Raw genomic sequence first — 57297 nt, 5'->3', positions numbered from 1 at the left:
TAAACATCGTTCGATTGCTGGTTTTTTAGCAGGCGTATTTTCTTCACTATGTGCGTATCAACTTTGCCAAAAGAATAAGCCTAAAATTCATGTGATTAAATCTTTGGCTTATCCGTAACTGGGGTTAATGTAATTCCTAATCTTAGCCTTGATCATTTCTAAGTGACTTAGGCAACAATCCACAATCAAAATACCTAAGCAATAACTTGATTGATAAAAAAACGGAACCGAAGTTCCGTTTTCTATCTTAGATCATCTACAAGTTTTAAGCGGCTTGCACAGGCACACCACTATGAAAACGGAACAGATCATCTGGACTTAAAATAAGATTCTTTTCCACTTCACGTATATGCTGAATTCGCCCCTGAATATCTTCTTCAGGGTTTTTCAGTTTTGCTGTTTTTGCTACATCCAAAGCCAGTGCCAAATAATCTTCATAATGCCGTGATTCTGATTTCAGTAAATAACGGTAATACTTACCTAATTCTTCATCTACCAATGGCGCAAGCGCATAAAACCGCTCGCATGAACGTGCTTCTACAAAGGCACCTATCACCAAAACATCAATTAGTGCTTCAGGTTCATAGGTACGGATTTCTTTACGTAAACCGCCTGCATAACGCCCTGCACTTAAACCCTGCCACATTTGCCCACGCTTTGCCATGAACTCTAGCACCTGCTCATAATGCAGCATTTCTTCGCGTACCAACTGTGCCAGTTTGACCTGCAAATCGGTAAAAAAGCTGTAACGAAACATCAGATTCATGGCTGTGCCTGCTGCTTTTTTCTCACAGTTAGCATGATCTTGCATCAAAATATCTAAATTATTTAATGCTTCGTTCAACCATTCTTTGGGTGTTTCGCAGCCTAAAAATGCTATCACAGGCTGCATCAATTCATCATAATTTATGCTGGACATAACGTTTCAAATTTTATCTTTCAATTTTAAATATGCAGATTAACGCGCTGCATCAATCGCAGCTTTCATGCGTTTAACAGCCTGTTCCAAGCCGACAAATACAGCATCACCAATTAAAGCATGACCAATATTTAACTCATGGATGTGTTGAATAGCGGCAATTGCACCTACATTGTCCAAGTTCAAGCCATGCCCTGCATTAATCACTAAGCCACGGCTAGCTGCATATTCTACGCCCTGAACAATACGGGTCAATTCGGCTTGCTGTGCAGCTTCATTTTCTGCATTGGCATACGCGCCTGTATGAATTTCAATGGTCGGTGCACCACATGCAACGGCCGCATCAATTTGTGCAAGATCTGCATCAATAAACAGTGACACATCACAGCCAATTGCTGTTAATTCCTGAGTAGCGGCCTTAACTGCTGCAAAATTGCCTACTACATCCAAACCACCTTCAGTGGTTACTTCTTCACGGCGCTCAGGTACCAAACATACATGCTGTGGACGAATTTCTTTGGCAAACTCGATCATTTCTTCAGTAACTGCCATTTCCAAATTCATACGAGTTTTTAGCAACGGACGCATACGACGCACATCATCATCCTGAATATGACGACGGTCTTCACGCAAATGCAAAGTAATCCCCTCTGCACCCGCCTGTTCACAAACTACTGCGGCCTTCACAGGGTCTGGATAGTTCGTGCCACGCGCTTGTCTTAAAGTTGCCACATGGTCAATATTGACACCGAGTAAAGCCATAATAGGTTCCTACATTACGCTTGGGTTTGAGAATTCTGAATCCACAATTGGCGACTTTTTAAAGGTCGATCACCCAACAGTGAACTAATCATTTGTCGATACAGCCGAGACAGTAATTGTAACTGCTCTGGGTTAAAATCCCTACCTTTTTCATAGTCGCACATACTGAGGATCTGTGTACCGACTAAGTTAGCCCGTGATGCTTGTGCGGTAGGGATAAAACCATCATTCAGTTGAAAATGATAATGTAGATTGGGCTGAATTGGCTCTTGGTTCGCATCGACTGAAAAATCAATCGCATAGCCTAATTCTTCCAATAATGCATGTTCAAACTGACGTAAAATTTGTCTTAAGAATAGATTGGGATTTTCCTGACTAGATAAGTGTTGTAAATGCGCCAAAGTCTGGTGATATTGCACAAAAGTTTCTGGCATTTCCACTTCGGCAGAACATAAGCGCAGCACGATTTCATTTAAATAAAAGCCTGAAAAAAATGCATCACCAAAGAAGAAAACCGGTTGATTGACAATTTCCAGCTTGGTGAAATTTTTAAGGTCTGATTTTCCCGAAGCTTGTATGCGAATCGGTTGATATTGTGGCGGTGGCATTTGTCTTAAAATACCATCAACCCGCCCATGTTCGCGGGTAAACAAGTGCACAATATGGCTACGTTCGCGGTATTTTCGATGATGGATTAAATAACCATGCAAGATTTCATTACGCATGATAGCGTCAATTAATCCTGTTCTTTAGAGGATTCTTGTTTGGATTTTTCTTCGTCATCACCATCTGGAATGACAGCACCAACTACAGCAGCAGTGCCTTTCACCACACCCTTTGTAGTTTTGTAGGCAACTTTTACGGGAACTGTCACAACTTTGTGAATACAACCTTGCAAGACAAACATACATGCCACAATGGCCAACACTTTCATCATCACAGTTCCCTTTTCGTCAAACTTAGATATCGCTATATCCTAAGCTTTTTAATGCACGTTCATCATCAGACCAACCACCTTTGACTTTCACCCAAAGCGTCAGCATGATTTTTTGCTCGAACATTTTTTCCATGTCGACCCGTGCATCCATACCAATTTTTTTCAGCTTCGCGCCTTTTTCACCAATCACAATGGCTTTTTGACCAGAGCGATCTACAAAAATAGTGGCATCAATATAGGTACATGGTGCTTTCATACGACCCGTTTTTTCATTTAAAACCGCATCTTCAGTTTTAAATGATTCGATTTGCACGGTTAAATCGTAAGGCAGTTCTTCGCCCAATTGGCGCATGATCTTTTCACGGATAATTTCAGATGCCAAGAAACGTTCTGAACGGTCTGTGATTTGATCTAGCGAATACAACGGTGGCTGGAATGGCAAATAGCGTTCAATCGTGTCACGCAAATGATCTAGGTTCGCGCCGCGCAATGCCGATACAGGTACAATTTCGGCAAAGTTCATTAACTTGGCACGTTCTTGAATAATCGGCAAAGCCTGATTTTTATTCTCAAAAGTGTCGAGTTTGTTAATCACCAGAATCACTGGCATTTCTGCATTTTTCAGCTTTTCTAGGACTAACTCATCATTTTGCGTCCATTTTTGTGCATCCACCACAAACAAAACCAAATTCACATCGCGCAAAGCAGACGATGCAGCACGGTTCATCATTTTGTTGATGGCACGGACTTCTTTTTTATGCATCCCTGGTGTGTCTACAAACACAGCCTGAGATTTTTCACGTGAATCAATTCCCACAATTTTGTGACGTGTGGTTTGTGGCTTACGTGAAGTAATGGATAGTTTTTGACCTAACAAATGGTTCATGAGGGTTGATTTACCCACATTCGGGCGACCAACAATCGCAACAAAACCACTGCGGAAATCAGATGGAATTTCAGTTCCCTGACCGCTAAAGAATTGGTTAATTAGGTCATTGGCGTCGTTATTCGACTCGTGATCAGCATCTACGTGATCGGAATGGATGGTCATTCAGACTTTTGCTCCAAGAATTTTAAAATATCTGCCGCAACTGCCTGCTCGGCAAAGCGACGGCTTGAACCTTCACCCTTCATTACAGGCAAACTATCGACTCGGCATTCCACAATGAAATGCTGATTCGGTGCATCGCCCTGAATATCTACAACCTCGTAAACCGGGAGAGGTTTTTTACGTGCTTGTAAATACTCTTGTAAGCGTGATTTAGGGTCTTTGAGTTGATCGGTTGGCTCAATATGATCTAAATAAGGGCTGTACCATTTTAGCACAATCGTTTGCAGCAAATTCAAATCACCGCTATCGACATAAATAGCGCCAATAATCGCTTCTACGGTATCTGCCAGTATAGACTCACGATGATGACCGCCAGATTTCAATTCACCTGTACTGAGAATTAAATTTTGGCTGAGCTTTAAATCATTGGCGATTTTGCCTAAGGCTTCCTGACGTACCAGTGTTGCCCGCATGCGCGTTAAACGCCCTTCATTTTCATGTGGATAAGCCACATATAAATAATTGGCAACAATCATTCCCAACAACGAATCGCCTAGAAATTCCAGACGTTCGTAATTGTGTTTATGACTCACCGAGCGGTGAGTCAAAGCCAATTTAAGCAATTCAGGTTGCTTAAACTGATAACCGATTCGGCTGGCTAGACGGGTCTCATTTAGCTTGGACTGAGCTTTGATCAAAACTTTTCTCGAACTTCATTACAATATCAATATTCAATAAGAAAGGTTTTCTTATTTCATATTCTTTTTTCACTTCTAAACCATCGACGTTAGTCACTTGAGCCACATCTGCAAATTTAATATCGCGAATGTTGTTCATGCTTAAACGCTTGTCCATTTCACCAATAAACTGTTGTGGTGATAGATTTTTTGGCCCATTTAACAATTGTTCTTCAATTTGATTGTCCAACATTCGATCATCGAAATATGGTCCCCAAACCGCAATTGCCACTTTTGCCATAAATGCAAAACCAATAATTGCAATTAAAATTGCAATATAGGATGCCCCTTGTTGATGACGCATTTTTTATTTTCCTAATCTGCTGTATTAATCAATTTTGCCGTTACGACTAAATGACGGCAAATTAAACCCAGGCTCTTTATGCATCCACACATAGAATGCACGACCTGTTAGGTTTTCCTCTGGTACAAAACCCCAAAAACGACTGTCAGCACTTTGATCGCGGTTATCCCCCATCGCGAAGTAATGACCTTCAGGTACTTTGACTTCCCAATATAAACCATTTTCTGCTGAATATTTACCATTGTCTACATAGTTCAGGAATGGTGCCTGACGCGCCACGTTTACACCTTCAAGCTCGCGCATGGTAAATGTATGCGCCCCTAAAGTTTCCTGATGGTAAATTGAAGTAGGTGTATCTAGACTGTCTTTTTCACGGCTAAACTGGATTGGAGTTTTCGTTACTTTCTCGCCATTAATGCTCAGCTGACCATGATCATAAACAATATGATCGCCTGGTAAACCGACAATACGCTTAATATAACTAATGCTTGGTTGTGGTGGATAACGGAACACCGCAACTTCGCCACGCTCAGGCGAACCCACATCTATAATTTTGCTGTTAATAATTGGCAAACGCACGCCATATTCAAACTTGTTCACCAAAATAAAATCGCCCGTTTCTAAGGTTGGCACCATAGAATCTGACGGAATATTAAATGGTTCATACAGGAATGAACGCAGTACCATCACCACTGCCAAAACAGGCCAAAAATCATAAGCCCATGTGATAATGAAGTTTTCATTGCCTCGCCCTTTCGTTGCTCTTTGCTTAAATACAAATTTATCGAGCAGCCACACCGCAATAAAAAATAATGTGGCAGGAACGAGAATCAAATTAAAATCAAAATCCATGGGTTTATTATCCTTATAATTTTAGCGTTCGACTTTAAGTACAGCTAAGAAAGCTTCTTGCGGGATTTCAACACTTCCCACTTGCTTCATACGTTTCTTACCTTCTTTTTGCTTGGCAAGTAGTTTCTTTTTACGAGAAACGTCACCGCCATAACACTTCGCAAGTACGTTTTTACGCATCGCTTTCACGGTTGAACGCGCAATAATTTGCGCACCAATCGCAGCCTGAATAGCCACATCAAACATTTGACGCGGAATCAAGTCTTTCATTTTTTCAACCAAGGCAATACCACGGTGACGTGCATCTTGACGGTGGCAAATCATAGCTAAGGCATCGACTTTTTCACCGTTAATCAGTACATCGACTTTAACCAAAGATGAGCTTTCAAAACGGACAAAGTTATAATCTAACGATGCAAAACCACGTGAACATGACTTCAATTTATCAAAGAAGTCCATCACGACTTCTGCCATCGGAATTTCAAAAGTAATGGACACTTGGTTACCCAAGAATTTCATGTCTTTTTGCACACCACGACGCTCAATACATAGGGTCATGACGTTACCCAAGTATTCTTGCGGCACTAAAATATGACATTCCGCAATCGGTTCACGTAAATCTTCTACAGTTGAACCATCAGGCATTTTAGATGGACTGTCGATATACACCGTTTCGCCATTTTTCATCACGGCTTCATAAATAACCGTTGGTGCCGATGAAATTAGGTCTAAATCGTACTCACGCTCTAAACGCTCTTGTACGATTTCCATGTGCAACATGCCCAAGAAACCACAACGGAAACCAAAGCCTAAAGCATCTGAACTTTCAGGTTCAAAGAACAAAGCTGAGTCGTTAATTTGTAGTTTGTGCAAGGCTTCACGGAACGGTTCAAAGTCGCTGGCATCAATTGGGAATAAACCTGCATAAACCTGCGGCTTAACTTTTTTAAAGCCTGGTAAGGTTTCTACTTCTGGTGTAGTTGCGAGTGTGATGGTATCACCCACTGGCGCACCAAAAATATCTTTAATACCCGCAATAACAAAGCCAACTTCACCTGCTTCCAAAATACCTGTTTCGGTATGTTTTGGATTAAAAATACCAACTGAGGTAATAATGTGCGTTTGACCTGTCGATTTCATCAACATTTTATCGCCTTTACGCACGCGACCTTGCTTGATACGTACCAGCGACACAACACCCAAATAGTTATCAAACCATGAGTCAATAATTAAGGCTTGCAATGGCGCATCACGATCACCTTGTGGTGCAGGAATGACATTCACCAAGGTTTCTAATACATTGTCGATGCCTAAACCTGTTTTAGCCGAACAGGTGGGTGCATCTTGCGCTTCGATACCAATAATTTCTTCAATTTCATGAATCACGCGCTCAGGTTCTGCCTGCGGTAAATCAATTTTATTCAGTACAGGTAAAACTTCTAAGCCTTGCTCAATTGCGGTATAGCAGTTTGCAACTGATTGCGCTTCTACCCCTTGTGCCGCATCGACTACCAATAGCGCACCTTCACAAGCTGCCAAAGAACGTGATACTTCATAGGAAAAGTCAACGTGTCCTGGGGTGTCAATGAAGTTTAACTGGTATTCCTGACCATTTGGATGGTTGTAGTATAAAGTCACTGAGGTGGCTTTAATGGTAATCCCACGCTCACGCTCAAGCTCCATAGAATCCAACACCTGAGCTTGCATCTCACGATCTTGTAAACCACCACAGGTTTGAATGAAACGATCTGCTAGAGTCGATTTACCATGGTCAATATGGGCAATGATCGAAAAGTTACGGATGTTTTTAATATCAACAGTTTTTTTAGCTTGCGCCATGGGTTACCTTGAAAAATAACACGCTCTGCACCTCAAAATTCATGCAGAGCAAAAGCCGAATAGAAATTGCGAAGGATTATAGCAGATGGATTTTTCAATGTATCCATAATAATGACTTCCTTTTGCAGCCTCACGCGTTTTTCTTTTTATTCGAGAGTTTCAGGCTTTTTATGCAGAGATGTGTGTCGTAATTAAAGTGAAAATTGAAAGCCACATCATGCTGTTTGAAACGGGCAAACACCCTCTTTGACAACATCTAGAGCAATAACATGCGGCAACTTTCAATGACGCTACACTTGGTGCTTCAATTCCTCTTAATTAATCATACTCACTAAAATCCAACGGATTCACATCAGCAGCAAGGGGTTGATAGGCTTGCGTAAATGTCGGTGACATGCGTTTTGGACGACCTGTAGCAATTTCCACACAAGCCCATTGTGTATTGCCCATAAACAGCAGACTTTTATCTTGAGGGCGATAAAACGCATATTGGCGGAATGAATACAACGCATTCAAATCACTTAACCATGTACGCAAAATCAGCTCCTCACCTTCGAGTGCCGCTTTACGATATTGCACATGATGTTCCACCGCCACCATCGCATGTTTTAGTTTTAAGTATTCCTGCACACCTAAGCCTAATGTTTTGATATGTGCCGATGCTACATCCTGCATCCACTGCACATACACCACATTATTGACATGCCCTAAAATATCAATATGTTCTGGCTGTACGGTGATTTTTAAATCAAATATGCTGCTCATGTCATCCTTTTAACTAAAACGGCGATGTCGGTCTAGTCTAACAAAAATACCGAGTTACATAAAAAAAGTCGCTCCAGTTCAAGAGCGACTTTCTTAAAATAAGTGACTATCTAAAGTTTAGCAATATGCTAAATTTAGTTAGATTTACGATTTTATGCCACTTCAACTTATTGAATACGCATGCCAATAATCGCACGTTGCCCTTGGCGAATAATCACCACACGCGCAATTGTACCTTGTTTCAAGGTAGATACTGTTTCAACAAATTGGTTGGCATTTTGGATGGTGGTGTTATTCAGTTGCACAATCACATCACCTGGCATAATACGTGCCTGAGCTGCCGAACCACCACGACGCACTTCCTGAATCAGCACACCGCCTTTAATATCTAATTGGCGTTGTTCTGCAACGCTTAAATCACGAATCGACACCCCTAAAACAGGGCCTTTGGCTGCGGTATCAGGGTTGTTTTTGGCAGGCGTGTCGTCAGGTGCTGTGCTCACCGTAGCGGTAATATTACGGCGTTTATCATCGCGTAATACTTCAAGCTGAATACTTTGATTTGGCACTGAACGGTTTAAATAGTTCAACAATTCAGACGTTCTGGAAATAGGTGTGCCGTTGTATTTAAGAATCACATCGCCCGCGCGCAAACCTGCACGTGCCGCAGGTGAGTTTGGTGCAACTTGAGTAATTAATGAACCTTCAGGCTTACTGAGTTTATAAGATTCTGCCAAATTGCGGTCAATATCTTGCAAACTCACCCCTAAATAAGAACGAGTCACTTTACCGTTACGCTTTAACTGATCGGCAACATCCATGGCAACATCAATAGGAATGGAGAATGACAAGCCCATATAACCACCCGTACCACTAAAAATACGGGAGTTCACACCAACCACTTCACCGCGCTGGTTAAATAACGGCCCGCCTGAGTTACCCGGGTTAAGCGCCACATCGGTCTGAATAAATGGCACTGAAGTTTCACCCATCATATTACGCATTTTGGCACTCACGATTCCTGCCGATGCAGAATAGTCAAAGCCAAATGGTGAACCAATCGCAAGTACAGGCTCACCTACACGTAATTGATCGACATTGCCTGTACGCAGTTCTGGATAACTGCTGCCCTGCACTTTTAATAACGCGACATCGGTACGTTCATCACTACCCACGACAGTTGCATCAAGTTCACGGCGGTCATTCAGTACAATGGTAACTTTAGAAGCATCTTCAACAACGTGGTGATTGGTTAAAAGGTATCCATCTTTACTGATAAAAAAGGCACTGCCGTAACCTGTTTTTTCTTGTGGAATTTGCTGTTGAGGAATAATCACTTGATTGCCAAAAAAACGGCGTAAAATTTCTGGAACTTGTTGTTGTAAGAGTTCTTCCTGACTCATTTTTTTGACAACATTGACACTCACCACCGCAGGACTAACCTGCTCAACCAAATTAGAAAAGTCTACTGGTGGTGCTGCTTGAGTCTGCACAGTTGCCATAGTAAAAACAGCCGCATATAAACCTTTTTTTAAGTTGCGATTTTTCATAAATAGCATTCACTCAATAATAATTATGACTTTGAACTCACCTTGTTTAGCACAAAATAATAGGCTTTTGGGTAATAAAATGTTGAATCTTTTTCAATTACGGTTTGGCAGGCACTGTGGAGGATAGCTGAGATAGTATCTCGTATTTACCCCATCAAAAATTACGCATCAAAGTGCTATAAATGAAATGAAAAGCGTGGAATCGAATCACAATAAAAGTGGGATATTCCATAAAAGTTGCCAGTTTATTCTTTTTTTTCATTATTCAAATCCACTTCGCACTTGCCTTTTTCTGTAAAAAGGGGTGTCATTATCCAACTTTTTTCAAATTAGCTGATGGACATGCCTAATTTAAACACAACACATCAATTTGATGTGATTATTGTGGGAAGTGGTGGTGCAGGTTTGAGTTTAGCGCTCTCATTACCCCAGCATTTCAATATTGCCGTTTTGGCGAAATCTACCCTCACTGAAGCCAGCACCTTCTATGCGCAAGGCGGTGTCGCGGCAGTGCTTGATGAAACAGATTCAATTGAACAACACATAGATGACACTATGATTGCAGGTGCGCATTTATGTGAAATGGATGCCGTCAAGCAAACCGTAGAAGGCGGCAAACCTTCGGTAGATTTTCTGCTGAAACAAGGTGTGCAATTTACTTTAGATGAACAAGAACAGTTGCACTTAACCCGTGAAGGCGGTCACTCACAGCGACGTATCATTCACGCTGCCGATGCAACGGGACGCGCAATTTCGACCACTTTGGTACAACGTGCCCAAGAACAGCAAAACATCACCATTTTTGAAAATTATATTGCGATTGACCTAATTACCTCGCAAAAATTAGGTTTAAATGAAAGCAATCGCACTTTAGGCTTATATGCACTAGATGAAAAAACACAAAAAGTGCATAGCTTCCTTGCACCATTTACCGCACTTGCCTGCGGTGGTGCAATGAAAGCCTATCTGTATACATCTAACCCAGACATTGCCACAGGTGATGGTATGGCGATGGCATACCGTGCGGGTTGCCGTGTGGCAAATATGGAATTTAACCAATTCCATCCGACCTGTTTGTATCATCCTCAAGCACGTTCGTTTTTAATTACTGAAGCCATGCGTGGTGAAGGTGCATATTTGCGTTTACCCGATGGTGAGCGTTTTATGCTGCGTTTTGATGAGCGTGCAGAATTGGCGCCACGCGACATTGTAGCACGTGCGATTGACTATGAAATCAAACGCTTAGGTATTCGTCATGTGTGGTTAGACATCACCCATAAACCTGCAGAATTTGTGAAAGAACACTTCCCAACGCTGTATGCACGTTTACTGGAATTGGGCATTGATATCACTACCGATATGATTCCTGTTGTACCTGCTGCCCACTACACTTGTGGCGGAGTAATGGTGGATGAACATAGCCAAACCGATATTGCTGGTTTATATGCGATTGGTGAAACTTCTTATACAGGTTTACATGGTGCTAACCGTATGGCAAGTAACTCTCTTTTAGAATGTTTTGTCTATGGAATGGCTGCCGCCAAACATATTGAAGCCCATTACACTGCAGATTATAGCTCGCCTGAAGTTCCTGCTTGGGATGATTCGCAAGTGACGAATCCTGACGAAGATGTGGTGATTTTACAAAACTGGGATGAGCTACGTGCAACCATGTGGAACTATGTCGGCATTGTACGCACCACCAAGCGTTTAGAGCGTGCCTTGCACCGCATTGAAATGCTGAAACGTGAAATCACCGAGTATTATCAGGACTATCAAGTCAGTAAAAACTTAATTGAACTGCGTAATTTGGTTTTAGTTTCGGAAATGATTGTGCGCTGTGCCATGCAACGTAAGGAATCACGCGGTTTACACTTCACGCTAGATTATCCTGAACTTGCGCCTGAATTGCGTAAAACTGTGCTTATTCCACCAAACTTCCAAGTGGAAACCCCATTGGTGAATGAATAAAGTCGGTTGAATAGCGGTGATTGAAAGTTTGATATTTTCAATCATCGTTATTTTTATTTTGCAGTTATCTATTTCGTTTTACTTCTCTTTTTTGACCATCATTTCTACAAAAGTTTCCTGAACATCCCCTGCACTTTTATAAAAATAATATCTCGTTGATCATTTTTAAGCTGCCAAATATTAGTTTTGCTTAGGCTATTTTTCAATTCAATGGCATGGATGAAAACGATCAATGACAAAATAAGAATAAAAGATCAACCAAATTTACTTAGGCGATTGAACTGTAAACTTTAAGCGAAATGTTGATCTATTATTTTTCATATTGTAGCTTTAAACACTTACACTTGTGGAATCGAATACGTCCCTGTGACATGCGCCACGGCATCATCTACACCTTCGGAATATACCCAAACCTCACCGACCACGAGGTTTTTCCCTACTTTCATTAAGCGACATTCACCACGTAAATTACGCCCTGCTGCGGGCTTGCGTAAAAAGTTGATGTTTAAATTACTGGTCACCGCCAAAGCCACCAAACCCAACTCCCCTAAAATGGCGATATAAAGTGCATAGTCTGCAACAGTCATCATAGTCGGCCCTGATACCGTACCACCTGGGCGTAAATCACGTTCATCGATGTGATAATTCACCAATGCCCCACGTGGGGTGATGGACACAATTTCACATTTTTCCAAACTTTGCGGAAACTCAACTTTTAAAAATTCAATAATTTCGTCTTTGGTCATATTTACTATTCGCTATTATTTAAATAAAAAAATCTTCTAAAGCATTTCCACTATAGAAGATTTTTCCATTCAATCAAATGCATAACCATGACCCATTGGCTTGTTATACCTTTGTTTGTTATGCCTTAGCTTGCAAATAGTGCATCGCCTGTGCAAATACTTGATCGGGGCTTTGTGTTGCATCTAAGCGCTTCACTCGCTCAGGGTATCGCTCCCACAAAGTTTGATAGCCACCTCTTACCTTCTCAAAGAAAGTTGCTTTCTCTTGTTCAAAACGATCAAGTTCACCACGTGCCCGTGCACGGGTCATACCCAGTTCAATCGGTGCATCGAGCCAAAAAGTTAAGTCAGGCATACGTGCGACAAAGTTATTATTTAAAGTCATCAACTTGCTTTCACTTAAACCACGTCCCGCACATTGATAAGCAAAACTGGCATCGCTAAAACGGTCACATAGTACAGTTTTTCCTGCAGCCATTGCTGGTAAAATCACCTGATCTAAATGCTGAGCACGCGCTGCATACATCAACAATAACTCAGTGTCTGAACACATTTTTTCTTCATGGTTGACCGCGAGTAACAAAGCACGAATTTGCTCTGCCATAGGGGTTCCACCTGGCTCACGGGTTAAAACCACCTCTTGACCTTGTGCAGTAAAATAATCATGAATACGGCGAATGAGTGTCGTTTTGCCTACCCCTTCGGTGCCTTCAAAACTGATAAACATGCTTATTCCCCTGATTTTTTCGCGCGCAGTACATTTAAATATTCCTGCACGGCACGGTTATGATCTTGCAAATTGGTGCTAAATTTATGTCCACCATTACCTGTCGCGACAAAATAAATGTTGTCAGATTGGTCTGGATGCATCGCCGCTTCAATGGCTTTTTGACTTGGCAAGGCAATTGGTGTTGGCGTTAAGCCACTCATGGTATAGGTATTGTATGGCGTTGGCGTGCGTAAATCCTGACGGGTAATATTGCCCTGATATTTATCGCCCATTCCATAAATAACAGTTGGATCGGTTTGTAAACGCATGCCTAGTTTTAAACGGCGTACAAATACCCCAGACACTTGCTGCAACTCAGCATCGACATTGGTTTCTTTTTCAATAATTGAGGCCATAATCAAGGCTTCATATTTATTTTTATAAGGTAAATCTGCTGCTCGATTATTCCAAGCATCATCTAATGCTTTCATTTGACGCTGATATAAATCGGTTAATATTTTACGGTCAGTTTCACCTTTGGCAAAGAAATAAGTATTCGGCGCAAATAAACCTTCGGGATGTGTAAAAGGAATATTTAAAGCTTTTAGCATTTGATCATATGGCAAATGCGACACTTCTTTGGTGACCAACTCATCTTTCTTTAACGCATCAATCAATTGTTTAAAAGTCGTGCCTTCGATCACCAAAATACGGTTCATTTGTGCATTTTCAGCATTGGCGATCATTTCCATAACCTGACGTACACTCATACCCTGACGAACTTCATACACGCCTTTTTTCATGCTGTCGTGAATCATCACCCGTTGATAGAGTTTTAAAACAATTGGAAAATTCACATGATCTTGTTCTGCCAAACGATCAATAAAACGTGAGTAAGTATCACCATCATTAATTGCCAATAATTGTTTTTTGCCTTCAATAGGATAATCTTTAAATAAGCTTGACCATAAGATCATGCCAATGACCAAAAACAGTCCGAGTACAAAAATAAGCGCACCCTGAATAGCACGCTTAGACCATATAGGTTTGGTTTTCTTTTTAGATTTTAATGGACGCTTAGACATAAGAATGAATCTGATTCAGTTGAAGTTGCTTAAATAGTTCCACACACGGCTGCACATCTAAAACCTGCTGCCCTAAATGGCTGACAATTTTCATGGGCGTTAAGGCATTACAGAAAAACAGACTTTGAATCTGCGCAATTTCCGAAACATGAACATCACGCTGTTCACAATGCAAATTCTGTTGTTGCATGCGCGATAAAATTTCTGCCCGCATGACACCGTGCACGCCATTATAACCAAGTTGCGGGGTAATCCATGTATTGTTTATACGAATGAAACAATTACTACTCACACCTTCAACCACACTGCCCTGTACATCAGTAACCAAAGCTTCTGTCCAGCCTTTTTGATCGGCTTCTTGTTTGAGCAATACCTGTTCAAGTCGGTTTAGACTTTTCAGCCCAACTAAATTCGGCATGCTTAGTCCAATCGCTTGTGCCAAGATGCCACTTTGAATGATGTCATAATGATATGCCGTATCTAAAGCCGCTTGTACTTGTGGATAGAAAAACACCCAAACATCGGCAGGATGATCAGGCAAGCTGTAGCCACGCTGCCCCACACCACGACTTAAAACAATCTTCAAAGTACCATTTAACTCGCCATGCGCCTGCTTTAAAATTGTCAGCGTTTCAGTGATTAACTCAAGATTGGCATTTAAAGAAAGTTGGCGATTGGCATATTGCAAACGCGCCAAATGGCGGTCAAATAATTCAATTTGATTTTGGCGAAAACGTGCAGTGCTAAAGCATCCATCACCATAATGAAACGCGCGATCTAACACATGAATCTGCTCGGTAGGCTTGGCATTTTTATAACACTGCATAGAAAAGTACTCGTTATTTATCTCTAAACATAGAAAACAATGAAGAAATTTATATTTATCATTTACTGATATTCACCGCATTTTAAATTATTTTTTCAGCAAATAGACTACAGATATGCTTGCCTCATTCAACAACATATTTAATACCTGAGGTCAAACATGAACTTTACAAAACTGAAAATTGGACTACTGGCGGCAGTACTTTCGGCAACAACCTTGAGCGTTTCTGCAAAAGACTTTCTGAATGTTTCCTACGATCCAACCCGTGAATTATACGATAACTTTAACAAAGATTTTGGTACGTACTGGAAAAAAGCCACGGGGCAAAACATTAACTTTAAACAATCACATGGCGGTTCGGGCAAACAGGCGCGTGCGGTGATTGATGGTCTAGGTGCCGATGTCGTGACTTTGGCACTGGCTGCCGATATTGATGAAATTGCCAAACGCGGTCTATTACCTAAAGACTGGCAAAAGAAATTTCCGCACAACTCGACCCCTTATACATCCACAATTGTATTTTTAGTGCGTAAAGGCAACCCGAAAGGTATTCGAGATTGGGGCGATTTGGTCAAACCTGGTGTGGAAATCATTACTCCAAATCCAAAAACATCTGGCGGTGCACGCTGGAACTATTTGGCAGCGTGGGCATGGGCAAAACATCAACCTGCGGGCAATGATGCTAAAGCGCAAGAGTTTGTTCGCCAAATTTATAAACAAACCAAAGTATTGGATTCAGGCGCACGTGGCTCAACCACCACTTTTGCAGAACGTGGCATTGGTGATGTTTTGTTAGCTTGGGAAAATGAAGCCTATTTAGCCGTGCGTGAACAACCGGGTAAATTTGAGATCATCACGCCTTCTCTATCTATTTTGGCTGAACCGCCTGTGGCGATTGTAGAGAAAAATGTGCAAAAAGATGGCAATCAACACTTAGCCAAAGCCTATTTAAACTATCTCTATTCGCCTGCGGGTCAAAACATTGCTGCGAAGAATTATTACCGACCACGTAATGCTACGGTGTTGGCACAATATAAGTCGCAATTTAAACCATTGAAGTTGGTGACTATTGATCAAGAGTTTGGTGGATGGAGCAAAGTTCAGAAGCAACACTTTGAAAATGATGGAATTTTCGATCAGATTGTCAAAGCCAACCAAACCAAATAATACTCCGAAAGGTAAATCATACCAAAGCTCTAGCTGAAAACACCCAAATTGAAAAATGCGGGTGTTTTCACAAACGCATTTTTACCTGATTCACATATATCTCTTTTATTCATATAAAATTCATTTTTAATTATTTTTTTTGCATAGAAACTCTAGTTATCCTTGTTGCAGATTATTTAAAACATGAATTTTACAGCATTATCTTACTGAGTTTTGAATCCAAGTGATTACATCCATAACTGGAACAGGATGGCTTCAATTCACAGTTAAGCGTTATTCAGATCATCATTTTTAGTTTGAAATATGCGAAGGAGCATCGACATGATTCATACCGTAATTGTTCCAGGTGTAGGTGGCAGTGAATATGCACACTGGCAATCTTGGTTACAACGACAAATCATGTCTTGCTCGCGTGTAGAACAGTCAGACTGGAATAGCCCCATTTTACAGAACTGGGTTACCGAGTTTGTCAAAATGGTAGCCTCAATTCAGGACGATATTCAAATTGTGGCACACAGTTTTGGTTGTCTAACCACGTTAGCGGCATTAGCACAGCACACTGAGCTTCAGGCGAAAATTAAAAATGTGGTTTTGGTTGCGCCTGCCAACCCTGCCCGTTTTGGTGAGTCTGGTTTTGCAGAACACAGTCAAAGCAATTATTCGGCATATTTTCAGCAACTTAAATTGGCTGTACCAACACGCTTACTGATTAGTGAAAATGACCCGTGGCTAAGTTTTGCAGATGCACAGGCACTTGCCCAAGCATGGCAATTAACACCGATTAATTTAGGACAAGTGGGTCATATTAATGTTGCATCAGGCTTTGGGGCATTTCCTGAAATTTATGATTATTTGATTGCAGAAAATATGCAATCACATATCAGTATTTCTGATAACAACAAGTATTTATTCAAATTTGCAATTTAATCTTCGCAAATTATGCTTGTGCCGAATTTATCTTTTACTTTTATCTGTTTGTTTTCAAAAACTCATTCTCTCTTTTGAGGAGTCATCATGTCGCAGCGATCCAAAGTGCTGCCAGGATTTGGTCTTTCTCTAGGCTTTACCCTAGCGTATTTATCCTTAATTGTTCTTATTCCCTTATCGGCTGTATTTATTAAATCGCTGGGTATCGGTTGGGATGGTTTATGGGAAATTTTAAGTTCAGAACGTATCCAAAAATCTTTGCAACTCAGTTTTAGCGCTGCGCTCATTGCAGCCTTTATTAATGTCGTCTTCGGCTTATTATTGGCATGGTGTTTGGTACGATACAGCTTTCCGGGCAAACGTATTATAGATTCTTTGGTCGATTTACCTTTTGCATTGCCTACTGCAGTTGCGGGTATTGCCCTGACTTCTTTATACGCACCGACTGGCTGGATTGGACAATATTTAGAACCATTAGGCATTAAAGTCGCGTATACCCCTATCGGGATTACCCTTGCCCTGATTTTTATTGGTATTCCATTTGTTGTGCGTACCGTGCAACCCGTACTCAGTGACTTAGAAACCGAGTTGGAAGAAGCTGCATCTGCGCTAGGGGCTAACCGCTTTCAAATTGTCACCAAAGTGATTTTCCCTATTTTATTGCCTGCACTGATTACAGGTTTTGCCCTCGCATTTGCGCGTGGCGTGGGTGAATATGGCTCGGTGATTTTCATTGCAGGTAACCAACCATTTAAAACTGAAATTGCACCCTTAATGATTATTTCTCGTTTAGAAGAATATGACTACGCAGGTGCAACCACAATTGCTGTGGTGATGTTGCTGATTTCTTTTGTCATGCTGTTCTTAATTAACTTATTACAAGCATGGGCAAGTCGTCGCACAGGGAGAGCTGCACGATGAGTTTAAATACCAACAGCAATGCTTTGGCTGAAAAACTACAATCACGCGATGCAACACGTGAACCGACTTGGGTACGCTATACCCTGATTGCAATTGCCTTCATTTTCTTCTTAAGCTGTCTGATTTTGCCGCTGATTTTGGTTTTTGTAGAAGCCTTTAAACAAGGCATTGGTGTCTATGCACAAGCATTGGTGCATCCTGACACTTTATCGGCAGTGAAATTAACCTTACTCACTGCAGCCATTGCCGTACCTTTAAACGTGGTATTTGGTATTGCCGCAGCGTGGTCAGTGGCGAAATTCAATTTCCGTGGTAAGTCGATTCTCACCACCTTAATTGATATGCCTTTTTCAGTTTCTCCTGTCATTGCAGGTTTAATGCTAGTCCTGATTTTTGGTACACAAGGTTGGATGGGCGGCTGGTTGATGGAACACGACATCAAAGTTTTATATGCCGTACCTGCAATTGTGATTGCCACCATCTTCATTACTGTACCTTTTGTGGCGCGTGAATTGATTCCTTTAATGGAAGCGCAAGGCACAGAGGAAGAAGAAGCTGCGATTGTATTAGGTGCATCGGGTTGGCAGACCTTCTGGAAAGTCACTTTGCCAAATATAAAATGGGGTTTAATTTACGGCGTGATTCTGTGTAATGCCCGCGCAATGGGTGAGTTTGGCGCGGTATCTGTGGTATCGGGGCATATTCGCGGAGAAACCAACACCCTACCGCTGCACGTCGAAATTCTCTATAACGAATATACCTTTAGTGCTGCGTTTGCGGTGTCCTCTCTCTTGGCACTTCTCGCGATTGTGACCCTGATTTTAAAAACTTGGGTTGAAATTCGCCAAGAAAAGCAAAACCAACGCAATGAAGATTCAACTGTTTCTTAAGGAATGACCGCATGAGTATTCAAGTTAAAAATATTGAAAAAAATTTTGGTGCATTCCATGCACTTAAAGACATCTCCCTCGATTTTCCAGATGGCCAACTGGTGGCGCTGCTTGGGCCTTCAGGCTGTGGTAAAACCACCTTGTTGCGTATTATTGCAGGATTAGAGTCGGCTGATCGTGGGCAAGTGATATTAGAGGGTCAGGATGCAACCGATGTGCATGTGCGCGAACGTCAAGTTGGATTCGTTTTCCAACACTATGCCCTATTCCGCCACATGACCGTATTTGACAATATCGCATTTGGTTTACGGGTACGTCCACGTGCAACCCGACCTTCAGAAGCCGAGATTAAAAAGCGTGTTATGCGTTTACTCGACTTGGTACAGTTAAGCTTTTTAGCAGACCGTTATCCTGCGCAGTTATCGGGTGGACAACGTCAACGTATTGCTTTGGCACGTGCCTTAGCGGTAGAACCACGCGTATTGTTATTGGATGAACCTTTTGGTGCGCTTGATGCCAAAGTGCGTAAAGAATTACGTCGTTGGTTAAGAACTTTGCATGATGAATTACACATCACTTCAATTTTCGTGACCCACGATCAGGAAGAAGCACTCGAAGTTGCCGATCAAATTATTGTCATGAACAAAGGTAATGTCGAACAAATTGGTTCACCGCGTGAAGTGTATGAACAGCCTGCAACTCCGTTTGTATTTGACTTCTTAGGTCAAGCCAACCGTTTTGAAGGACAACATCATCAAGGGATTGTGCAAATTGGTGAAGATCGCGTACAACTTCTCAATCAACCAAATGCACCACAAGGCAAAGTGATTGCATTTGCGCGTCCAGATGAGTTGCATATTCATGCCCAACCACAGGAAAATACCATTCAAGCGACCTTCTTACGTGAGGTTTGGATTGCTGGTAAAGTAGTTGCAGAATTGCAAGATCGTCAAGGGAATTTGATTGAAATTGCACTCACTGCAGATGAAGCGAAACTGCACCAATTCCGCCCAAATCAAACGGTTTGGTTAAGTGTAACCACTTTACATTTATTTGAAAATCAAGTCGCATAAGGACATCAAGATGGAGCCTAACCCGCTCCATCCTTTTTAGGGTTGCACCACTATGAACTTCCAACAACTTAGAATTATTAGAGAAACCGTTCGTCAAAACTTTAATTTAACCGAAGCGTCTGCGGCACTATACACTTCTCAATCGGGCGTGAGTAAGCACATTAAAGACCTTGAAGATGAACTTGGTGTGCAGCTTTTTGTGCGCAAAGGCAAACGTCTATTAGGTTTAACCGAGCCAGGACAAGCGTTGCTAAGTATTGTCGAACGCATGTTGGTTGATGCAGATAACATTAAACGCCTTGCTGATGACTTTAATAAAGTAGATGAAGGCACGCTCACCATTGCGACTACACATACCCAAGCGCGTTATGTGCTGCCGCCTATTGTGAATTTGTTTAAAAAAGAATTCCCTAAAGTACATTTGATTTTGCAACAAGCCAGCCCTGTAGAAATTGCCGAAATGCTGCTGCAAGGTGAAGCCGATATTGGTATTGCAACTGAATCTCTAACCACTGAAGAGAACTTAGCAAGTGTGCCTTATTATGACTGGTGTCACAGCATTATTACCCCACAAGATCATCCTTTAGCCAGTAAAACTGAGATCAGCCTGACCGATTTGGCAGAATATCCAATCATCACTTATCACGGCGGCTTTACGGGACGTTCTAAAATTGACAAAGCATTTACCGATGCAGGAATTGATGTCAATATCGTCATGTCTGCACTTGATGCAGATGTCATTAAAACCTATGTTGAATTGGGCATGGGCGTAGGTGTGGTGAACAATGTGGCATACGATGCAGAACGTGATTACCGCCTAAAACAAATCCAGACTGATATTTTTGGGGTAAACACCACGTGGATTGCGGTTCGCAAAGGACACTTACTACGTGGTTACGGCTATGAGTTTATTTCTTTATGTGCACCGAATGCCGATATTAAAGCTTTAAAACGTATCGCCTATCCTGAAGAATAAAACAATAATGCATAAGAGAGCCTAGGCTCTCTTTTAGTTCTCTGGCAAAATTCTTGCTGATCTAAATGCCTAGAAATAATCAAAATAATGATTTTAATTTATCAGAAACATGAATAAAATATAATCAACAATAAAAAACGTAATTTGATTTTAAACACAATTGTATAATTTAGACCAAGGACGTAACATGAAATTTCACATTTTTGTTGGATTGCTGTGTGTCCTGCCGCTAGGTTATGCCTCTGCTGCCGCTTTAGAACGCAGCGGTCAATCGGTACATGCATTATTTGAAAAAGGAAATTATGCGGAAGTCGCTTTGCTACACGTGGATACCAATATTTCAGGTCAGGTACAGCATCAACAAAATATTGCCGAATTAGGCGTTCAAGATTTTTCAACAGGCAATTTAGTCAATAATCAACACTTCATCCAAGCTGCATTAAAATTACAACCACATCCACAAATTTCTGTGGCGTTATTATTTGACCAACCTTTTTTTACGGATGTGGATTATCAGTTCAAAACGACTCACCCCTCTTCAGAAATTGCAGACGTTGAATTCGATTCAAACAACATGACTGCACTGGTTGGCTATCAACCAAATGCAAACTGGAATCTGTTTACGGGTGTGAGCTACCAATCCTTTTCAGGGAATCTCAGAATTGGTACACACGTCGAAAATTATTATTTTGATTATGATGTGCACTTCCCTAAAGATCACGCATGGGGCTGGCTGGCAGGTATCAGCTATCAACTTTCTGAATATGCATTTAATACTGCAATTACCTACCGCTCTAAAATTAAGCACCATACCAATGCTAGTGAAAGTTTTTGGGGGTTTCCTCTAGAGATTGCACCACAGCATACGACTACTATTCAGACACCAGAATCGATTAATCTAGATTTTCAAACAGGTTTACCTGCCCAAAATTTTCTCTATGCATCCTTAAGATGGGTGAATTGGCAAGATTTTGAAATTCAGCCCATACAATATGCTGCAATGCTACAGCAAGTATCCAATATGAATTTAAACCTGATTGATTACCAAAAGAATCAATGGTCGACCCGTTTGGGGGTTGCCCATCAATGGTCATCCAAATGGATCACTGCGGTGGAAGGATTGTGGGATTCTGGTGCGGGTAATCCTGCCTCAAGCTTAAACCCTGTAGACGGCTATGTTGGTGTGGGTACGGGCGCGGTTTATCACTTTAACCCTAAAACGTTTATGATTGCGGGTCTGCATTATTTGTACTTTACCAAACCAGAAAAGACACAACCACAGTCGTTAATCACCCAAATCTCAAGTTTTTCTTCACTCGAACAACGTGATGCTTGGGTTTATCATTTGAAATTGGCACACCGCTTTTAAGACACAAAAAACGAGCCGAAGCTCGTTTTTTGAGGTTTAGCTAAAGCCAATGGATATTACCAGTGGTAACTTACACCTAGTTTCGCTACTGGCAACCATTTATATTTATCTTTTTCTGAAATATCATTTTCTTGAGTACTCAGAGCTGCACCAAGAGTACGGCCATCACTTCCGATCAACCCAGGATTACTAGAATTTAGATTTACGTCTGGATTACCAGTGTAATAAGCACCGACTTCACCAAACACTCCCCAGTTTTCATTGATTTTTGGCGCCAAACCTAAACCGACATAAGGAGCAAATTGGTTATCGTAACTTAATTTACCATCAATGTTAACACCGTTTGCACCACCATTGAAGCGGCTACCGTCTACTTCTACCGATGCATTTGTACCCACGCGCTTAGTTAAATCATACTGATTATCAACGTAGCCCACACCTGCTGCAACGTACATCCCCTGTGCCCAACGGTTAGTACTTTCACCCCATGGACGAATCTCAGCATTTAAATAAGCCAATTTGTTATCCATATCCATGTCATATTTAGTGCCATTAATAGACAAATCATCTGACCATGAAATGTCACCACCGTTGTAACCCAGCGCTAAACCAACGTATGGGTTTGCAGTCCAAAGTAAGGCACCGCCATAACCTGTTGTACCTACTTCAGCACGCACACCTGTTGGAATTAATTGGTTACGATCAAACGCATAGCCATCTTTTACCACAGCTGTATCTGCCATTGCAGAACCTGCAACTGCTGCCAATACCGAAGCGGCTAAAATTGTATGTAAAGTTTTCATTGTGTTTCTCCTCAAACTAAAACTTTTTGAATTTTCATTCGTTTTGTCATGAGAAAACTATAGAGCATGTTGCGGTCAGCTTTTATGCAAAATTTACCCCGTTTTTGTTATTTTTTGATACAAATTTATTCTTATTGTTTATTGCAAAAGCATTTATTTTCAAAACTTCAACAATTTAGCGCGCAACTTAACTTGTTTATCTTACTAAGGATAAATTCCAATCTGTTCCAATTTTTATCTATTCCTCACTCAATATAGTGTAAAATCTTTGGAAAATTTTTTTCTGGTAAGAACATCGATGTCTCAGCTTTCAACAATCATTGAACAAGCATTTGAAGACCGCGCTAATTTCAGCGCTGCAGATTGTCCCGCTGAAATTCGTCAGGCAGTTGAACAAGCAATTGCAGGTTTAGATAACGGCACATTACGCGTTGCTGAAAAAATTAATGGTGAGTGGATCGTTCACCAATGGTTAAAAAAGGCAGTTTTGTTATCTTTTAAACTCAATGATAACAAGCCAATTGAATCTTGCGATTTGCGTTTCTACGACAAAGTAGACACGAAATTTACAGGTTGGACTGACGAGCAATTCAAACAAGCAGGTGTGCGTGTTGTACCGCCAGCAGTTGCACGTAAAGGTTCATTCCAAGCCAAAAATGTGGTGTTAATGCCATCTTATGTCAATATTGGCGCTTATGTAGATGAAGGCACCATGGTTGATACATGGGCAACTGTAGGTTCATGTGCACAAATTGGTAAAAACGTGCATTTATCGGGTGGTGTAGGTATTGGTGGTGTACTTGAGCCACTTCAAGCAAACCCAACTATTATTGAAGACAACTGCTTCATTGGCGCACGTTCTGAAATTGTTGAAGGCGTGATTGTGGAAGAAGGTTCTGTCATTTCTATGGGCGTTTATATTGGTCAATCGACTAAAATTTATGACCGTGAAACTGGCGAAATCCATTATGGTCGTGTACCTGCAGGTTCGGTGGTAGTTTCTGGCAACCTGCCTTCTAAATGTGGCACTTATAGCTTGTATGCTGCTATCATTGTGAAGAAAGTAGATGCGAAAACCCGTGCAAAAACCAGTTTGAACGACTTATTACGCGAAGACTAAACTTTTTTTAGTTTTCTCCATCTCTACGGCCAGCAATGACCGTAGGGATTTTTGTTTTTTTACATACTGTGATGAATTTTATGAATACCCTCCGATCTTCCGCTATTCCTGTTTCTGATCCGTCTGCGGGTTTACGCATTACGGAGATTTTCTATTCGTTGCAGGGCGAAGCCAATACATCAGGCTTGCCAACCGTGTTTATTCGTTTAACGGGTTGTCCATTGCGTTGCCATTACTGTGATACCACTTATTCTTTTGAAGGTGGCGAACGTCAATCTTTAGATGACATCATCCAAACCACGCTAGAATTTAAAACACCGTATGTATGTGTGACGGGCGGTGAACCTCTGGCTCAACCGAATGCACTGCCACTCATGCAACGCTTGGCAGATTTAGGTTGTGAAGTGTCTTTGGAAACCAGTGGAGCTTTAGATATTTCTAAAGTGGATAACCGTGTGTCGAAGGTGCTGGATTTAAAAACCCCTGCATCGGGTGAAATGTCACGCAACTTATTATCAAATTTAGATTTTTTAAACCCACATGATCAAATCAAATTTGTGATTTGCAATCATGACGATTATCTTTGGGCGAAGCAGCAAGTTGAGCAATATCAGTTGCATAAAAAAGTCGATACAGTGTGGTTCTCCCCTGCATTTGCTGTCGAAAAAGGTGCAGTCGCCTTGCCACAACTTGCACGTGATTTGGCACAGTGGATTTTAGCCGACCATCTCCCTGTTCGTTTCCAATTGCAATTACATAAATTGCTTTGGAATGATGAAACAGGTCGTTAATCTCCTCACGAATCCCCATTCGTATTGACGTCAATCTTCACACTTTTGCTCAAGTTCTATCGCTATATTTTAAAATTTGGAGTTCAATTATGCGCCCTCGTGCCATTGTATTGTTATCTGGTGGATTAGACTCAACCACGTGTTTGGCATGGGCACAAGCGCGTTATGAATGTATTGCACTTAGTTTTATGTATGGTCAACGCTCGACTACAGAGCTAGATGCTGCACGTGCCTTGACTAAAAATGCAGGCATTGAGCATCGTGTGATTAATATTGATTTAGGCAACTTGGGCGGTTCTGCCCTGACCGATCACAGCATTGAAGTACCTGATCATGAGCAAGAAGGTATTCCTGTGACTTATGTGCCTGCGCGTAATACCATCTTCCTGTCTTATGCTTTGGCAGCTGCCGAAGTTTTTGATGCAGAAGCAATTGTGATTGGTATTAATGCGGTAGATTATTCGGGCTATCCTGACTGTCGTCCTGAATTTATTGATGCTTTTGCCAATATGGCACGCTTGGCAACCAAAGTTGGTGTAGAAGGCAAACCGTTAAAATTTGAGACACCTTTGTTACATTTATCCAAAGCAAATATTATTCGCTTAGGTATTGAACATGGCGTAGACTATAGTCAAACGGTTTCTTGCTACCAAGCAGATGACCAAGGACGTGCTTGTGGTAAATGTGACAGCTGTCGCTTACGCAAACAAGGTTTTGCCGATGCCGGTGTTGCAGACCCAACGCGTTATATACCGTCATAACAAGGTAAAGTGTATGAAAAATTTAAAATCAAACATTATAGTTTCTGCGATTATGTCTGTTGCTGCATTATTCGCAACAACGACACACGCAAATAATGACAAGTTGCAACAAGCATATAAAAGCACCAATGTAAAAGCAGCTTTAATTAATGTTTGTAAAGAAGAAACTGCAAAAGGCAAAAAACTGACTACAGCTGAAGTAAGCAAATATTGTACTTGTGCAGTAGAAGCAGATGGTAAATTAACCAACGCTCAAAAATGGGAAATTCAAAGCGCAATTAACCAGAAAAAGAGCCCTGCGACTTTAGCTTTTGTACAAAAGCAAAATAAAGATTTGCAAACTTGTTTTGGTCCTCAGCTTACAGGTAAATTAAAAACCTTAACTGAAGAAGCAATGAAAGCGGCTGAGAAAAAATAATTTTTCTTAACAATTTCAACTAGCCACTTTATGTGGCTAGTTTTTTATGTGCATGATTTTGGAGAAAAATATGAGCACGACAATTCAATTACCAAATCAAGCTTTTCCTGCAACCACAGGCGAAGTCAATTTAACCGAACTTGGTACAGATTGGTTAGTGGTGTATTTTTACCCGAAAGATTCTACCCCAGGCTGCACCACACAAGCTGTCGATTTTACTGCGCTAAAGCCACAATTTGATGCGCTTAATACCACCATCATTGGCATTTCGCGCGACTCAGTCAAAGCCCATCAAAACTTTACCGAAAAACAATCTTTAGGCATCAACTTGATTAGCGATAAAGAAGAAGTATTGTGTCAGTTGTTTGATGTGATTAAAGAAAAAAATATGTATGGCAAAAAAGTTATGGGCATTGAACGCTCTACTTTTATTTTCCATCAAGGTCAATTACTGAAAGAATATCGTAAAGTCAAAGCTGCAGGACATGCCGAGCAAGTGCTTGCGGATTTAACCGCTTTACAGGCTTAATTTTCAGCCTCTAAAAAAACACAATGTTCTGGATGATTGAAAGCTTTTTCAATCATCCTTTTTCATTTAAAAACTGGATTACTCCGTCAAATTACTGCTGTCCTGCTGCTGGTATTTGTCTTGTAATTGACGATAAATTTCCGTGTTTTGAAATGCGGTTAAGAAATCAATTGTGCCTTGCGGGAAAAAATTAGGCTGTATTTCCCCACGATAATAAGCCTCACGTGCAGGCGTAGCAGACATGGCATCTTGCAAGCTGTCTAATTCTACCATCTCCCATTCAGGGAAAAACTTTAAATAATAAGACGAGTCATCTTTAAAATGCCCAATTAAACCAACACGATCTTGCGGTTGAATCAATTCACCGACTAAAGATTTGACTAGTTTTTGCCATTTTTCATCATTGTAGACATCTACGACATGCACAAACTTAATCCGTTCTTGCATCTCAGGTGAAAAGTTAGACAAAATCATCTGCTCACGTTCTTTGGCTAAAAACGGATTTTTTAAATTGCGCTCATTTTGTGCAGAACCTAATGCCAAAATCACATAATGACTACGTGCTAACGCAATTTGAATGGTTTGCAAATGCGCCAAATGAAATGGCTGAAAGCGGCCAATGAAAACCAAATAATCAAACGTATATTGCATAATAAATACGCCAATCCTAATTTTGATAACAACATGATGCTATCTGATACGCGGAAATGTCATCCACAACCTGCGTGGTATCAACTCATTATTGTTTTTGCAAGATAATAAATCAAAAACAATAATTGGGCAGGTTTCGTGGATGACAAATGGTTTTGCCTACTTTTGCCAAAACAAAAGTAGGTCGAACCGAAGGTTAATCCTAAAATAGAATTAATAGAGGTTAAGATTCCGCCTTGCTTATTCATTTTTTAAATGAACAACCCCAAATTCTAAATAAATTTCACATTGAATTAGGAACGCAAATCTCATCATTCACTAACTTTTTATGAACTCATGAGTTGTGCCAGCGCTGCGAATTTGCGACATAATGAGCCATAAATTCAAACCAATCAAAGCAAGGATAGTACGATGACACTGAGCTGTATTCAACAACCTCACCCACATTTGAATGCGAATTTAGACAATGGCGTACTGACTTTAGCCATCAACCGACCAGAAGCAAAAAACGCGCTGTATGGTGAATTATATTTGTGGATTGCACAAGCCTTAGATGAAGCAGATCAGTCCAACGCAGTACGTTGTGTAATTTTACGTGGCACAGATGCAGATTTTAGTGCTGGCAATGACATGCAAGACTTTATGAAGTCTGCTGCACTTAAAGGACAACTACCTGCTGCCGAAGGCCCTCCATTCATCTTATTAAAATCTGCAGCTAAGTTTTCTAAACCGCTGATTGCAGCTGTACGTGGGGTGGCAATTGGCATTGGTGTCACAATTCTATTACATGCAGATTTGGTATATAGCGACAATACTGCCCTATTCCAAATTCCATTTGTGAGCTTGGGCTTATCGCCTGAAGGTGCATCAAGCAAACTTCTAGTAGAACAAGCAGGCTATCACAAAGCGGCTGAACTGTTGCTAACTGCACAAAAATTCAATAGCGAAACGGCATTATCGGCAAATTTAGTTAATAGCATTGAAACCGATGTCTATGCAACGGCGCAACAAAAAGCAGCACAATTGGCAGCTTTACCATTGGCATCACTTAAACAATCTAAAGCCCTCATGAAACATAATGTCAATGAAATTGTGGCGTGGATTGACCATGAAGCAGAGATTTTTATGCAACGTGTCGGCTCAGCAGAAATGATGGAAGCGGTGCAGGCCTTTATGCAAAAACGTAAACCTGATTTCAGCCAATTTAATTAAACGTTGTTTAACTGAAATGCGATTAAACTCATTTCAAGTAAACTAGACGTTTTAAACCACATTCATCTTGGCTGAATGTGGTTTTTTCTTTATTCGCCCCCATATTCTGCAATGAGCTGTCAATCATTAAAAAATTGAGGAAAATTGTAATGTCTAATCCAAATCCAGCCGATGTTAAAGCTGAAAAAAAAGAACGTTATTTTGAACCTGCACCACAAGATATTGATGTAGAAAACTTTAAAAAAGTCATTCAAAGCCGTCGTTCGGTGCGTAAATTTACCGACAAAGCCATTCCTGTTGAAGTGTTGGATGATTGTTTAGATATGGCTTTATTGGCACCGAACTCATCTAATTTACAACCGTGGACTTTTGTCGTGGTGCAAAACCCTGCCAAGAAGAAACAACTGGTTAAAGCCTGCTTAGGACAGCTTGCTGCTCGCACTGCAGCAGAGCTAATTGTGTGTATTGCACGCACAGACCGTGTTGATGAAATGGCAAAAAAGAACATCAGCGAGTTTCCTTTTCCTGAAGCACCTGCAGCAGTCAAAAAATATTACAAGTTTATTCCTTATAACTACATGACTGGCTACTTAAACGCAGTAGGTAACTTTAAGAAAGTCGCTTTCAAAATTGCACGTAGTTTAGATAAACAATTACCTGTAACTGTATTTAACCCTGCCGATGCCAAACTTTGGGCGAGTAAAACCACTGCACTCGCTTGTGAAAATATGGTCTTGGCCCTTCGCGCACACGGTTTTGATAGCTGTATGATGGAAGGTTTTGATGAGCCGATGGTACGCAAACTCTTAAAACTGAATGAACAACAATTTCCAGTGATGGTGATTGCTGCAGGTGAACGTGCCGAAGATGGTGTCTTTTTCCCGCAATACCGTTTTGACCGTGACCTGTTTATTCAGAAAGTCTAGGGGCTGTTAACATTTCATAAATGGCTTGCGCTGTAGGCTAAAACTGAGCAGATTAGGCATGAAACGCAAGGAATAACGAGACTATTGCCAAGTTTCATAACGTAATCTGAGAAAGTTTTAGCCACATGAGCAAGAACAAAGCGCTGCTTTGTTTGCTGCGCAAGGGGACGAGCATATTTTTTGCTGCTATTGCGTTATGAGTCAGTCATTTAGAATAACTAAATTTCCTGCCCCATGCCTTATATCAGCTAAAAAACCTTGCGAGATATATCTCTCACGTCGCAAACATAGATGAAGTGTCAACAGACCCTAATATTTCAACTGTATTTTTAAAACCTAGCCACATTTTGACTCGTGATAAGGCGACAAGGATGTCGCCCGTTAGACTGTGGTACAGGACGTACCATCAGTCTAACAGAGGGCTTTTGTTACTTTTCGCCCGTGAAAAGTAAAATCTATCTACGCAACTTATATTTGCCCCAATCCATATATGAGTGATCGTACAATTCTATTTTTCTTTAAAAATTGGTATTTAAGTCTTTAAAAATTAATATCTAAAAGTTGCATAAACTCAAAGGCAGGCTCTTCGTAAGGATGGCTTGCCTTGAGCGCTTTTGCGACTGCCTGAGCATTTTGCTCAGGTACAATGGTTTCCACGCGCCATTCGGCAACGTGTTCCAAAGCATCTAACTCACCAATAAACGGATTTGCTCCTTTGACAGGCTTAAATTGCCCTGTGCCTAAAACCTGCCATGCACAATGTTCATAATTGCCAATTCCACCTGCACCCGCTGCAAAAACCGCCAGTTTAGTTTCTTCAAGATGAGATTCAGGCACATAGTAAATCAGTTTGAGCATATTTAAACTTCGCTATCCATTTCACAATTAATTAGAAATTAGCATAAAAATTTGAGCATTGTTGCTATTTTGGCAACCTATACGCATCATCCAATCCTCAATTTATACAGTTCCCCAAAAAAACTTTAAAGTACGCTTCGCCACAAACTTATCCCCCATTTTGTATGAATTTAGATTTAAAAAGACAAGCCATGTCGCACGCCCCTAGAGCTTTTGTCATTTTTTTGGCATGATGCAAAACAAGCACATAGTGAATAATGATAAATGACTCAAATGCGTTGGTTAGAACTGCTTTCCACAGTTCGAATTGGTAGTAAAAAACAAAGTACAGAACAGGCGCGCAGCCCTTTTCATAAAGATTATGACCGTATTATTTTTTCGCAAAGTTTTAGACAACTAAACCGTAAAACCCAAGTCCATCCACTGACTCAACACGATGGTATTCACACTCGCCTGACCCATTCTTTAGAAGTGTCTTGTATTGGACGTTCATTAGGGATGCTGGCTGCAGAAAAAATCAAAGACCATTTGCCTATGTGGATTTCCCCTGCCGATGTCGGTGCGATTATTCAAGCCGCTTGCTTGGCACATGATATTGGTAATCCACCTTTCGGACATGCAGGCGAATATGCCATTCGTGAATGGTTTGACGATGCTTCACACGGCAATTTTCTCGCCAAACTTAGTGATGAGGAAGAAGCCGACGTACGTCAATTTGAAGGCAATGCGCAAGGTTTACGTCTACTCACCAAAATTGACTATCATCCAAATGATGGCGGCATGCGTTTAACCTATGCCACTTTAGGCGCTTATTTAAAATATCCGTGGCTCTCCAAAACCATTGCCGAACAAGGCAACCGCCCTGCCAATCAACGTGATAAATTTGGTTGTTACCAAGCTGAAAAAGAAATTCTCAAACAAATTGCAGAACAACTTGGACTGATTCAATTGGGCGATTATCACTATTGTCGTCATCCACTGACATATTTATTGGAGGCAGCGGATGATATTTGCTATGCCTTAATTGATTTGGAAGATGGCATTATTTTAAACATGCTCAGCTATGAAGAAGTTGAACCGATCTTTTTAAACTTGATTGGTGACTACGGTATTCCAGCAGAACTGGCGATGGCACGTACCACATGGCAACAAAAAATTGCCGCTTTGCGTGGTCGGGTCATGAAGCGTTTAGTCGATGAAGTCACCACAGCGTTTGCCAAACACCATTTTGAAATCCTAATGGGACAACTTAAAGGCAGCCTTTTACAGTATTGCTCAGCAGATATTGAAATTGGTATTAATCGCGCCAAAGACTTAGCGCGTGAGAAAATTTTCGAGCATCCGCAAAAAGCTGGATTGGAAATTATTGCGCATCAAAGTTTACAAAATATTTTGGATGCGTTTATTCCGCTCACCACACCCCATAAAACCCTAAGTTTTAAAGAACAGCGTTTAATGTCCATCTTGCAACGCTCAGGGGCAGATTTTGCGCATAATCACTATGACAATATTATGCAAGTCTTGGATATTATCTCCAAGTTTTCAGATCACCAAGCCTATAATTTATCGCAAGAATTACAAGGCAATAAGGTTGGTCTGCTATGACGAATCACATGTATATCAATAACTTATATAAGATTGACGTAGAATTTAAGCACGAATTTTGCCTTTTGTGAAAATGCGCTCTACTATGCGAACAGCAACTTATTTTAAATCAATCAGTGAATCACAAATATGATCGGATGTCTTATTGGCGAAGTATTGGCTTTAGAAGCACCAACCGTGTTACTGAACGTGAATGGTGTGGGCTATGAAATTGACACGCCACTCACCACATTTTGCCAATTACAAAAAGGGCATAAAATTACCCTGTGGACGCATTTAGCTGTGCGTGAAGATGCTCAATTGTTATATGGCTTTTTAGAAGCCCAAGAAAAAACCATTTTCCGTACCTTACTCAAAGTCAATGGTGTCGGCCCGAAAATGGCACTGGGTATTTTATCGACCTTGAGTGTCGAGTTACTGATTCACACCGTAGAACATGAAGATATTAACACCCTGATTAAAGTGCCAGGTGTGGGCAAAAAAACTGCTGAACGTTTAATGATTGAATTACGTGATCGCTTTAAAGCCATGTCCAACGAAGTGAGCAGCAGCAATTCCACAATGACTCAAATCCAGTTTACAGGCAATTCTGCTGTTGCCGAAGCCGAAGCCGCTTTACAATCTTTAGGTTATAAACCTGCCGAAGCACAAAAACTGATTAATGCAGTCAAGGGCGATTTTACTGAAGCCAGTGATATTATCCGTGCAGCATTAAAGTCGATGAATAAATAAAAGATGCCAACAAACCTAGCGTAAGTTCATCTTTCCAATATTGGATACATGACTGGCGACATGGATGTCGCCCGTTGAGTTGGGGTATAGGGATATACCCTCAACTCAACATAAGATTTTTGTTACTTTTGATCTTTCAAAAGTAAAATCATGCCTTCGCAAAGGCATTTAAACGCAACTCATACTTTGAGGCTGTGCATGCAGCATCAAAATGCCCAGCTCAAGAGATTAGTTAACACGATATGCAAGACCGTCTAATCAGTGGTTCTGAAAAACCCGAAGATCAAATTGATCGCGCCATTCGCCCCACCTCACTCGATGACTATATTGGGCAACCTGTAGTGCGTGAACAAATGGAAATTTTCATTGGTGCAGCCCGTGGACGCGCAGAAGCATTGGACCACACCCTGATTTTTGGACCACCAGGTTTAGGTAAAACCACACTCGCCAATATTATTGCCCGTGAAATGGGCGGCAATCTTAAATCTACTTCAGGGCCTGTCTTAGAGCGCGCAGGCGATTTAGCCGCCATGCTGACCAATCTTGAAGAAGGCGATGTGTTATTTATTGATGAAATTCACCGTCTTTCACCTGTGATTGAAGAAATTTTGTATCCAGCGATGGAAGATTATCAACTGGACATCATGATTGGTGAAGGGCCTGCAGCACGCTCCATTAAACTGGACTTGCCACCATTTACCCTTGTCGCCGCCACCACACGCGCAGGTTTACTCACCTCACCGTTGCGTGACCGTTTTGGTATTGTGCAGCGTTTGGAATTTTACTCGGTTGAAGATTTGACCCATATTGTCAAACGTTCGGCAAGTCTAATGGATGTGCCAATGACCGATGCAGGAGCCAATGAAGTCGCTCGTCGTTCGCGCGGTACACCACGTATTGCCAACCGATTATTGCGTCGCGTTCGTGACTATGCGCAGGTCAAAGGCACAGGTGAAGTCACGCAAGAGATGGCACAACGTGCGCTAGATATGCTGAATGTCGATAAAGATGGTTTAGATACCTTAGACCGTCGTTATTTATCAATGTTATTAGAGCGTTTTGATGGTGGGCCTGCAGGTGTGGAAGCTTTGGCCGCTGCTATGGCTGAAGACTCTGGCACTTTGGAAGATGTAATTGAACCATACCTAATTCAACAAGGTTATGTAATGCGAACCGCTCGCGGGCGTATTGCCACCAATATGGCGTATTTACAATTTGGGATGACACCGCCAGAGCCAAAAGAAAAATAGCTCAAAGGAAAAAATAGCTTAAAGGGAGCTATCTCCCTTTAAGCTATTAAATATTTAGGTCAATTGGGTCTGTAGATAGACCCTAATTTTCAATAATACGCACATCTTCAACAAGCATTAATTCACACGCGCCCGCCCCTGTATCATGACGGCTTAAAGAACTGCGCCACTGCCACCCATCTGCGGCAGTAACTTCAACCAATTTACCTTTCAAATAAATCAAATCATCTTCATCAATCTGTTTTAACTGTGTCGCAATCGCGGGTGTGGCAGGAATTAAATGCGTATTAGCGCTCAAACTTGCAATCTCTTGCACAGGAATCGGTGGTGCTTGTTCATAACGCCAATGATACCAACGGTTGCTTTGACGAATAGACAACTGTTTATACACTTCAGGCTTGGCCATTTCGCCCCATCCCAAAGCAAAATCGACAGGGCTAAGTTCGGCTTCACGTCCAAAATTATAATTTTCACGTGACAATACCCGAAACTCACCTTCATAGGTTTCCAAAGCTTGAATGGTATAGTCTTTAAATTGATGCACTTGCTGCGATGACTGATAGGTTGTGCTATCCGCAATTCCTCCATCTGGCTGGAACAGCGTCATCCACAACAAATACAATATGGCAATTACCACAAAAAATTTAACTAAACGGCTCATGTGCTGCTCATTGGGGTGGATCATCTGCATGTATCAGGCAGGCAGCTAATTTTAACTTAAAAGCATGTTTGAAATCTTGTGCCATTGGACGAAGCGTTGAGAATGATAAACTGCCACGCTATACACAGCTTGACTTATAGCCCCGATTCACGTCAATTTCACAGACACGGCGTAAGCTATAAGTATTGCTTATCAAACAACTTTGCAACATTGAAGCGGAACATCATCATGGCGAATAAATTTGAATTTAAAATTCGTATCTATATGGAAGATACTGATGCAGGCGGCATTGTTTACCACGCCAACCATATTCGCTTTATGGAACGTACCCGTACCGAATGGCTTCGTGCATCGGGTGTTGATCATTATTGGCATCAACAAGATTACAACTTTGTCGTGCATAAAATTAACGTGAAATATTCACGTCCAATCTTAATGGATGACCTAATTACTGTTACAGCAAGTGTAGTTTCGTGTAAAGCGTCATCATTTGTATTGCAACAAAATATTTATCGTGGTGAAATCATGCTTGCATCTGGCGAGGTTGAATTGGCCTGTCTTGGTTCAGATATGAAACCACGTCGTCTGCCAGATGAAATTCGTAGCCTTATTCTGAAAGAATTAGGACAAGATTAAAAAAATGAATTGGCACATGTAGTAACTATGGCAACACAACTCGAATCATCTCTTCAAGTATCAGATCTTATTTTACAAGCAAGTCCTGTTGTTCAGCTGGTAATGCTCTCGCTGCTTTTAGCATCATTATACAGTTGGTATCTGATTGCCAAGTTACACATGTGCTATAAAAAAGCACAGGCAGATGATCAGCATTTCCAAAAAATCTTCTGGTCTGGTGCAGAATTAAATACGCTTTACAACAACGCACAGCTCAATTCAAAACGTGTCGGTTTGGAAGATATTTTCTATCAAGGCTTAGGTGAGTTTTTAAAACTCAAAAAGCGCCAAGCGCCTGCAACACAAACCATTGAAGGCACAGAACGTATTTTACGTGTCGGTTTAAGCCGCGACCAAGCTCAACTTGAACAAGGCTTAGGTGCATTAGCCAGCATTGGTTCGGTTGCGCCATACGTTGGTTTATTTGGTACCGTCTGGGGCATTATGAATGCCTTTATTGGACTGGCAGATGTCGATCAAGTCACATTGGCAACAGTCGCACCAGGGATTGCCGAAGCCCTCATTGCCACAGCCATTGGTTTATTTGCCGCCATTCCTGCGGTACTTGCCTTTAACCATTACACCGCCAAAGGCGAAGCGATTTATTCTGATCGTGCTTTATTTGCCGAAGAAATGGTGGCTTTATTACAACGTCAATCTTTAGGCAATACTAAGGATCACGACTAATGGCCATTCAACGCTCAGGACGCTTCGAGCGCATTAAGAAACCACTCAAAAGTGACATGAATGTAGTGCCCTATATTGATGTCATGTTGGTGTTATTGGTGATTTTTATGGTTACTGCACCGATGATTACCAGTGGGATTCAAGTCGATTTACCTCAAACCAATGGCAACCCAATTGAATCGAAAGATGCCCCTGCTTTGGTAACTTTAGATAAAGATGGACGATACTCGTTAAAATATAAAGATGTTGGTTCTAACCAACCTATTTCACTTGAAGAACTTACAACAATACTCACTCAAGCTCAGGAACAGGCTAAGACTGAAAATAAAGAGTTTAGAGTAATTATTGAAGGCGACAAATCACGCTCTTATGGTGAAGTTATGTCACTGATGAACACACTTCAAAACACAGGTTTAACCCAAGTTGGATTGCTGACCGAGCCTTTAAAGTAATTTATGAAAGATTTTAAAAAGCCACCTTTTCAACAAAAAGCTATCGCGATTGGGTTCACTGTAGGTGTCCACCTTGTCGCAGTGGTTGGCTTGCTTTATTTGGGCATGAGTAAAGCACCCGAGCCGCCTAAACCCATTAAAACGGTATTAATAAAACCAGAAGATTTAAAACCCTTATTAGAAACTGAATCTGCTGAAACCACACATGAAAATGTAGCAGAGCAAATTACTCAAACAGCCGAGCCTGCTCTTGAACCTGCCCCTGTCATTCCAACACCTGCAGCGGCTCCTACGCCACCCGCTCCTCAAGTTGATACACAAAAAACTGCACAAGCAGCAGAGGCTCAAGCACGTGCAGAACGACAAGCTGCTGAAGCCAAACAAATTGCAGAGCGACAAAAACTAGAAGCTGAACGCTTAAAAGCTCAACAAGCACGCGCCGAAGAACGTGCTCAACGAGAAGCTGACGCCAAAGCAAAAGCTCAAGCCGATGCCAAAGCACGTGCTGAAGCAGATGCTGTACGTCGTAAAGAAGCCGAAGCCCTGAAAAAAGCAGAAGCGGCAGAAAGACGTCAACTCGAAGCCAATGCAGCAGCAAAACGCAAAGCTGAAGCAGATGCAAAAGCCAAAGCAGATGCCGATGCAAAACGTAAAGCTGCAGCAGATGCAAAAGCCAAAGCTGATGCCGACGCAAAACGTAAAGCTGCTGCAGATGCAAAAGCCAAAGCTGATGCCGACGCAAAACGTAAAGCTGCTGCAGATGCAAAAGCCAAAGCTGATGCCGAAGCAAAACGTAAGGCTGACGCAGATGCAAAAGCCAAAGCTGATGCCGAAGCGAAGGCACGTGCCGATACTGAAGCCAAAGCCTCAGCTGCCAAACAAGCTGCAGAAGAAGCTGCTCAGAAAAAGGCTGAAGTACGACGCATTGCATCCACTGCTAAACGCGATTTCGAAAATAAAATCAGACGAGCGTGGGATACTCCAGCTGGTTCTTCGGGTCAACGTGCAACTGCCCGCGTGACTTTAAGTGACAGTGGCGCAGTTCAGTCTGTCGTGGTTAATTCTAGCGACCCTGACATGAAAGCCAGTGTAGAAGCTGCTGTTCGTGCTGCCGCACCTTATCCGATGCCATCAGACCCAGATGCACGACGCGAAGCACGTAGCTTCACCTCTACCTTTACAGCGCAATAAGTTACCAGTTAGCCGAATAACATCTATCTGGCTAACTCCTTCTCAAAATATTTACGAGTATAAATAAATTTAAATTTTCACAGTGTTATAACAGTTTTATTATAAATTCATGCTTTCATTCCTACCAAAGCATGCCATTATGTACCACAATTACATCCAAAAAAGTTATGTTGATTTGAGAAAATAGCGAATGATGGAAACAACGCGTAAACACCTACTTTGTCTTGCTATTTTAACTGCGCTTAGCCCAGTTTTAAGCACACAATCTTTTGCACAACTGCATTTAGAAATTGCCAAAGCACCAGAAGAAGCACCTAAAATTGCGATTGTGCCGTTTGGCAATGATCAAAGTATTTATCCTATTGTAGAAAACGATTTAAACCGTTCAGGCAAATTCACCAGTTCATCTAAAAACCTTGCTGCAACTGCAAGCATGAACAATCCAAATGCAGCTGCATGGCAAGCCGCAGGTGTACCTTATGTGGTGACGGGAAATGTCAAAGCCACTGCAGAAGGCGGTTATGAAGTTCATTACCAACTTTATGATGTGCAAAAACAGCAATACTTATTGAATGAATTATTAAGCGTGCCTGCGTCACGCGTACGTTCTGCTGCACACATGATCAGTGATGCCATTTATGAAGCACTCACGGGCATTAAGGGTGACTTTAGCGGACGCATTGCTTATGTACTGCGCAACCCTGCAACACCTGAACAACGCTATACCCTGCAAATTGCCGATACTGATGGTGAACAACCTAAAACCATTTTGACTTCGCGTGATCCAATTTTATCGCCTGCATGGACACCAGATGCCAAAAAAATTGCCTATGTGTCGTTTGAAACCAAACGTCCTGCTATTTATGTGCAAGATTTGGCTACAGGTCAGCGTGAAAAATTAGCCAGTTTCCGTGGTTTAAATGGTGCACCTAGCTTCTCACCAGATGGGCAAAGTATGTTGTTTACCGCATCCATGCATGGCAATCCAGAAATTTATCAAATGAATTTAAGCACCCGTGAACTGCGACGCATGACCAATGACAGTGCGATTGATACCGAAGCACGTTATGCGCCAGATGGTAAATCATTTATTTACACTTCAGATCGTGGTGGTTCCGCACAAATTTATCGTTATGACTTTGCCACAGGCAGCAGCAAACGCCTAACCTTCCGCGGTGCATTTAACGCACGTGGTACGCTCAGTGCCGATGGTCGTAAACTGGCATTGGTGCATCGCCCAAGTGGCAGTAATTACAAAGTCGCAATTCAAGACATCAACACCAATATCACCAATATTTTAACCCCAACCAGTTTGGATGAGTCGCCAAGCTTCTCACCAAATGGGCAAATGGTGGTGTATGCAACGCGCGAAGGCGCACGTGGCTTATTGTCAATTATGTCTTTAGACGGTCGCTTCCGCATGAACTTACCTAGTGAACAAGGTGAAGTGCGTGAACCTGCGTGGGCACCAAAATAATGAGTACCCGCAAGGTAAACACTTTTCAGTTCTGTTTTAAAACCAAAAATCAAGCTTCATGGAGATGAGGATGAACGCAGTTAAATTATTGGTACTCCCTGTTTTGGCATCGGCTTTAGTGATGACAGGTTGTGCAAACCGCAAACCAACGACTGACTCACAAGCAGGTCAAACACCAAGTGGTGCAACTACAGTCAACACCCAAGGTTTGAGTGAAGATGCAGCTTTAAATGCACAAAACCTTGCAGGTGCATCTGCCAAAGGAGTAACCGAAGCCAACAAAGCTTTCTTGGCAAAGCGCGTGGTGCATTTTGACTACGACAGCAGCGAATTATCTAATGATGATTACCAGACCCTACAAGCACATGCACAGTTTCTAATGGCGAATGCCAACTCTAAAGTAGCGCTTACAGGTCATACCGATGAACGCGGTACACGCGAATACAACATGGCTTTAGGCGAGCGTCGTGCCAAAGCGGTTGAGAGCTTCTTAATCACCAGCGGCGTTAACGCAGGTCAGCTTGAAGCAGTGAGCTATGGTAAAGAAATGCCAGTCAACCCTGGACATGATGAAAATGCATGGAAAGAAAACCGTCGCGTAGAAATTAACTACGAAGCTGTTCCACCATTATTGAAATAATAATTTGCTGTTTGGGAAAAACTCGTTTAGAACGTGTTTCCCCAATACGAAAAAAGCGCTCTTTATTACAAGGGCGCTTTTTTATGACATAAAAAACTGGGCAAACGAATATTTTAAAAACTAACAGATAAGTGCAGAAATACAGCTTTGCTTCAGTTATTCCGACTCGGCATCAGCTTTTGCAGTTTGCATAGATTCAATCAAATCATGCTTGTTAAACTTTTTATATTCAGGTTTAGACTCGTAATCTTTCCAAGCGGCTTTCATCTTGTCCTCAGAAATATCGTCTAAACTAATCCCTTCGCTTGGCGTTGGAGTCGCATCAAACTTTAACGTTGTCATATCTGTGCTCCTATCTCAAATTAAATCCTTCACATCAACATAGCACTTTCTGCAGGACTTGCAAGGGTAAAATCACAGCAAATAGTCGAGTTTAATTTTTCTTTTAACGCGTTCTCATCTAAACTATTGCAGCATATTGTTATCCTCATTTTTGCAGTCATTCGGAGTTTTCCAGTCATGTCATACCGCACCCTTTCCCAATTTCTACAACAACAAACTGGAAATTTAACACCCGAACTTGCTCAAGTGATTGAAACTATAGCCAATACTTGTAAAACAATTGACCAAACATTACAAAAAGGTGCATTGGCGGGCGTATTAGGCAGTGCACAAAATGAAAACGTACAAGGCGAAGAACAAAAGAAATTAGATGTTATTTCAAATGATTATTTAATTGAAGCGTTACAAAAACATCCTAATGTGGGTGGTTTGGCGTCGGAAGAATTAGACGAATTCACTCCTGCTCAGGAAAATGGTCAATATTTAGTGTTATTTGACCCACTGGATGGTTCAAGCAACATCGACATCAATATGTGTGTGGGTACCATTTTCTCAATTTTACCTGCAAAAAATGCCGTGACCCAAGCTGCAGACTTTATGCAAGCAGGTACACAACAAGTTGCTGCAGGTTATGTCCTGTATGGCCCATCTACCATGATGGCGCTCACTGTTGGTGCAGGCGTGGTATTCTTTACCTTTGACCCAGAAAGCCAAGAGTTTTTGGTGACTGCAGACAACATTCAAGTTGCTGCCGATACAAAAGAATACGCGATCAATGCTTCAAACCAACGCCATTGGGAAGCACCTGTAAAACGCTATATTGATGAACTTTTGGCTGGTAAAACTGGGCCACGCGAAAAAGACTTTAACATGCGTTGGGTTGCATGTATGGTGGGCGATATTCACCGTATCCTTTGCCGTAGCGGGGTTTTCATGTATCCATACGACTTAAAAGACCCGAAAAAAGCAGGTCGTTTACGTTTAATGTATGAAGCCAATCCAATGAGTATGCTCATGGAACAAGCAGGCGGTGCGGCAACCACAGGTCGTGTGCGTATTTTAGACATCCAACCCACAGACCTACATCAACGTGTGCCTGTCATCATTGGCTCAAAAAATGAAGTCGATTTGGTCAGCAGCTACCATCAATAATTTTTAACAACAGCAGTCGGCCATTCGCTGACTGCTGTGGATTTTATCGCATGCCTACGATTTTTTTAGAATCAAAAGATAACCCGAAAATTAAACACTTACGTGGTTTAATTGAACAAAATAACTATCGCAAAAAACAGGGACAAACGGTACTTGAAGGTACACATTTGTGTCTGGCGTGGTTACATGAAAATAAAAAAATCAATTCGATTTTTACCACCGAACATGCACTAAGCCATCCTGACTATGAGCGTATTTTGGCTAAATACACAGGCGTGGTCTTTGTCATTGGCGAATCTTTATATAAAGATTTAAGCACTTTAGGCACTTCCCTTGCCTGTTTAGCCATTGTCGACGTGCCAAGTTCAAGCCAAGCTTTAGACTTTAAAGCAGACACACTGATTTTAGAAAATGTGCAAGATCCGGGTAATGTCGGCACCTTATTGCGCTCTGCAGCAGCAGCAGGTATTGAACAAATTATTTGTACCAAAGGTTCTGCCTCACTTTGGTCGCCACGGGTGTTACGTGCAGGCATGGGCGCACACTTTAGCTTGCATACCTTTGAAAATATTGAACTCGAAGATGTCTTAGCACAATTTCATATTCCTGTATATGTGACCAGTTCACACCATGCAGAAAGTCTCTATTCCAAAAATCTGCGTAAGGCTTGCGTCTGGATTCTAGGCAATGAAGGTCAAGGTGTGTCCGATTATGCCTTACAGCATGCAGAAGCGGTAAGTATTCCACAACCAGGTGGACAGGAATCTTTGAATGTGGCAATTGCAGGCTCAATCTGTTTCTTTGAAATGGTACGCCAACGTCTGTAAATGGTTAATTTATTTTAAAAAGACTAGCCCTGCAAAAAAAATAGATTAGACTGAAAATAATAACTTGCAATGTCAACCAAACCATTGTTTTTAGCGTTATAAAAATATGATGTTAAAAATAATGGTGGGTATCCAATGACAGGATTTTCCATCTCTATGGATTTAAACCCGAAGTCGTCACACTCGGAAAATTTGAGTGCTCTTAAGAGTACGGCTGAGCAACGTCTGAAGAATTTCATGCAAGACGTAACGGGGCGTGCCTTAGTGATGATGGAAAGTGCAACGCAAGGACAGCACGGCATTGCTATGGATTTAGTGCAAGAAGCCTTTATTTCCTTGCATAAATCTTATGCTGACAAAGCCACAGAGGAATGGTATCCCCTGTTTTACACCATTTTAAATAACAAATTACAAGATTGGCGTCGTAAAGAAGCTCGCCGCGCTCAACCGTTTTCATGGTTCAAAAAAATCAGTTTAGATGATGACGATGTTGAACAACTTGATATTGTCGATGAGCAAGCACTCAATCCTGCAGAGTTTTTAGATCAAGCTGTGACTGTAGAAGAAATTCAGGCAGCAATTGCGGGGCTTCCTGTGCGGCAACAACAAGCTTTTATGTTACGTGCTTGGGAAGGTTTTGATACGCAAACCACCGCACAAATTATGAACTGCACTGAAGGCAGTGTAAAAACGCATTATCACCGTGCTATTCAAGCTTTACGCAACAGTTTGGCACATATGAATCCGTATCTGGGAGGATCATCAGAATGAAACAAGATGATTTCTTAAAACAAGTGACATCTAAACTTGATGGATTGGCTCGCCACCATCAAGACAAAGCCGCGGTCATGAATCATGTCTTGGACAATATTCAAGACAAGAAAACATCGCGCTATGGGCTTTGGAAAATGTCAGGTTTTGCATTGGCTGCGGCAATTGCAGGTTTTGTGGTCTTGCCAAATTCAATGGAAATGACCACACAGCCGCAGAATCAAGCTGTATCTGTTCCTAAACTTTCTCCACAAATGGTGGAAGATTTAGAAATGTTAATGGTGTTGGGTGAGGACAAAGTTCCACATGGCAGCTAAACGAATTGTGATTGCGTGTTGTGCGCTCAGTTTTTTACAAACCAGTTTTGCAGGGTTTGAGCGTTTTTGGATTTTCTCCAAAGATGCAGATACGCAAATTTCAGAAACCTGGGAAACTCTTTCTGAAGAAGAACAATTGGCCTTAATTAAGCGCTATCAAAACTTAAAAGAAATTCCTGCAGAAAAAAGCGTAGCTTTACAGCAGCGGATGGATTGGTTTACTCAACTGCCTGATAGCGAAAAACAAAAAATGCGTGAAACTTGGCAAAAAATGAGCACGCAAGAACGTCGTGAATTAGGACAACGCTTGCAACAAGCAACACCTGAACAACGACCTTTAATTCGTCAGGAATACATTCTTAAATATCAGCAGCCTGCAATGAGTCACTAATTTTATCTGTTCATGGATAATAGAAAGTACTTGAAGTCACCAATAACAAAAGCCTCATCGTGTAAAACAGATGAGGCTTTTGCAATAAAGAGTCGGTAGATTACGATTTTCTTGGACGTTGACGATAGAACGCCAATCCGATTAAACCAAACATACCCCAGAAACCTAAGCTTCCCCCGCCACCACCACTGGCTTCATAATTGGTATTTTTCGCTGTATTTTCTAAAGTAATGGTCGCTTCAGGCGATAATTCCAGTTCATGATCGAAAATCGTGTATTTCAGCTCATAATCAAATGGGCTAAAGCTATTTCGTACTTGAACCTGAATATTGCCACCATAACAAATTTCACGTGCATAATCCCCAGGACAAGGTGCTTGACGATCTGCCGTAAGTACCACACCTGAAGGTACTTGTGTAAAACGAATTGCCAGTTCTTGTCCTGTACTATCTTTATAGAATGCAGGCTTATTGGTATTTTCTTTCAAAGTGCTGATAGAACCATCGCCTGCATCGCTATCATTCAGCAATGGATTAAAACTCACTTTGAGGTCTGTACCATATTCAAGTCGTACACGATCATCTTTTGCAATTGGGGCAATATTGCTAAATTTACCTTCAAGTAAGCCCGAAGAATGCAAATTACTGTCCAATTTTGAGGTAATGGTGTATTTACAATACGCTGAATCGGTTGCTTCTGTGACTTTATCATTCAGTCGATACATCACAATCCGTTGCAACTGTGCATCCCATTCACATTTGAATAGTGGATCTTGGGTCAATTTATCGGTACTAAATGTGGTACCTGAACCCGAAATTGCACCAATCCCCAATACTTCAGTGCTAATGCTAAAGTTGTCAGAATTAAGCTGTCTTAACTGAACAAATTTCCCATCTGCAGTTGGTTCATCTTGCTTTAATGCCATCGCAAATGGATCAACATAAATGGCACGATATTGCTGCTTAGCTTTGGTATTCGCCAACAAATCCTGCATCGTTTTCAAATCAGTACGCGATTGAGAAACGACCGAAGATGCAGCATCTTTACTTTGATCTATCGCAGACTGAATACGGTCAATTTGTTGCTGATAATTGGCAAATAAACTTTCATAAGAGACATTACGCAAGCTTTGAATATCGGCTGCATTTAAGCGCATCACTTCTACAGAGCCAATTTCACAGGTATTTTTTGCATCAGGATTTAAAGTTAAAGTTGCATTACTCACCCGCGCTAAACCACGTTGTTCATAATCACTACACCCCATGCTGTTTACATCAATCAAATCTTTCGCAGGGTCTGAACCAAGTTTTGGATAATACAACGGCAGGAATAAATTATAAGCAGATGGTTCTTGCAAGGGCTGCAATACTTGATCAAAGCTAAGCCCTGTCAAATCCAAATTTTTAGCACCATCATAAGAACTATTTGCTGTTTCAGGCAAATCACACTCGCCTTGCTCTGTCGCTGATCCCATTGCGAATAAGGCATTGCGAATTGTGTTGATGTTGCGCGCCTGCTCTAAGCTCGCAGGGAATGCATAACGACAAGATTTACCTTGGTTAAAGGCCAACATATTAAAAGAGAGGACAATACGTGGATAATTGTCATAAAACAAAGTACTCAATGCTTTATTTTCAACAATGGTATTACTTTGCAAATACACCTGTGACAAAGTGCTAAGCGGATGATTTTCTGCATTACTTAAGTTAAAGATATGACCTTTGCTGGTATCAGCTTGGTTTTGTGCAATCGTACTGGCAGTCAACGCAAGATCTGGTTGGCCGCAAAGATCAAAAGTACTAAGACTATTTGCAGCACCATTTTTCACAATACTGCTGCGGTCAATTTTCACCATAGAGCGTGTATTGACCAAGTTGGCACTACAATCCATTGCCAACACACTACCTACTTTGGCTTGGTTCGCATGGATATAAGCATTTTCTAAATTGACTTGACGCTCCGCTTGATGAGCAACAACGTAAATTGCACCACCTTGTTCTGCATGCGAATTTTGAATTTCGACATTGTTCGCAGCTAATGGGCCTGCCACAAATAATGCACCACCCTTGCCTGCATCTGCAGGGTTTGCATTAGCACCACCATGGGCATTCCCATTTTTTAGAATGACATCGTATAGCGCCACGCTGGCTTGGGTATCTGAAGTATTGATAATGCGGCTATTGCCATGTGCATTAATAGTGGTTTTTAACGGTGCAATTGAAGGATAACGATGTGTAATTGGATCTACTTGGTTATAGTCGACCGCTGTCGCCCCATAAATACGCACCATAGATTGCGGGCGTAATTCTGAGTTTAAGATATATTCCCCAGCCTGCAACTGAATCATATCGGTTGCACCACGGTTGGTATTGCCTGCGCTACATCCACCGAACGCAATATTCTGCTTGGCCGCAACTAACGCTTCACGTAATGAACATTTGCTTAAGTCTTCACCATTTTGATCTTCAAAGGTCGTGACCTGAATCACACGATTATCTGCTGCCATAAGCGACATAGCAGACAGCACCATTATCCCTAATAGTGTTTTTTTATTATTTTTCATATTCATCCTTTATGCTTTTCTACGGCGTAAACCCAACAAGCCCAATAAAGCCAATAATCCGTAAGCGCTCCATGCACCGCCAGAAACTTTTATTTTATCGCTTTCCATACGATTTTCATGTTCTTGAATAACTTGGACTTTCACTTCCATATAAGGTGTTGTGCTGTTAAAACGTGTGGTACTGGTGACTAATTTAATTTTAAAAACATCTGCACCATGCCAAGCAGAATCTGGGGTATATACCAAATTCCCCAACTCATCTACGGTCAATTTTCCTTTAGAACGTGTATCGAGTTGCTCAATTTGCACACAACCTGCTTGCCATGCTTGGCCTGTCGGATTGTTTGGATAGACTTGATCACAAAATTCTTTAGGCACCAAATCACTATCACCCAACAAATCACTCACCGACATTTTAGCAATTTGACCCGCCAAAATATCTTGACCTATAAGCCCCATAGTTTCAGGAACCATCACCTCTATTGCACCACGGTCACATAAGGTAATATCTGACTGACGGTTTTTACCGCGCTGATCTGAAGCAGCACAACCGACTACCGTATTATCCCCCAGTTGTAATTGCCCCTGATTCAACACCACAGAATCTTTCAGGCTGTTATAATTGAGCAATACGCGTGGGCGCATAAAGCCCAAGAATGAGTTTTCAGGAACTTGATATGGACAAAAGAGTGCCGTTTTATCTTGACTGAGGGTTTGGCATGCACCTTCAAGCAGATTACCTGCAAGCACCGAATTTGCAGTCCATAGCGTATTTGGATAGTTGCTATCGCCTGCTCCACAGCCTGCGCCGACTAAATTATTTTGCAATCTTGTTGCATCTGAACCTGCTTGCACACAGTTTGCTGCAGTATTCACACTCACAGGATGTGGATTACCCAAAATCACACTATTGGCAATATAGGCTTTACCCAAAGGTGCGTTGAGATACACACCACGGCTGTTACCAATCAAGCTAATGTTATTGACACCAATATCATCCAGCACATTCATGACATAGCCTTCATTTGCAGTAAAAGTACTGCTCACGATCATATTCCCCATACTAGGAAAGGCTTTGATTTCTTCATCTGCCAAACTTGCTGCAGAATAGAGATTGGCTGAAGCAACTGATATGGTTTTGTTGCCTTTAAATACTGAAGTTGTAATCACAAAGCGTGGGAATTGCGTATAAATGACGCCACCTTCCTGCGCTTGGTTAGCTTCAAGCAAGCTATTTTTGATCTCAATAAAACCTGCAGGGATCTTCTCGTCAGTCATTTGTGCGAGGTTATAAATTGCCCCACCTTGATTGGCTACACCCTGACTCAGTTTCACATAGTCTAAAATTAAATGTTCATTATTATAAATCAGACCACCTTGTTGCTGACGACAGCGTTCCTCACCGCAGCCCTGTAAAGTTAATTCTTTTAAAGAAACTTTTAAGAAACGATCCTTGCTATCTTCAATGTGGAAAATTCGCTCATTGCCGCGCATCTGAATCGTGGCATTATTCAAACCTGGGGCAGTTTTATCATTCAGACTACTGTCATAGGTGGTTTTAATTTCAAGGTTTTCTGTAATTTTAAGTTGAGTATCAATTTGATAGACGGCTTTCTTTTCTAATAAAATCACACTTGAGGCATTTTTGCCGCCACAGCCCAAATAGCCTTCTTCGGGCATGCCTAAATTAATATACTCAATGGCTTCACGCAAAGAACATTGTTGATCATCTGCTTTGGTGTCAGCAGTGGTGGTGACAATGATATTACTACTATATGCATGACCTGCGATAAACAGCATACCAATGCCGATGCTCTGCTTGAGCATAAGCGTACTCCTTGTAATTTTCTTTGTTTTTTTTCTTCTTTAGTTGCAAATTCCCTGCAACTTCGAATTATTTTCCGAATAATTTGGCATAGCTTGCGCAAATTCTCAAGTAATTTTAATTTTTACCGATATTCGTCAATTAAAGCATAAATCTGACGCAGGTTTGCTCCACTTAATTTCGTTTTCTCTCCTTTAAGTAATTGCACCAACTGTTCAAGGCTTTGCAGCAAAATCGAGGTCTGCTGTGGGCCATGTAACAACAAATAATCAATAATTTGTGGGTCGATGATAATCCCGCGACGCTCTAACACGGAACTCACTAAAGCTTGTCGGTCTGCATACAAACTGCCTGAAGGCACTTTAACACTCACTGCCTGCGTCAAACGTGATTGCAAATCGGGCAATTCAAGCTTTAATTCAATCGGTGCAAAACGTGATGAAAACACCAACTGACCACCAACCTCATTGCTGTAATTGATTAAGTGAAACACCGCACGTTGCCAATGTGGTACACCACTAATCGCTTCAATATCGTCTAAAGCAACCAAATCATAACGGTCTAAAGAGGTAATTGCTTCTGTTGGGGCATCCAATAATTCAAGTAAGGATACTTTAATAGCTGATTTGCCAATTTCTAAATAGGAATCGCAAATTGCAGACAATAAATGACTTTTGCCTGTGCCCGCACCACCATAGACATAAAAGCGATTGACCAATCCTGCATGAAGCTGTCGAACTGCATCAATCACATGCCCCCAACCCGGACCAGAAAAATCACTGATCCGTGCATCTAATTGAGGCTCGATATCTAACTGCAGTTGACGCATAGAATTGTAATCACCTAGGAGTTTTGCTGATCTGAGGGCTTTATCTTACTTGATTTTTCAGTCTGTTGCAGTGAATTTGCTGACTGAGGATCAAGCTCAATATCAATATGAACTTGTGCTGTATCAATGCTGATGTCACCCGATGCACCATCTTCCGACACCACCACAGGTTGCCCATACAAATAACTTTTTTCGTAAAAATCACGTAAATGACGCAGTAAAACCACAATCACTGCTGCTACTGGTAAAGCAATCAACATCCCCATGAATCCAGCCAGTTGTGCACCTGCTAAAACAGCAAACACCACCGCGACTGGCGAAAGCCCGATTTTATCACCCAATAAAAACGGTTGTAGAATATAGCCTTCCACCGCCTGTCCAATCATAAAGACCACAAGGACTAAAACCAATTGCATCCAGTCAATGCCAAATTGCAGGAAAGTGGCAATAATGGCTGCAACAATGCCTACAGCGAAACCTAAATACGGAATAATACTGGCAAGTCCCGCTACCATCCCAATAATCAAGCCGACTTCTAAACCAATCAGTTGTAGCCCTGTAGCATAAACGACGCCCAACAAGATCATCACCAAAAACTGACCTTTAACGAAAGCGCCTAACACACTGTGACATTCTTGTACCACAGCCAACGTGCTTTGCTCATAAGGACGCGGAATTAAGCGGCGCAGGCTGTCGAGCATACGCTGCCAGTCGAGCAAGAAATAGAAAGCAATAATCGGAATCAGCACCACGGTGCCGCCAATTTGAATAAAATTCAGACCAGACTGTGCAACACGCAATAACATGGCTTGAATACTATCGGCGCTATAATTGGTTTGCACATAATCCATGACGATGCTGCTCATGTGCGAGGTATCAATTTCCATTTCTTCAATATTGAAAGTGGATGATACCCACGGCAAGAAGGTCGAATTGATCCAGTTAATACCGACAGGAATACTGTCACGCGCAATCATCAACTGCTTCCAAACCAAAGGAATGATGTACCAAACTGCCAAAGTCAGCGCGATGCCAATCCCAATAAAAACCAAACTGATAGATAGCCAACGTGGTAAACCGACTTTGCAAAATTTTTCAACCAATGGGCTAAATAAATAAGCCATGAAAAATGCAACAACAAAAGGAATGACAACTGGTTTTAATAAGTACAGCACCCAAAGGAGCAGAACTATCCCAGACAGGATAAAAATGCGACGCAAGGTACGATCGACCATAGAAATTCGCCTTTTTTCAGTTTATTCGTTATAGAAGTTAAAATATTTGAATAAAGATAGCATTTTAGCGCATAAATAACATAAGAGTTTCGTATATTCAGGTATAATCGCCCCGCGAATGCGGAGACTTCATTATGAGCAACTCAACTTCTAACCCAACCACTGGTTTAAGCTATAAAGATGCTGGTGTCGATATTGAAGCGGGCGACGCGTTAGTCGATCGTATCAAATCTGTCGCTAAGCGCACGACTCGTCCTGAAGTGATGGGTGGATTAGGCGGCTTTGGCGCACTTTGTAAAATTCCGAAAGGTTATGAAGAACCTGTGCTCGTATCTGGCACAGATGGTGTAGGAACTAAATTACGTTTAGCGTTGAACCTAAACCGCCATGACACAATTGGTCAAGATTTGGTGGCAATGTGTGTAAATGACTTGCTGGTGTGCGGTGCTGAACCTTTATTCTTCTTAGACTACTATGCAACAGGTCACTTAAATGTAGACGTTGCAGCCAATGTTGTTACAGGAATTGGTAAAGGCTGTGAGCTTGCAGGCTGTGCGCTTGTAGGTGGTGAAACTGCTGAAATGCCAGGCATGTATGAAGGTGAAGATTACGATCTTGCAGGCTTCTGTGTGGGCGTGGTTGAGCAAAGCAAAATTATTGATGGCTCTAAAGTAAAAGCTGGTGACGTTCTGATTGGTGTCGCTTCTTCAGGTGCACACTCAAACGGTTACTCTTTACTTCGTAAAATTTTAGACGTAAAAAATGTTGATTTAACTCAACTGGTTGATGGTCGTCCACTGGCTGACGTTGCCATGGAACCAACACGCATTTATGTCAAATCAATGCTTGAACTGTGCAAACAAGTTGATGTGAATGCTATGGCGCACATTACGGGTGGCGGTTTACCAGGTAACTTACCACGTGTATTGCCAAATGGTGCGCAAGCAGTGATTGACGAATCATCTTGGGAATGGCCAGAACTGTTCAAATTGTTACAACGTGAAGGCGGTGTAGAACAGTTTGAAATGTATCGCACCTTTAACTGTGGTGTAGGTATGGTTGTTGTTGTAGATGCCAACGATGCAGACAAAACAGTTGAGCTTCTCAACAGCCTTGGCGAAAAAGCTTGGGTGATGGGTCGTATTCAAGACAACGCCGAATCCGTTGAAGGCGCAGATGAAAAAATTCGCGTAATTTTTGCGTGATTTGACTCAGATGATCAAAATAGCTGTCCTCGTTTCAGGCAGCGGAAGTAACTTACAAGCCCTGATAGATGCCAATCTTTCAGGGCAAATTGTTGGGGTTATTTCCAATAAGCCTGATGCCTATGCTTTACAACGCGCTCAACAAGCAGGGATTCAAACTGCAGTGATTGAGCACAAACAATATCCGAGTCGTGAATTATTTGATGATGTCATGCATCAACAATTACTTGCATGGGATGTTGATTTGGTGGTGCTTGCGGGCTTTATGCGTATTTTAAGTGCCAAATTTGTGCATGCTTGGGAAGGTAAAATGCTCAACATTCATCCTTCACTCTTGCCGCATTATAAAGGCATGCACACCCATCAACGTGTACTCAATACAGGCGATACTTTACATGGTTGTACCGTGCATTATGTCACTGCTGAATTAGATGCAGGTCAAGCACTGGCACAAGGTGTGTTGCAAGTAAACATCCACGATGATGCCGAAAGCTTGGCGAACCGTGTGCATGTGTTGGAGCATTTGATTTATCCGCAAGTGGTTGAATGGATTTGTAACGGAACCATTCAGCACACTGCGCAAGGTGTGATGTATCGCCAACAACTGATACAACAACCTGTGCAGTTTTGCAATTTTTAAATATTCTTTAAGTATGTAGCTTTTGATATATACGAAAAAACGCCTGTTGATCAGGCGTTTTTTATGGTTCGTATTTGGTTCAGACTGAATTAAACAGAAGCAGCTTTACTCTGCTGTGCTTGAATCAAATCTTTAATCAACTGCACCGTCGCTTCAGGTTTTTCTAAAGGGAACATATGTCCACCTTCAACCACCTGATAAGCAATGTTGAATTTCTTGGCGGTAATTTGTGGGAAACCTGCTTTTAAGAACGGCCCTTTTTTTGCAATCACCAATTCTGTCGGCACTTGCAGTTTTGCTTGCGGTAACCACCACAGTGATGGATTGGTTCTAAAAATATTGACCTCGTCCATTTTTGGAATGGTCAATTGCACCCCGCCTCGTACATGGTCATCAGTCAAAGCATGCTCGATATAAGCCTGAAAACAGCCGGCATCAAAATCTTGATAAAAACCTTTCGGACGCAATAAGTCTGCTGCTTGCTCACGACTTTCCCAATGATCACGACGGCGCAAAGACAAAGATGCAGGCGACAGTTGATCTACTGCTTTAAGCTTAAACATTTTGGCAAAATGTAAAAACACCGATGCTTTACCCATAATTAAAGGTGGATCAAGCATGATCACTTGTTCAAATAATTCAGGGCGTTGTAAAGAGGCTTGAAACGACAACACTGCACCTAAAGAATGCCCCAACGCAATCACTTTACGTCCCTGAGCTTGACGTACAACACTGTCAATCACTTGTTGGGTTAAGCTTTGCCAATGATTATCAATCGGATAACGCTTATCTGGCCCCAACAAAGGGACGTAAATCACATCGTAATCATCTTTAAGTAAATCAAACAGTTTTTGATAAACCTTCGATGGCACGCCATTGGCATGCGCAAAATGAATCAGTGGTTTCATTGTAATTTCACGTTTTGCTCAGTCTGAATATGTTGAGATAAAGAAGTGGCAAAGCCCTCTCCCACTGCTGCACCCATACGCCCCAACACAGAGTCTAAAGGACTGTGTTCAATGGTATAGTTCACTGTTTTATCTAGGTTTAAATCACGCTTCAGGCTATTTAAACTGCCAATCTTATCGGCAATGCCTAAAGTCACGGCTTGCTCACCTGTCCAGAACAGACCTGAGAAAATCGCAGGATCTTGTGATTTCAGTTTCGCGCCGCGTCCATCTTTCACTGCTTGAATAAAGTGGCCATGCACATTATCTAATACGGCTTGCACATGTTTTTTCTGTTCAGGATCAACAGGTTGTGTCATCGACAATAAGGCTTTATTTTCACCTGAGGTCATAGTACGATCTTCCACACCCATCTTCTGCATTAAACCGCTCAGCCCATAATTTGGCATAATCACACCAATTGAACCCACCAAACTTGATGGATTGACAATAATTTCATCTGCAGCGGAAGCAATGTAATACGCACCTGAAGCGCCAGTATCGCCAATCACGGCATAGAGTTTTTTCCCTTGATGCTGTTTTTTCAGATATTGAATTTCTTGCCAGATTTCATCTGACTGCACAGGTGAACCACCCGGAGAATTAATATTTAGCACCACCGCCCTACTGTTGCTGTTTTCATAGGCTTTTTTCAGTGACTTGATGGTGTCATTGCTGTTCACACTTTGCTTATCAGATGCAATTGTGCCAACAATATCCACCACCGCGATATGTGGACTCGCTGCCGATGGATTCGTGGTCGTGGTACTGCACCCTTTGCCCATTATCACCAACAGTAAAAATATATAAGCAAAAGTTAAAAACTTAAAGAAAATCCCCCAACGACGTGCACGACGTTGTTCTTCAACTGAAGCTAAAACAGCTTTTTCTAATAGTTTCCACTCATTGCCTATGGGCTGCTGTGCTTGTGGAGATATTTGTTGTGATTCATTTTGTGGTTTTGGTGGCCAATCGGACATGAAACAATCCAAAAAATAGTAAATTTGCTCCATTATATACACGGAATTGGCAAAAACTGTCTAAAGCCTGTATTTTCTCCTATAATATTTTACATCTTTATCCTTTCTATCAATTGATGCTGTCGTTATGACCGAACCTGCACCGACAACGGCTTTATCGCGCCTGCTTGATTTTGTAAGTCGACAACCTTTAACAGTTGCGCGTTTTTTTGCAAAATCTTTGGCTTTTTTGGTCAATACACTGCGTTTGAGTAAAACCTCTCAAACTATTCAACTCAATCTACAAATTGCGCTTCCTGAGCTGAACTCACAACAACGCGAACAGATTACCCAGCAAGCAATTCGTAACGAACTGACCTCTTATTTTGAGTTTTTTCATATTTGGGGATCAAGCAATCAAAAAAATATTCAAAGAATCCATCAGGTACATGGTTTAGAACTATTACAAGATGCACTGGCTGCACAAAAGGGTTTGGTCTTAATTGTGCCGCATTTTGGCACTTGGGAAATTATGAATGCGTGGATCGCTCAATATACGCAAATGACCATCATGTATAAACCTGTCAAAAACCCTGCGGCAGATGATTTTGTGCGCCAAGCACGTAGCCGTGAACAGGCACATTTAGTCCCAACAGATGAATCTGGGGTACGTCAAATTTTTAAAGCACTCAAACAAGGCGGAACCACTGTCATTTTGCCAGACCATACCCCAAATATAGGTGGTGAGATGATTCCTTTTTTTGGTATTCCGTTGGAATCGAGTAATTTAAGCGCCAAATTGATTCAGAAAACTAAAGCAAAAGCTTTGTTCTTATATGCGTTAAGAAATGCAGATCAAGGCTTTGATATGTATATCGAAGCGATAGATGAGCACATTTATCAGTGTGATGCCAATGCAGGGACAGCTATTATTCACCGTGCAATTGAAGATTTGATCCGTCGTTATCCTACACATTATCACTGGAGTTATAAACGCTATAAAGCCCATCCAGATTTACGCGGGGTCTATCATAAACCTGTGCAAGAAGCCTTGGCAGATGTGCAGGCTGTACGTGCCCAGACACAGAACCAAACTAACGCTGCAACCACAATTTCTGCTGCCGATACGGCTGTATAAGCATACGCTGTTGTGCATCTACAGAAAAACGTACGCTGCCTTGTTGTATGGTGTTCATGAACGGAATATTGAGCGCAGCCAAGCGTTGCTGAACTAAAGAACTAGGATGTCCATAACGATTATCAAAACCTGCAGATGCCACGGCCAATTTGGGTTTAAAATGTGCTAAAAAATCATAGGCAGAACTGTGCTTACTCCCATGATGACCCAAAATTAACACATCTACTTTTAAATCAGGATATTCCTGCAACAATTGATATTCAGTTGCCCAACCTGCATCGCCCATCACTAAAAAATGCTGATATGGCTGTGCGGATGGCACTGAAATATACAACACACATGACAACTCATTTTGTTGCTGTGCGGCATAAGGTAATTGACTCGGTTTAGGAGATAAAACTTGTATCTGTACCTGATGTGGTAAAGACCACTGTTGCCCTTGCTGACACAAATTAAACTTGCTATTTACTGCCACATCTACGGTCTGATTGGCAAAGACATGTTGAATATTGACTTCATTTTGCAAATGAGGAAATGCACCACTATGGTCTTGGTCTAAATGACTTAAAACCACCAAGTCCAGTTGTTTAATACCATGCACCGCTAAAAATGGACGTAAAATTTGCTGTCCAATACTAAACTTACTTTCATCATAAGAACCGCCCACATCAATCATCATGTTGTAATGACCTGAACGTAAAAATAAAGCTTGTCCCTGCCCCACATCGAGTACTGTTAATTCAAATGGTTGTCGTTGGCTATCGACTATAATCAGTGGAACAAAACATAAGATTGCCCAAGTTTTAGGCAATACCGATTGTGGTAAAAATAGCAGAAATAAGCCTAAACATAGACAGACATACACCGCTGCAGACATCGACAAAGTATGTAACCGTGGTACAAAAACGGTTTCCATCCCCCTAAAAATCAAGCGCAACAAAGCCATAGCTAGATCATTCAATTGAAACAGTATTGACGCCAAGGGTTCAAAAATAAAAAAGCAAATTCCTGCCAAAACATCTAAAGGCACGATCAGCATACCAATCAATGGAATTGCGATGATATTAATAAGCGGTGCAATCCACGCCACTTGTTTAAAAAACACAATCACTAAAGGAAATAAGGCAATAAAAATTTTCCATTGCGACTCGATTAGAATTTTGCTGGCATGTTTCAGTTGCTGCCAACGATTCAGCTCTATACGTGGTTGCGCACTCAAGCTCTGATAAATACGCAGTAGAATAAAACAGGCCCCGTAAGACAGCCAAAAAGCAGCAGACAGTACACTTAAAGGATCAAACCATAATAATAAGGCAGCACTATAAATCAGCAAGGCAAAGCCTTGAAGCTTCTGCTTCAGCACTAACATTACTGTCACTAGACTGCACATCAGCAAGGTTCTTAATGCAGGAATTTCAAAACCGACAAAGGCGGTGTACAGCAATACACAACTTAAAAATGGCAACATGAGCAAGTATTGTTTAGGCATCCACAAATACCAATGCGGACGGTAATACCTAATCAGCTGACGTAATGCCCAACATAGCATGCCTGCAAAAATCAGCACATGTGGCCCTGAAATAGCCAATAAGTGGCTAATTCCAAAACGCTGAAACTGTGCTTCAGTTTCTGCATCTAATAGGCTTTTATCTCCTGTGAGTAATGCAAGAATTAAACCTTGATGATGCAAAGGTTGCTGCTGAATAAACAGTCGAATTTGATAACGCTGCTGTTCAATCCATAATCGAAATTTTGCCCATAGCGTCTGTTGGGCACGCCAATGTTGTGTAAACCCCATGGCATAAATTTGTTCAGCCGAGATAGGCTGAATCTGCTCAACCCGAAAACCACTCATAATATTTTGCTGTAAATACCACCGCTCTACATCAAATGCACCTGCTGTGGCATAACTATGCGCAGGGCGAATTTTTCCACTTAATTTGTAATAGTGTCCAAGTTCTAAATTTTGCTCTTGATCTACCTGAGTTTGTGCTAAAGTTGCTAACCATGTCACTGTTTGAGGATGTCGGTTTAACACCTCAACCCTTTGTGAAATGCTGTTGTCATTTAGCTGATTTAACTGTCTGACATAAACCACGACTTCAGCAAATTCAGGTTGTAGTTCACGCCATTGCAAACGCTGCTGCATCTGCGTATCCGCATAGATCAAACCAAGAACAAAACTCAAAACACCTGCTACGCCTACATTCAAACATTTCCAATAGATTGAAGATAAGCGAGCTTGCAACAAATACTGCACGATGGCACAGCATAGAATCAGTAAAACCATTGCGCTGGGCATGGCAGTCAGTGTATGTATTGAAAAAGAAGAAGAGCGTAT

The 57297-nt window shown here is 41.5% G+C and carries 59 protein-coding genes and 1 pseudogene (1 of these 60 cut by a window edge); 33 read left to right on the top strand and 27 right to left on the bottom strand.

Features of this window, described 5'->3' with window-relative positions; translation table 11 throughout:
* Positions 1-118, top strand: a pseudogene (locus FTT91_RS08015) (IS982 family transposase); the annotation flags it as partial.
* A 147-nt stretch (positions 119-265) separates the two neighbouring features.
* On the opposite strand, the gene FTT91_RS08010 reads toward FTT91_RS08015, so the two are convergent.
* The 11 genes from FTT91_RS08010 to FTT91_RS07960 all read right to left on the bottom strand — a co-directional run bounded on the left by FTT91_RS08010 (position 266) and on the right by FTT91_RS07960 (position 9716).
* Positions 266-919 (bottom strand): tRNA-(ms[2]io[6]A)-hydroxylase, encoded by a 654-nt coding sequence (locus tag FTT91_RS08010; RefSeq protein ID WP_004971715.1) that lies wholly within the window; start codon positions 917-919, stop codon positions 266-268.
* A 39-nt stretch (positions 920-958) separates the two neighbouring features.
* Complete coding sequence (gene pdxJ, locus FTT91_RS08005) at positions 959-1684, bottom strand: pyridoxine 5'-phosphate synthase (protein WP_180169239.1); 726 nt, start codon at positions 1682-1684, stop codon at positions 959-961.
* An 11-nt stretch (positions 1685-1695) separates the two neighbouring features.
* A complete protein-coding gene (gene recO / locus FTT91_RS08000; protein ID WP_178865723.1) occupies positions 1696-2409 on the bottom strand; it encodes a DNA repair protein RecO in 714 nt (237 codons plus the stop codon).
* An 8-nt stretch (positions 2410-2417) separates the two neighbouring features.
* Positions 2418-2618, bottom strand: a complete 201-nt coding sequence (locus FTT91_RS07995) for an NF038104 family lipoprotein (protein WP_019837686.1) — start codon at positions 2616-2618, stop codon at positions 2418-2420.
* A gap of 22 nt (positions 2619-2640) precedes the next feature.
* A complete protein-coding gene (gene era, locus FTT91_RS07990) occupies positions 2641-3669 on the bottom strand; it encodes a GTPase Era (RefSeq protein WP_004971721.1) in 1029 nt (342 codons plus the stop codon).
* On the bottom strand, positions 3666-4367 hold the full coding sequence (gene rnc, locus FTT91_RS07985; protein ID WP_004971722.1) for a ribonuclease III: 702 nt from the start codon (positions 4365-4367) through the stop codon (positions 3666-3668). Before rnc ends, era begins: the two co-directional genes overlap by 4 nt.
* A complete protein-coding gene (locus FTT91_RS07980; RefSeq protein ID WP_180169237.1) occupies positions 4339-4710 on the bottom strand; it encodes a DUF4845 domain-containing protein in 372 nt (123 codons plus the stop codon). Before FTT91_RS07980 ends, rnc begins: the two co-directional genes overlap by 29 nt.
* Positions 4711-4734: 24 nt before the next feature.
* Positions 4735-5562 carry a signal peptidase I gene (gene lepB, locus FTT91_RS07975; protein ID WP_004971724.1) on the bottom strand — a complete coding sequence of 276 codons (828 nt, stop codon included), beginning with the start codon at positions 5560-5562 and terminating at the stop codon, positions 4735-4737.
* Between the two features lie 21 nt (positions 5563-5583).
* Complete coding sequence (gene lepA / locus FTT91_RS07970) at positions 5584-7401, bottom strand: translation elongation factor 4 (protein WP_004971725.1); 1818 nt, start codon at positions 7399-7401, stop codon at positions 5584-5586.
* A gap of 318 nt (positions 7402-7719) precedes the next feature.
* Positions 7720-8166: a thioesterase family protein gene (locus FTT91_RS07965; protein WP_179994617.1), complete on the bottom strand. Its 447-nt coding sequence runs from the start codon at positions 8164-8166 to the stop codon at positions 7720-7722.
* Between the two features lie 167 nt (positions 8167-8333).
* Positions 8334-9716 (bottom strand): Do family serine endopeptidase, encoded by a 1383-nt coding sequence (locus tag FTT91_RS07960; RefSeq protein ID WP_131261155.1) that lies wholly within the window; start codon positions 9714-9716, stop codon positions 8334-8336.
* A 336-nt stretch (positions 9717-10052) separates the two neighbouring features.
* Between FTT91_RS07960 and nadB the strand changes: the two genes are divergently transcribed.
* Complete coding sequence (nadB, locus tag FTT91_RS07955) at positions 10053-11687, top strand: L-aspartate oxidase (RefSeq protein WP_167845907.1); 1635 nt, start codon at positions 10053-10055, stop codon at positions 11685-11687.
* 338 nt (positions 11688-12025) lie between these two features.
* Here the strand turns inward: nadB and FTT91_RS07950 are convergent, their stop codons facing one another.
* The 4 genes from FTT91_RS07950 to pabC form a co-directional block, all read right to left on the bottom strand.
* Positions 12026-12433: a PaaI family thioesterase gene (locus FTT91_RS07950; protein ID WP_167845906.1), complete on the bottom strand. Its 408-nt coding sequence runs from the start codon at positions 12431-12433 to the stop codon at positions 12026-12028.
* A 118-nt stretch (positions 12434-12551) separates the two neighbouring features.
* Entirely contained in the window at positions 12552-13160 is a 609-nt protein-coding gene (gene tmk, locus FTT91_RS07945) for a dTMP kinase (RefSeq protein ID WP_180169236.1), read from the bottom strand.
* A gap of 2 nt (positions 13161-13162) precedes the next feature.
* Positions 13163-14227 (bottom strand): endolytic transglycosylase MltG, encoded by a 1065-nt coding sequence (mltG, locus tag FTT91_RS07940; protein ID WP_180169235.1) that lies wholly within the window; start codon positions 14225-14227, stop codon positions 13163-13165.
* Complete coding sequence (gene pabC, locus FTT91_RS07935; protein WP_004971738.1) at positions 14220-15053, bottom strand: aminodeoxychorismate lyase; 834 nt, start codon at positions 15051-15053, stop codon at positions 14220-14222. The genes mltG and pabC overlap by 8 nt, the downstream gene beginning before the upstream one ends.
* Positions 15054-15212: 159 nt before the next feature.
* On the opposite strand from pabC, the gene FTT91_RS07930 reads away from it, so the two are divergent.
* The 7 genes from FTT91_RS07930 (at position 15213) to FTT91_RS07900 (ending at position 22376) form a co-directional block, all read left to right on the top strand.
* Positions 15213-16220 carry a sulfate ABC transporter substrate-binding protein gene (locus tag FTT91_RS07930; protein WP_180169234.1) on the top strand — a complete coding sequence of 336 codons (1008 nt, stop codon included), beginning with the start codon at positions 15213-15215 and terminating at the stop codon, positions 16218-16220.
* Between the two features lie 321 nt (positions 16221-16541).
* On the top strand, positions 16542-17147 hold the full coding sequence (locus FTT91_RS07925) for an alpha/beta hydrolase (protein WP_180169233.1): 606 nt from the start codon (positions 16542-16544) through the stop codon (positions 17145-17147).
* Between the two features lie 87 nt (positions 17148-17234).
* On the top strand, positions 17235-18068 hold the full coding sequence (gene cysT, locus FTT91_RS07920; protein WP_096901107.1) for a sulfate ABC transporter permease subunit CysT: 834 nt from the start codon (positions 17235-17237) through the stop codon (positions 18066-18068).
* Complete coding sequence (gene cysW, locus FTT91_RS07915; RefSeq protein WP_096901108.1) at positions 18065-18958, top strand: sulfate ABC transporter permease subunit CysW; 894 nt, start codon at positions 18065-18067, stop codon at positions 18956-18958. Before cysT ends, cysW begins: the two co-directional genes overlap by 4 nt.
* An 11-nt stretch (positions 18959-18969) precedes the next feature.
* The gene (locus FTT91_RS07910; protein ID WP_168417798.1) at positions 18970-20031 is read left to right on the top strand and encodes a sulfate/molybdate ABC transporter ATP-binding protein; all 1062 of its coding nucleotides are present in this window, start codon (positions 18970-18972) and stop codon (positions 20029-20031) included.
* A 52-nt stretch (positions 20032-20083) separates the two neighbouring features.
* Complete coding sequence (locus FTT91_RS07905) at positions 20084-21007, top strand: CysB family HTH-type transcriptional regulator (RefSeq protein ID WP_178318841.1); 924 nt, start codon at positions 20084-20086, stop codon at positions 21005-21007.
* A 187-nt stretch (positions 21008-21194) separates the two neighbouring features.
* Positions 21195-22376 carry an outer membrane protein transport protein gene (locus tag FTT91_RS07900; protein ID WP_180169232.1) on the top strand — a complete coding sequence of 394 codons (1182 nt, stop codon included), beginning with the start codon at positions 21195-21197 and terminating at the stop codon, positions 22374-22376.
* A gap of 56 nt (positions 22377-22432) precedes the next feature.
* Here FTT91_RS07900 and carO read toward each other — a convergent pair whose 3' ends face one another.
* Positions 22433-23179 (bottom strand): ornithine uptake porin CarO type 2, encoded by a 747-nt coding sequence (carO, locus tag FTT91_RS07895; protein ID WP_167845897.1) that lies wholly within the window; start codon positions 23177-23179, stop codon positions 22433-22435.
* Positions 23180-23477: 298 nt separating this feature from the next.
* Here carO and dapD point away from each other — a divergent pair, with 298 nt between their 5' ends.
* The 5 genes from dapD to FTT91_RS07870 all read left to right on the top strand — a co-directional run bounded on the left by dapD (position 23478) and on the right by FTT91_RS07870 (position 26798).
* Positions 23478-24299, top strand: a complete 822-nt coding sequence (gene dapD / locus FTT91_RS07890; RefSeq protein WP_004971762.1) for a 2,3,4,5-tetrahydropyridine-2,6-dicarboxylate N-succinyltransferase — start codon at positions 23478-23480, stop codon at positions 24297-24299.
* Between the two features lie 80 nt (positions 24300-24379).
* Complete coding sequence (queE, locus tag FTT91_RS07885; RefSeq protein WP_136144777.1) at positions 24380-25090, top strand: 7-carboxy-7-deazaguanine synthase QueE; 711 nt, start codon at positions 24380-24382, stop codon at positions 25088-25090.
* Positions 25091-25179: 89 nt separating this feature from the next.
* Complete coding sequence (queC, locus tag FTT91_RS07880; RefSeq protein WP_136144778.1) at positions 25180-25851, top strand: 7-cyano-7-deazaguanine synthase QueC; 672 nt, start codon at positions 25180-25182, stop codon at positions 25849-25851.
* Between the two features lie 13 nt (positions 25852-25864).
* The gene (locus FTT91_RS07875) at positions 25865-26269 is read left to right on the top strand and encodes a hypothetical protein (RefSeq protein WP_004971768.1); all 405 of its coding nucleotides are present in this window, start codon (positions 25865-25867) and stop codon (positions 26267-26269) included.
* Between the two features lie 70 nt (positions 26270-26339).
* On the top strand, positions 26340-26798 hold the full coding sequence (locus FTT91_RS07870; protein ID WP_096901114.1) for a peroxiredoxin: 459 nt from the start codon (positions 26340-26342) through the stop codon (positions 26796-26798).
* A gap of 78 nt (positions 26799-26876) precedes the next feature.
* On the opposite strand, the gene FTT91_RS07865 is transcribed toward FTT91_RS07870, so the two are convergent.
* On the bottom strand, positions 26877-27449 hold the full coding sequence (locus FTT91_RS07865; protein ID WP_096901115.1) for a nicotinate-nicotinamide nucleotide adenylyltransferase: 573 nt from the start codon (positions 27447-27449) through the stop codon (positions 26877-26879).
* 411 nt (positions 27450-27860) lie between these two features.
* On the opposite strand from FTT91_RS07865, the gene FTT91_RS07860 reads away from it, so the two are divergent.
* Together FTT91_RS07860 and FTT91_RS07855 are read left to right on the top strand one after the other, a co-directional pair.
* Positions 27861-28661 carry an enoyl-CoA hydratase-related protein gene (locus FTT91_RS07860; protein ID WP_096901116.1) on the top strand — a complete coding sequence of 267 codons (801 nt, stop codon included), beginning with the start codon at positions 27861-27863 and terminating at the stop codon, positions 28659-28661.
* 149 nt (positions 28662-28810) lie between these two features.
* A complete protein-coding gene (locus tag FTT91_RS07855; RefSeq protein ID WP_180169231.1) occupies positions 28811-29587 on the top strand; it encodes a nitroreductase family protein in 777 nt (258 codons plus the stop codon).
* A 540-nt stretch (positions 29588-30127) separates the two neighbouring features.
* On the opposite strand, the gene FTT91_RS07850 is transcribed toward FTT91_RS07855, so the two are convergent.
* Positions 30128-30445, bottom strand: a complete 318-nt coding sequence (locus FTT91_RS07850) for a YqfO family protein (RefSeq protein ID WP_104851742.1) — start codon at positions 30443-30445, stop codon at positions 30128-30130.
* A gap of 264 nt (positions 30446-30709) precedes the next feature.
* Between FTT91_RS07850 and FTT91_RS07845 the strand changes: the two genes are divergently transcribed.
* The 3 genes from FTT91_RS07845 to ruvB all read left to right on the top strand — a co-directional run bounded on the left by FTT91_RS07845 (position 30710) and on the right by ruvB (position 34032).
* The gene (locus FTT91_RS07845; RefSeq protein WP_019837718.1) at positions 30710-32050 is read left to right on the top strand and encodes a deoxyguanosinetriphosphate triphosphohydrolase; all 1341 of its coding nucleotides are present in this window, start codon (positions 30710-30712) and stop codon (positions 32048-32050) included.
* Between the two features lie 129 nt (positions 32051-32179).
* Positions 32180-32782: a Holliday junction branch migration protein RuvA gene (gene ruvA, locus FTT91_RS07840; RefSeq protein WP_180169230.1), complete on the top strand. Its 603-nt coding sequence runs from the start codon at positions 32180-32182 to the stop codon at positions 32780-32782.
* A gap of 242 nt (positions 32783-33024) precedes the next feature.
* Positions 33025-34032 carry a Holliday junction branch migration DNA helicase RuvB gene (ruvB, locus tag FTT91_RS07835; protein WP_004971787.1) on the top strand — a complete coding sequence of 336 codons (1008 nt, stop codon included), beginning with the start codon at positions 33025-33027 and terminating at the stop codon, positions 34030-34032.
* Positions 34033-34114: 82 nt separating this feature from the next.
* Here the strand turns inward: ruvB and FTT91_RS07830 are convergent, their stop codons facing one another.
* A complete protein-coding gene (locus FTT91_RS07830; RefSeq protein ID WP_004971789.1) occupies positions 34115-34693 on the bottom strand; it encodes a hypothetical protein in 579 nt (192 codons plus the stop codon).
* A 228-nt stretch (positions 34694-34921) separates the two neighbouring features.
* Here FTT91_RS07830 and ybgC point away from each other — a divergent pair, with 228 nt between their 5' ends.
* The 6 genes from ybgC (at position 34922) to pal (ending at position 39815) form a co-directional block, all read left to right on the top strand.
* A complete protein-coding gene (ybgC, locus tag FTT91_RS07825) occupies positions 34922-35329 on the top strand; it encodes a tol-pal system-associated acyl-CoA thioesterase (RefSeq protein WP_004971791.1) in 408 nt (135 codons plus the stop codon).
* Positions 35330-35356: 27 nt separating this feature from the next.
* The gene (gene tolQ, locus FTT91_RS07820) at positions 35357-36055 is read left to right on the top strand and encodes a protein TolQ (protein WP_180169229.1); all 699 of its coding nucleotides are present in this window, start codon (positions 35357-35359) and stop codon (positions 36053-36055) included.
* Complete coding sequence (gene tolR / locus FTT91_RS07815; protein ID WP_180008341.1) at positions 36055-36507, top strand: protein TolR; 453 nt, start codon at positions 36055-36057, stop codon at positions 36505-36507. Before tolQ ends, tolR begins: the two co-directional genes overlap by 1 nt.
* Before the next feature lie 3 nt (positions 36508-36510).
* Entirely contained in the window at positions 36511-37698 is a 1188-nt protein-coding gene (gene tolA / locus FTT91_RS07810; protein ID WP_180169228.1) for a cell envelope integrity protein TolA, read from the top strand.
* A 193-nt stretch (positions 37699-37891) separates the two neighbouring features.
* Positions 37892-39175 (top strand): Tol-Pal system beta propeller repeat protein TolB, encoded by a 1284-nt coding sequence (gene tolB, locus FTT91_RS07805; RefSeq protein ID WP_026438303.1) that lies wholly within the window; start codon positions 37892-37894, stop codon positions 39173-39175.
* Positions 39176-39245: 70 nt separating this feature from the next.
* Positions 39246-39815, top strand: a complete 570-nt coding sequence (gene pal / locus FTT91_RS07800; protein WP_004971799.1) for a peptidoglycan-associated lipoprotein Pal — start codon at positions 39246-39248, stop codon at positions 39813-39815.
* Positions 39816-39971: 156 nt separating this feature from the next.
* On the opposite strand, the gene FTT91_RS07795 is transcribed toward pal, so the two are convergent.
* A complete protein-coding gene (locus FTT91_RS07795) occupies positions 39972-40157 on the bottom strand; it encodes an NF038105 family protein (protein ID WP_004971800.1) in 186 nt (61 codons plus the stop codon).
* 177 nt (positions 40158-40334) lie between these two features.
* Here FTT91_RS07795 and FTT91_RS07790 point away from each other — a divergent pair, with 177 nt between their 5' ends.
* The 5 genes from FTT91_RS07790 (at position 40335) to FTT91_RS07770 (ending at position 43615) form a co-directional block, all read left to right on the top strand.
* Positions 40335-41309 (top strand): class 1 fructose-bisphosphatase, encoded by a 975-nt coding sequence (locus tag FTT91_RS07790; protein ID WP_004971801.1) that lies wholly within the window; start codon positions 40335-40337, stop codon positions 41307-41309.
* 50 nt (positions 41310-41359) lie between these two features.
* Complete coding sequence (locus FTT91_RS07785; protein ID WP_180169227.1) at positions 41360-42136, top strand: RNA methyltransferase; 777 nt, start codon at positions 41360-41362, stop codon at positions 42134-42136.
* Between the two features lie 156 nt (positions 42137-42292).
* On the top strand, positions 42293-42907 hold the full coding sequence (locus FTT91_RS07780; protein ID WP_004971803.1) for an RNA polymerase sigma factor: 615 nt from the start codon (positions 42293-42295) through the stop codon (positions 42905-42907).
* Positions 42904-43224, top strand: coding sequence for a hypothetical protein (locus tag FTT91_RS07775; protein WP_004971804.1), 321 nt, complete (start codon positions 42904-42906; stop codon positions 43222-43224). Before FTT91_RS07780 ends, FTT91_RS07775 begins: the two co-directional genes overlap by 4 nt.
* Positions 43214-43615, top strand: coding sequence for a DUF3106 domain-containing protein (locus FTT91_RS07770; protein WP_004971806.1), 402 nt, complete (start codon positions 43214-43216; stop codon positions 43613-43615). Before FTT91_RS07775 ends, FTT91_RS07770 begins: the two co-directional genes overlap by 11 nt.
* A gap of 100 nt (positions 43616-43715) precedes the next feature.
* Here FTT91_RS07770 and FTT91_RS07765 read toward each other — a convergent pair whose 3' ends face one another.
* From FTT91_RS07765 to cxpE, 4 genes are all read right to left on the bottom strand, one after another.
* A complete protein-coding gene (locus tag FTT91_RS07765; RefSeq protein ID WP_242439119.1) occupies positions 43716-46130 on the bottom strand; it encodes a CSLREA domain-containing protein in 2415 nt (804 codons plus the stop codon).
* A gap of 57 nt (positions 46131-46187) precedes the next feature.
* The gene (rbtA, locus tag FTT91_RS07760; RefSeq protein WP_180169226.1) at positions 46188-48005 is read right to left on the bottom strand and encodes a rhombotarget A; all 1818 of its coding nucleotides are present in this window, start codon (positions 48003-48005) and stop codon (positions 46188-46190) included.
* Positions 48006-48127: 122 nt separating this feature from the next.
* Positions 48128-48832, bottom strand: a complete 705-nt coding sequence (hda, locus tag FTT91_RS07755) for a DnaA regulatory inactivator Hda (protein WP_004971812.1) — start codon at positions 48830-48832, stop codon at positions 48128-48130.
* 14 nt (positions 48833-48846) lie between these two features.
* Positions 48847-50067 carry a chloramphenicol efflux transporter CxpE gene (gene cxpE, locus FTT91_RS07750; RefSeq protein ID WP_178865699.1) on the bottom strand — a complete coding sequence of 407 codons (1221 nt, stop codon included), beginning with the start codon at positions 50065-50067 and terminating at the stop codon, positions 48847-48849.
* A 134-nt stretch (positions 50068-50201) separates the two neighbouring features.
* Here cxpE and purM point away from each other — a divergent pair, with 134 nt between their 5' ends.
* Both purM and purN read left to right on the top strand, forming a co-directional pair.
* Entirely contained in the window at positions 50202-51272 is a 1071-nt protein-coding gene (gene purM, locus FTT91_RS07745) for a phosphoribosylformylglycinamidine cyclo-ligase (RefSeq protein WP_180169225.1), read from the top strand.
* 10 nt (positions 51273-51282) lie between these two features.
* Positions 51283-51912 (top strand): phosphoribosylglycinamide formyltransferase, encoded by a 630-nt coding sequence (gene purN, locus FTT91_RS07740; protein WP_104853305.1) that lies wholly within the window; start codon positions 51283-51285, stop codon positions 51910-51912.
* Positions 51913-52001: 89 nt separating this feature from the next.
* On the opposite strand, the gene FTT91_RS07735 is transcribed toward purN, so the two are convergent.
* Both FTT91_RS07735 and sppA read right to left on the bottom strand, forming a co-directional pair.
* A complete protein-coding gene (locus FTT91_RS07735) occupies positions 52002-52820 on the bottom strand; it encodes an alpha/beta fold hydrolase (protein ID WP_180169224.1) in 819 nt (272 codons plus the stop codon).
* Complete coding sequence (sppA, locus tag FTT91_RS07730; RefSeq protein ID WP_180169223.1) at positions 52817-53839, bottom strand: signal peptide peptidase SppA; 1023 nt, start codon at positions 53837-53839, stop codon at positions 52817-52819. The genes FTT91_RS07735 and sppA overlap by 4 nt, the downstream gene beginning before the upstream one ends.
* Positions 53840-53966: 127 nt before the next feature.
* Here sppA and FTT91_RS07725 point away from each other — a divergent pair, with 127 nt between their 5' ends.
* Positions 53967-54956 (top strand): lysophospholipid acyltransferase family protein, encoded by a 990-nt coding sequence (locus FTT91_RS07725; RefSeq protein ID WP_004971822.1) that lies wholly within the window; start codon positions 53967-53969, stop codon positions 54954-54956.
* On the opposite strand, the gene FTT91_RS07720 is transcribed toward FTT91_RS07725, so the two are convergent.
* Positions 54913-57297 carry the 3' portion of a DNA internalization-related competence protein ComEC/Rec2 gene (locus tag FTT91_RS07720; protein WP_180169222.1) on the bottom strand. It continues 51 nt past the right edge of the window, so the window shows 2385 of its 2436 coding nt (coding positions 52-2436); its start codon lies off the right edge, out of view — the gene reads right to left on this strand; its stop codon occupies positions 54913-54915. The two genes, FTT91_RS07725 and FTT91_RS07720, sit on opposite strands and share 44 nt — an antisense overlap.

Source organism: Acinetobacter sp. YH12021, assembly GCF_013420145.1.
GTDB classification, from domain to species: Bacteria; Pseudomonadota; Gammaproteobacteria; order Pseudomonadales; family Moraxellaceae; genus Acinetobacter; species Acinetobacter towneri.
Note: the sequence above shows the minus strand (reverse complement) of the source record. Positions and strands in the feature narration are given on the sequence as shown.

Bases quoted from the DNA above. Each gene is read 5' to 3' on its own strand.
- FTT91_RS08010 (WP_004971715.1), bottom strand. From the start codon at position 919: ATGTCCAGCATAAATTATGATGAATTGATGCAGCCTGTGATAGCATTT.
- FTT91_RS07995 (WP_019837686.1), bottom strand. From the start codon at position 2,618: ATGATGAAAGTGTTGGCCATTGTGGCATGTATGTTTGTCTTGCAAGGT.
- era (WP_004971721.1), bottom strand. From the start codon at position 3,669: ATGACCATCCATTCCGATCACGTAGATGCTGATCACGAGTCGAATAAC.
- FTT91_RS07980 (WP_180169237.1), bottom strand. From the start codon at position 4,710: ATGCGTCATCAACAAGGGGCATCCTATATTGCAATTTTAATTGCAATT.
- lepB (WP_004971724.1), bottom strand. From the start codon at position 5,562: ATGGATTTTGATTTTAATTTGATTCTCGTTCCTGCCACATTATTTTTT.
- lepA (WP_004971725.1), bottom strand. From the start codon at position 7,401: ATGGCGCAAGCTAAAAAAACTGTTGATATTAAAAACATCCGTAACTTT.
- FTT91_RS07965 (WP_179994617.1), bottom strand. From the start codon at position 8,166: ATGAGCAGCATATTTGATTTAAAAATCACCGTACAGCCAGAACATATT.
- FTT91_RS07960 (WP_131261155.1), bottom strand. From the start codon at position 9,716: ATGAAAAATCGCAACTTAAAAAAAGGTTTATATGCGGCTGTTTTTACT.
- nadB (WP_167845907.1), top strand. From the start codon at position 10,053: ATGGACATGCCTAATTTAAACACAACACATCAATTTGATGTGATTATT.
- FTT91_RS07950 (WP_167845906.1), bottom strand. From the start codon at position 12,433: ATGACCAAAGACGAAATTATTGAATTTTTAAAAGTTGAGTTTCCGCAA.
- tmk (WP_180169236.1), bottom strand. From the start codon at position 13,160: ATGTTTATCAGTTTTGAAGGCACCGAAGGGGTAGGCAAAACGACACTC.
- mltG (WP_180169235.1), bottom strand. From the start codon at position 14,227: ATGTCTAAGCGTCCATTAAAATCTAAAAAGAAAACCAAACCTATATGG.
- pabC (WP_004971738.1), bottom strand. From the start codon at position 15,053: ATGCAGTGTTATAAAAATGCCAAGCCTACCGAGCAGATTCATGTGTTA.
- FTT91_RS07930 (WP_180169234.1), top strand. From the start codon at position 15,213: ATGAACTTTACAAAACTGAAAATTGGACTACTGGCGGCAGTACTTTCG.
- FTT91_RS07925 (WP_180169233.1), top strand. From the start codon at position 16,542: ATGATTCATACCGTAATTGTTCCAGGTGTAGGTGGCAGTGAATATGCA.
- cysT (WP_096901107.1), top strand. From the start codon at position 17,235: ATGTCGCAGCGATCCAAAGTGCTGCCAGGATTTGGTCTTTCTCTAGGC.
- cysW (WP_096901108.1), top strand. From the start codon at position 18,065: ATGAGTTTAAATACCAACAGCAATGCTTTGGCTGAAAAACTACAATCA.
- FTT91_RS07910 (WP_168417798.1), top strand. From the start codon at position 18,970: ATGAGTATTCAAGTTAAAAATATTGAAAAAAATTTTGGTGCATTCCAT.
- FTT91_RS07905 (WP_178318841.1), top strand. From the start codon at position 20,084: ATGAACTTCCAACAACTTAGAATTATTAGAGAAACCGTTCGTCAAAAC.
- FTT91_RS07900 (WP_180169232.1), top strand. From the start codon at position 21,195: ATGAAATTTCACATTTTTGTTGGATTGCTGTGTGTCCTGCCGCTAGGT.
- carO (WP_167845897.1), bottom strand. From the start codon at position 23,179: ATGAAAACTTTACATACAATTTTAGCCGCTTCGGTATTGGCAGCAGTT.
- dapD (WP_004971762.1), top strand. From the start codon at position 23,478: ATGTCTCAGCTTTCAACAATCATTGAACAAGCATTTGAAGACCGCGCT.
- queE (WP_136144777.1), top strand. From the start codon at position 24,380: ATGAATACCCTCCGATCTTCCGCTATTCCTGTTTCTGATCCGTCTGCG.
- queC (WP_136144778.1), top strand. From the start codon at position 25,180: ATGCGCCCTCGTGCCATTGTATTGTTATCTGGTGGATTAGACTCAACC.
- FTT91_RS07875 (WP_004971768.1), top strand. From the start codon at position 25,865: ATGAAAAATTTAAAATCAAACATTATAGTTTCTGCGATTATGTCTGTT.
- FTT91_RS07870 (WP_096901114.1), top strand. From the start codon at position 26,340: ATGAGCACGACAATTCAATTACCAAATCAAGCTTTTCCTGCAACCACA.
- FTT91_RS07865 (WP_096901115.1), bottom strand. From the start codon at position 27,449: ATGCAATATACGTTTGATTATTTGGTTTTCATTGGCCGCTTTCAGCCA.
- FTT91_RS07860 (WP_096901116.1), top strand. From the start codon at position 27,861: ATGACACTGAGCTGTATTCAACAACCTCACCCACATTTGAATGCGAAT.
- FTT91_RS07855 (WP_180169231.1), top strand. From the start codon at position 28,811: ATGTCTAATCCAAATCCAGCCGATGTTAAAGCTGAAAAAAAAGAACGT.
- FTT91_RS07850 (WP_104851742.1), bottom strand. From the start codon at position 30,445: ATGCTCAAACTGATTTACTATGTGCCTGAATCTCATCTTGAAGAAACT.
- FTT91_RS07845 (WP_019837718.1), top strand. From the start codon at position 30,710: ATGACTCAAATGCGTTGGTTAGAACTGCTTTCCACAGTTCGAATTGGT.
- ruvA (WP_180169230.1), top strand. From the start codon at position 32,180: ATGATCGGATGTCTTATTGGCGAAGTATTGGCTTTAGAAGCACCAACC.
- ruvB (WP_004971787.1), top strand. From the start codon at position 33,025: ATGCAAGACCGTCTAATCAGTGGTTCTGAAAAACCCGAAGATCAAATT.
- FTT91_RS07830 (WP_004971789.1), bottom strand. From the start codon at position 34,693: ATGAGCCGTTTAGTTAAATTTTTTGTGGTAATTGCCATATTGTATTTG.
- ybgC (WP_004971791.1), top strand. From the start codon at position 34,922: ATGGCGAATAAATTTGAATTTAAAATTCGTATCTATATGGAAGATACT.
- tolQ (WP_180169229.1), top strand. From the start codon at position 35,357: ATGGCAACACAACTCGAATCATCTCTTCAAGTATCAGATCTTATTTTA.
- tolR (WP_180008341.1), top strand. From the start codon at position 36,055: ATGGCCATTCAACGCTCAGGACGCTTCGAGCGCATTAAGAAACCACTC.
- tolA (WP_180169228.1), top strand. From the start codon at position 36,511: ATGAAAGATTTTAAAAAGCCACCTTTTCAACAAAAAGCTATCGCGATT.
- tolB (WP_026438303.1), top strand. From the start codon at position 37,892: ATGGAAACAACGCGTAAACACCTACTTTGTCTTGCTATTTTAACTGCG.
- pal (WP_004971799.1), top strand. From the start codon at position 39,246: ATGAACGCAGTTAAATTATTGGTACTCCCTGTTTTGGCATCGGCTTTA.
- FTT91_RS07795 (WP_004971800.1), bottom strand. From the start codon at position 40,157: ATGACAACGTTAAAGTTTGATGCGACTCCAACGCCAAGCGAAGGGATT.
- FTT91_RS07790 (WP_004971801.1), top strand. From the start codon at position 40,335: ATGTCATACCGCACCCTTTCCCAATTTCTACAACAACAAACTGGAAAT.
- FTT91_RS07785 (WP_180169227.1), top strand. From the start codon at position 41,360: ATGCCTACGATTTTTTTAGAATCAAAAGATAACCCGAAAATTAAACAC.
- FTT91_RS07780 (WP_004971803.1), top strand. From the start codon at position 42,293: ATGGATTTAAACCCGAAGTCGTCACACTCGGAAAATTTGAGTGCTCTT.
- FTT91_RS07775 (WP_004971804.1), top strand. From the start codon at position 42,904: ATGAAACAAGATGATTTCTTAAAACAAGTGACATCTAAACTTGATGGA.
- FTT91_RS07770 (WP_004971806.1), top strand. From the start codon at position 43,214: ATGGCAGCTAAACGAATTGTGATTGCGTGTTGTGCGCTCAGTTTTTTA.
- FTT91_RS07765 (WP_242439119.1), bottom strand. From the start codon at position 46,130: ATGTCGCTTATGGCAGCAGATAATCGTGTGATTCAGGTCACGACCTTT.
- rbtA (WP_180169226.1), bottom strand. From the start codon at position 48,005: ATGCTCAAGCAGAGCATCGGCATTGGTATGCTGTTTATCGCAGGTCAT.
- hda (WP_004971812.1), bottom strand. From the start codon at position 48,832: ATGCGTCAACTGCAGTTAGATATCGAGCCTCAATTAGATGCACGGATC.
- cxpE (WP_178865699.1), bottom strand. From the start codon at position 50,067: ATGGTCGATCGTACCTTGCGTCGCATTTTTATCCTGTCTGGGATAGTT.
- purM (WP_180169225.1), top strand. From the start codon at position 50,202: ATGAGCAACTCAACTTCTAACCCAACCACTGGTTTAAGCTATAAAGAT.
- purN (WP_104853305.1), top strand. From the start codon at position 51,283: ATGATCAAAATAGCTGTCCTCGTTTCAGGCAGCGGAAGTAACTTACAA.
- FTT91_RS07735 (WP_180169224.1), bottom strand. From the start codon at position 52,820: ATGAAACCACTGATTCATTTTGCGCATGCCAATGGCGTGCCATCGAAG.
- sppA (WP_180169223.1), bottom strand. From the start codon at position 53,839: ATGTCCGATTGGCCACCAAAACCACAAAATGAATCACAACAAATATCT.
- FTT91_RS07725 (WP_004971822.1), top strand. From the start codon at position 53,967: ATGACCGAACCTGCACCGACAACGGCTTTATCGCGCCTGCTTGATTTT.